The 56286-nt window shown below is 66.7% G+C and carries 57 protein-coding genes (2 of these 57 only partly in view); 13 read left to right on the top strand and 44 right to left on the bottom strand.

Annotated elements, in window-relative coordinates:
* The 4 genes from hypE to hypF form a co-directional block, all read right to left on the bottom strand.
* Positions 1–183: the beginning of a hydrogenase expression/formation protein HypE gene (gene hypE, locus G6N32_RS08810; RefSeq protein ID WP_115319269.1), read on the bottom strand. The gene continues 885 nt to the left of window position 1, outside the view; only the first 183 of its 1068 coding nucleotides appear in the window; it begins with the start codon at positions 181–183; its stop codon lies beyond the left edge, outside the window.
* A 139-nt stretch (positions 184–322) separates the two neighbouring features.
* A complete protein-coding gene (hypD, locus tag G6N32_RS08805) occupies positions 323–1426 on the bottom strand; it encodes a hydrogenase formation protein HypD (RefSeq protein WP_115319268.1) in 1104 nt (367 codons plus the stop codon).
* Positions 1423–1698: a HypC/HybG/HupF family hydrogenase formation chaperone gene (locus tag G6N32_RS08800; RefSeq protein ID WP_115319267.1), complete on the bottom strand. Its 276-nt coding sequence runs from the start codon at positions 1696–1698 to the stop codon at positions 1423–1425. The genes hypD and G6N32_RS08800 overlap by 4 nt, the downstream gene beginning before the upstream one ends.
* The gene (gene hypF, locus G6N32_RS08795) at positions 1671–4001 is read right to left on the bottom strand and encodes a carbamoyltransferase HypF (RefSeq protein ID WP_115319266.1); all 2331 of its coding nucleotides are present in this window, start codon (positions 3999–4001) and stop codon (positions 1671–1673) included. Before hypF ends, G6N32_RS08800 begins: the two co-directional genes overlap by 28 nt.
* A gap of 257 nt (positions 4002–4258) precedes the next feature.
* Between hypF and G6N32_RS08790 the strand changes: the two genes are divergently transcribed.
* Both G6N32_RS08790 and hypB read left to right on the top strand, forming a co-directional pair.
* Complete coding sequence (locus G6N32_RS08790; RefSeq protein WP_115319265.1) at positions 4259–4594, top strand: hydrogenase maturation nickel metallochaperone HypA; 336 nt, start codon at positions 4259–4261, stop codon at positions 4592–4594.
* Positions 4595–4618: 24 nt separating this feature from the next.
* Positions 4619–5404 carry a hydrogenase nickel incorporation protein HypB gene (gene hypB, locus G6N32_RS08785; protein WP_115319264.1) on the top strand — a complete coding sequence of 262 codons (786 nt, stop codon included), beginning with the start codon at positions 4619–4621 and terminating at the stop codon, positions 5402–5404.
* Between the two features lie 20 nt (positions 5405–5424).
* Here the strand turns inward: hypB and G6N32_RS08780 are convergent, their stop codons facing one another.
* From G6N32_RS08780 to G6N32_RS08735, 10 genes are all read right to left on the bottom strand, one after another.
* Positions 5425–6627: a cytochrome P450 gene (locus G6N32_RS08780; protein ID WP_232077577.1), complete on the bottom strand. Its 1203-nt coding sequence runs from the start codon at positions 6625–6627 to the stop codon at positions 5425–5427.
* Between the two features lie 11 nt (positions 6628–6638).
* Positions 6639–7475: a hypothetical protein gene (locus G6N32_RS08775; RefSeq protein WP_115319263.1), complete on the bottom strand. Its 837-nt coding sequence runs from the start codon at positions 7473–7475 to the stop codon at positions 6639–6641.
* Positions 7472–8650 (bottom strand): NHL repeat-containing protein, encoded by a 1179-nt coding sequence (locus G6N32_RS08770; protein WP_115319262.1) that lies wholly within the window; start codon positions 8648–8650, stop codon positions 7472–7474. The genes G6N32_RS08775 and G6N32_RS08770 overlap by 4 nt, the downstream gene beginning before the upstream one ends.
* Complete coding sequence (locus tag G6N32_RS08765; RefSeq protein ID WP_115319261.1) at positions 8647–9537, bottom strand: NifU family protein; 891 nt, start codon at positions 9535–9537, stop codon at positions 8647–8649. Before G6N32_RS08765 ends, G6N32_RS08770 begins: the two co-directional genes overlap by 4 nt.
* Complete coding sequence (locus G6N32_RS08760; protein WP_276047963.1) at positions 9521–10693, bottom strand: tetratricopeptide repeat protein; 1173 nt, start codon at positions 10691–10693, stop codon at positions 9521–9523. The genes G6N32_RS08765 and G6N32_RS08760 overlap by 17 nt, the downstream gene beginning before the upstream one ends.
* A 106-nt stretch (positions 10694–10799) precedes the next feature.
* A complete protein-coding gene (locus G6N32_RS08755) occupies positions 10800–11045 on the bottom strand; it encodes a hypothetical protein (protein ID WP_115321023.1) in 246 nt (81 codons plus the stop codon).
* A gap of 5 nt (positions 11046–11050) precedes the next feature.
* The gene (locus G6N32_RS08750; protein ID WP_115321022.1) at positions 11051–11812 is read right to left on the bottom strand and encodes a hydrogenase maturation protease; all 762 of its coding nucleotides are present in this window, start codon (positions 11810–11812) and stop codon (positions 11051–11053) included.
* A 104-nt stretch (positions 11813–11916) separates the two neighbouring features.
* Positions 11917–13524 carry a nickel-dependent hydrogenase large subunit gene (locus G6N32_RS08745; protein ID WP_115321021.1) on the bottom strand — a complete coding sequence of 536 codons (1608 nt, stop codon included), beginning with the start codon at positions 13522–13524 and terminating at the stop codon, positions 11917–11919.
* Between the two features lie 54 nt (positions 13525–13578).
* Positions 13579–14550 (bottom strand): NADH-quinone oxidoreductase subunit B family protein, encoded by a 972-nt coding sequence (locus G6N32_RS08740; protein WP_036339240.1) that lies wholly within the window; start codon positions 14548–14550, stop codon positions 13579–13581.
* Between the two features lie 84 nt (positions 14551–14634).
* Positions 14635–15171 (bottom strand): helical membrane plugin domain-containing protein, encoded by a 537-nt coding sequence (locus G6N32_RS08735; protein WP_115319259.1) that lies wholly within the window; start codon positions 15169–15171, stop codon positions 14635–14637.
* 201 nt (positions 15172–15372) lie between these two features.
* Here G6N32_RS08735 and G6N32_RS08730 point away from each other — a divergent pair, with 201 nt between their 5' ends.
* A complete protein-coding gene (locus G6N32_RS08730) occupies positions 15373–16434 on the top strand; it encodes an AraC family transcriptional regulator (protein WP_115319258.1) in 1062 nt (353 codons plus the stop codon).
* A 2-nt stretch (positions 16435–16436) separates the two neighbouring features.
* Here the strand turns inward: G6N32_RS08730 and G6N32_RS08725 are convergent, their stop codons facing one another.
* Both G6N32_RS08725 and G6N32_RS08720 read right to left on the bottom strand, forming a co-directional pair.
* Positions 16437–17645, bottom strand: a complete 1209-nt coding sequence (locus G6N32_RS08725) for a GAF domain-containing sensor histidine kinase (RefSeq protein WP_115319257.1) — start codon at positions 17643–17645, stop codon at positions 16437–16439.
* Positions 17642–18292, bottom strand: a complete 651-nt coding sequence (locus tag G6N32_RS08720; RefSeq protein WP_115321020.1) for a response regulator — start codon at positions 18290–18292, stop codon at positions 17642–17644. Before G6N32_RS08720 ends, G6N32_RS08725 begins: the two co-directional genes overlap by 4 nt.
* 221 nt (positions 18293–18513) lie before the next feature.
* Here G6N32_RS08720 and G6N32_RS08715 point away from each other — a divergent pair, with 221 nt between their 5' ends.
* Positions 18514–19083: an HAD family hydrolase gene (locus G6N32_RS08715; RefSeq protein WP_232077748.1), complete on the top strand. Its 570-nt coding sequence runs from the start codon at positions 18514–18516 to the stop codon at positions 19081–19083.
* A gap of 4 nt (positions 19084–19087) precedes the next feature.
* Here the strand turns inward: G6N32_RS08715 and gatB are convergent, their stop codons facing one another.
* Genes gatB through gatC form a run of 4 tightly spaced genes read right to left on the bottom strand, consistent with a single transcriptional unit; the run spans position 19088 to position 23478 of the window.
* Positions 19088–20599, bottom strand: a complete 1512-nt coding sequence (gatB, locus tag G6N32_RS08710) for an Asp-tRNA(Asn)/Glu-tRNA(Gln) amidotransferase subunit GatB (protein ID WP_115319255.1) — start codon at positions 20597–20599, stop codon at positions 19088–19090.
* 48 nt (positions 20600–20647) lie between these two features.
* Positions 20648–21679, bottom strand: a complete 1032-nt coding sequence (locus tag G6N32_RS08705) for an ATP-dependent 6-phosphofructokinase (protein ID WP_036339260.1) — start codon at positions 21677–21679, stop codon at positions 20648–20650.
* Between the two features lie 18 nt (positions 21680–21697).
* Positions 21698–23182 (bottom strand): Asp-tRNA(Asn)/Glu-tRNA(Gln) amidotransferase subunit GatA, encoded by a 1485-nt coding sequence (gatA, locus tag G6N32_RS08700; protein ID WP_115319254.1) that lies wholly within the window; start codon positions 23180–23182, stop codon positions 21698–21700.
* On the bottom strand, positions 23179–23478 hold the full coding sequence (gene gatC / locus G6N32_RS08695; protein ID WP_115321019.1) for an Asp-tRNA(Asn)/Glu-tRNA(Gln) amidotransferase subunit GatC: 300 nt from the start codon (positions 23476–23478) through the stop codon (positions 23179–23181). Before gatC ends, gatA begins: the two co-directional genes overlap by 4 nt.
* 152 nt (positions 23479–23630) lie before the next feature.
* On the opposite strand from gatC, the gene G6N32_RS08690 reads away from it, so the two are divergent.
* Positions 23631–24290: an ACT domain-containing protein gene (locus G6N32_RS08690; protein ID WP_115319253.1), complete on the top strand. Its 660-nt coding sequence runs from the start codon at positions 23631–23633 to the stop codon at positions 24288–24290.
* A gap of 7 nt (positions 24291–24297) precedes the next feature.
* On the opposite strand, the gene G6N32_RS08685 is transcribed toward G6N32_RS08690, so the two are convergent.
* The 9 genes from G6N32_RS08685 to ligA form a co-directional block, all read right to left on the bottom strand.
* On the bottom strand, positions 24298–25197 hold the full coding sequence (locus G6N32_RS08685; RefSeq protein ID WP_163789203.1) for a hypothetical protein: 900 nt from the start codon (positions 25195–25197) through the stop codon (positions 24298–24300).
* A gap of 98 nt (positions 25198–25295) precedes the next feature.
* Positions 25296–26348: a vWA domain-containing protein gene (locus tag G6N32_RS08680; RefSeq protein WP_115319250.1), complete on the bottom strand. Its 1053-nt coding sequence runs from the start codon at positions 26346–26348 to the stop codon at positions 25296–25298.
* Complete coding sequence (locus G6N32_RS08675; protein ID WP_115319249.1) at positions 26345–27436, bottom strand: hypothetical protein; 1092 nt, start codon at positions 27434–27436, stop codon at positions 26345–26347. Before G6N32_RS08675 ends, G6N32_RS08680 begins: the two co-directional genes overlap by 4 nt.
* On the bottom strand, positions 27427–27903 hold the full coding sequence (locus G6N32_RS08670; RefSeq protein WP_115319248.1) for a hypothetical protein: 477 nt from the start codon (positions 27901–27903) through the stop codon (positions 27427–27429). Before G6N32_RS08670 ends, G6N32_RS08675 begins: the two co-directional genes overlap by 10 nt.
* 4 nt (positions 27904–27907) lie before the next feature.
* Positions 27908–28765 carry a DUF58 domain-containing protein gene (locus G6N32_RS08665; protein WP_115319247.1) on the bottom strand — a complete coding sequence of 286 codons (858 nt, stop codon included), beginning with the start codon at positions 28763–28765 and terminating at the stop codon, positions 27908–27910.
* Between the two features lie 9 nt (positions 28766–28774).
* Positions 28775–29779 (bottom strand): AAA family ATPase, encoded by a 1005-nt coding sequence (locus G6N32_RS08660; protein WP_115319246.1) that lies wholly within the window; start codon positions 29777–29779, stop codon positions 28775–28777.
* Between the two features lie 32 nt (positions 29780–29811).
* Complete coding sequence (locus G6N32_RS08655) at positions 29812–30966, bottom strand: DUF4878 domain-containing protein (RefSeq protein ID WP_115319245.1); 1155 nt, start codon at positions 30964–30966, stop codon at positions 29812–29814.
* Between the two features lie 32 nt (positions 30967–30998).
* Complete coding sequence (locus tag G6N32_RS08650; RefSeq protein WP_115319244.1) at positions 30999–32231, bottom strand: DUF4878 domain-containing protein; 1233 nt, start codon at positions 32229–32231, stop codon at positions 30999–31001.
* 271 nt (positions 32232–32502) lie between these two features.
* The gene (gene ligA, locus G6N32_RS08645) at positions 32503–34590 is read right to left on the bottom strand and encodes an NAD-dependent DNA ligase LigA (protein ID WP_115321018.1); all 2088 of its coding nucleotides are present in this window, start codon (positions 34588–34590) and stop codon (positions 32503–32505) included.
* A 90-nt stretch (positions 34591–34680) separates the two neighbouring features.
* On the opposite strand from ligA, the gene G6N32_RS08640 reads away from it, so the two are divergent.
* Positions 34681–35076 (top strand): MmcQ/YjbR family DNA-binding protein, encoded by a 396-nt coding sequence (locus G6N32_RS08640; RefSeq protein ID WP_115319243.1) that lies wholly within the window; start codon positions 34681–34683, stop codon positions 35074–35076.
* Here G6N32_RS08640 and G6N32_RS08635 read toward each other — a convergent pair.
* The 5 genes from G6N32_RS08635 to G6N32_RS08615 all read right to left on the bottom strand — a co-directional run bounded on the left by G6N32_RS08635 (position 35073) and on the right by G6N32_RS08615 (position 39472).
* A complete protein-coding gene (locus G6N32_RS08635; protein ID WP_115319242.1) occupies positions 35073–36443 on the bottom strand; it encodes an FAD-dependent oxidoreductase in 1371 nt (456 codons plus the stop codon). The two genes, G6N32_RS08640 and G6N32_RS08635, sit on opposite strands and share 4 nt — an antisense overlap.
* 307 nt (positions 36444–36750) lie before the next feature.
* Positions 36751–37542: a hypothetical protein gene (locus tag G6N32_RS29240; protein ID WP_178059263.1), complete on the bottom strand. Its 792-nt coding sequence runs from the start codon at positions 37540–37542 to the stop codon at positions 36751–36753.
* Positions 37543–38270: 728 nt separating this feature from the next.
* The gene (locus tag G6N32_RS08625) at positions 38271–38612 is read right to left on the bottom strand and encodes a hypothetical protein (RefSeq protein ID WP_115319241.1); all 342 of its coding nucleotides are present in this window, start codon (positions 38610–38612) and stop codon (positions 38271–38273) included.
* Positions 38609–38983 (bottom strand): Gp19/Gp15/Gp42 family protein, encoded by a 375-nt coding sequence (locus tag G6N32_RS08620; RefSeq protein ID WP_115319240.1) that lies wholly within the window; start codon positions 38981–38983, stop codon positions 38609–38611. The genes G6N32_RS08625 and G6N32_RS08620 overlap by 4 nt, the downstream gene beginning before the upstream one ends.
* Positions 38984–39187: 204 nt before the next feature.
* Positions 39188–39472, bottom strand: a complete 285-nt coding sequence (locus G6N32_RS08615) for a hypothetical protein (protein WP_115319239.1) — start codon at positions 39470–39472, stop codon at positions 39188–39190.
* Between the two features lie 209 nt (positions 39473–39681).
* Here G6N32_RS08615 and G6N32_RS08610 point away from each other — a divergent pair, with 209 nt between their 5' ends.
* Positions 39682–40206, top strand: coding sequence for a hypothetical protein (locus G6N32_RS08610; protein WP_147292005.1), 525 nt, complete (start codon positions 39682–39684; stop codon positions 40204–40206).
* A gap of 939 nt (positions 40207–41145) precedes the next feature.
* Positions 41146–41763 (top strand): hypothetical protein, encoded by a 618-nt coding sequence (locus G6N32_RS08605; protein WP_147292004.1) that lies wholly within the window; start codon positions 41146–41148, stop codon positions 41761–41763.
* Positions 41764–41893: 130 nt separating this feature from the next.
* Here the strand turns inward: G6N32_RS08605 and G6N32_RS08600 are convergent, their stop codons facing one another.
* Positions 41894–42901 (bottom strand): methionine synthase, encoded by a 1008-nt coding sequence (locus G6N32_RS08600; RefSeq protein WP_115319236.1) that lies wholly within the window; start codon positions 42899–42901, stop codon positions 41894–41896.
* 60 nt (positions 42902–42961) lie between these two features.
* Here G6N32_RS08600 and G6N32_RS08595 point away from each other — a divergent pair, with 60 nt between their 5' ends.
* Positions 42962–43600: a sensor domain-containing protein gene (locus G6N32_RS08595; RefSeq protein ID WP_115319235.1), complete on the top strand. Its 639-nt coding sequence runs from the start codon at positions 42962–42964 to the stop codon at positions 43598–43600.
* Here G6N32_RS08595 and mnmA read toward each other — a convergent pair.
* The 6 genes from mnmA to G6N32_RS08565 all read right to left on the bottom strand — a co-directional run bounded on the left by mnmA (position 43578) and on the right by G6N32_RS08565 (position 49582).
* The gene (gene mnmA / locus G6N32_RS08590; RefSeq protein ID WP_115319234.1) at positions 43578–44660 is read right to left on the bottom strand and encodes a tRNA 2-thiouridine(34) synthase MnmA; all 1083 of its coding nucleotides are present in this window, start codon (positions 44658–44660) and stop codon (positions 43578–43580) included. The two genes, G6N32_RS08595 and mnmA, sit on opposite strands and share 23 nt — an antisense overlap.
* Positions 44657–45862 carry a cysteine desulfurase family protein gene (locus G6N32_RS08585; protein WP_115319233.1) on the bottom strand — a complete coding sequence of 402 codons (1206 nt, stop codon included), beginning with the start codon at positions 45860–45862 and terminating at the stop codon, positions 44657–44659. The genes mnmA and G6N32_RS08585 overlap by 4 nt, the downstream gene beginning before the upstream one ends.
* A gap of 109 nt (positions 45863–45971) precedes the next feature.
* Complete coding sequence (locus G6N32_RS08580) at positions 45972–46808, bottom strand: lysophospholipid acyltransferase family protein (protein WP_115319232.1); 837 nt, start codon at positions 46806–46808, stop codon at positions 45972–45974.
* A complete protein-coding gene (locus tag G6N32_RS08575; protein WP_115319231.1) occupies positions 46805–47656 on the bottom strand; it encodes a GNAT family N-acetyltransferase in 852 nt (283 codons plus the stop codon). The genes G6N32_RS08580 and G6N32_RS08575 overlap by 4 nt, the downstream gene beginning before the upstream one ends.
* 132 nt (positions 47657–47788) lie before the next feature.
* Positions 47789–48745 (bottom strand): electron transfer flavoprotein subunit alpha/FixB family protein, encoded by a 957-nt coding sequence (locus tag G6N32_RS08570; protein ID WP_115319230.1) that lies wholly within the window; start codon positions 48743–48745, stop codon positions 47789–47791.
* Between the two features lie 42 nt (positions 48746–48787).
* Positions 48788–49582 (bottom strand): electron transfer flavoprotein subunit beta/FixA family protein, encoded by a 795-nt coding sequence (locus tag G6N32_RS08565; RefSeq protein WP_036339299.1) that lies wholly within the window; start codon positions 49580–49582, stop codon positions 48788–48790.
* Between the two features lie 135 nt (positions 49583–49717).
* Here G6N32_RS08565 and G6N32_RS08560 point away from each other — a divergent pair, with 135 nt between their 5' ends.
* From G6N32_RS08560 to G6N32_RS08550, 3 genes are read left to right on the top strand one after another with little or no spacing between them, the layout of a single operon-like run.
* Positions 49718–50566: a class I SAM-dependent methyltransferase gene (locus tag G6N32_RS08560; protein ID WP_410432644.1), complete on the top strand. Its 849-nt coding sequence runs from the start codon at positions 49718–49720 to the stop codon at positions 50564–50566.
* Positions 50563–52152, top strand: a complete 1590-nt coding sequence (locus G6N32_RS08555) for a 1,4-alpha-glucan branching protein domain-containing protein (RefSeq protein ID WP_115319228.1) — start codon at positions 50563–50565, stop codon at positions 52150–52152. Before G6N32_RS08560 ends, G6N32_RS08555 begins: the two co-directional genes overlap by 4 nt.
* Positions 52149–53381, top strand: a complete 1233-nt coding sequence (locus G6N32_RS08550) for a glycosyltransferase family 4 protein (protein ID WP_115319227.1) — start codon at positions 52149–52151, stop codon at positions 53379–53381. The genes G6N32_RS08555 and G6N32_RS08550 overlap by 4 nt, the downstream gene beginning before the upstream one ends.
* 4 nt (positions 53382–53385) lie before the next feature.
* On the opposite strand, the gene G6N32_RS08545 is transcribed toward G6N32_RS08550, so the two are convergent.
* Positions 53386–53868, bottom strand: a complete 483-nt coding sequence (locus G6N32_RS08545) for an MPT63 family protein (protein ID WP_115319226.1) — start codon at positions 53866–53868, stop codon at positions 53386–53388.
* Between the two features lie 95 nt (positions 53869–53963).
* Complete coding sequence (locus G6N32_RS08540) at positions 53964–54710, bottom strand: acyltransferase (protein ID WP_083116693.1); 747 nt, start codon at positions 54708–54710, stop codon at positions 53964–53966.
* 109 nt (positions 54711–54819) lie between these two features.
* Between G6N32_RS08540 and G6N32_RS08535 the strand changes: the two genes are divergently transcribed.
* Positions 54820–56082, top strand: coding sequence for a BamB-related PQQ repeat family beta-propellar protein (locus tag G6N32_RS08535; protein ID WP_172507307.1), 1263 nt, complete (start codon positions 54820–54822; stop codon positions 56080–56082).
* Here the strand turns inward: G6N32_RS08535 and G6N32_RS08530 are convergent.
* Positions 56079–56286: the 3' end of an esterase gene (locus tag G6N32_RS08530; protein ID WP_115319225.1), read on the bottom strand. 488 nt of this gene lie beyond the right edge of the window; the window shows 208 of its 696 coding nt (coding positions 489–696); the start codon falls outside the window, past its right edge; it ends in the stop codon at positions 56079–56081. The two genes, G6N32_RS08535 and G6N32_RS08530, sit on opposite strands and share 4 nt — an antisense overlap.

Genomic DNA, 56286 nt, shown 5'->3' with positions numbered 1-56286 from the left:
AACGGCCAGCACCGCGGAGTCGCGGGACGGGCCACCCGCCGAGCCGAAGGCCGGCAGGAACAGATTCTCGATCAGCTCCTCGGACAGAATGCCGCCGCCGCCATGGCCGAGCACTATCCGCTTGGTCTCCCGTAATGGCAACGGACACAACCAATCCGACGGATCGATCGCCACCGGAACCACCCCCCGGGTCGCTTCGCTCCTGCCCGCCGGAACCACCCCCCGGGTCGCTTCGCTCCTGCCCACCGGAACCACGCCCCGGGTCGCTTCGCTCCTGCCCGCCGGAACCACCCCCCGGGTCGCTTCGCTCCTGCCCGCCGAGTCAGACATTCGCGGCGCTCTCCAGCCGCCGGAACTGGTAGTACGCAGCACAGGCTCCCTCGCTGGACACCATGGTGGCGCCCAGCGGGGTACGGGGCGTGCACGTCGTGCCGAATGCCGGGCACTGATTGGGCTTGAGCAGGCCCTGCAACACCTCGCCGCTGTGGCATTCGGCCGACTCCTGCACCTGCAGGTGACCGACGCCGAACTTCAATTCGGCATCGAACTCGGCGTAGCGCGGCGAGAGCGCCCACCCCGACTTCGGAATCATTCCGATCCCGCGCCACTGACGATCGACCACCGTGAACACATCGGCAAGCGTCTGTTGCGCCACCGTGTTGCCCGCGTCGCTGACCGCCCGCGGATAGGCGTTGCGCAATTCGGCCGTGCCCGATTCGAGCTGATCGACCACCTGCCGCACACCTTCGAGCAGGTCCAGCGGCTCGAATCCCGTTACCACGATGGGCACTCCGAACTCCTCGACGAGCGGCCCGTACTCCGCGGTGCCCATCACGCTGCACACGTGGCCGGCGGCCAAGAAGCCCTGCACCCGCCTGGTGGGTGAGCGCAGGATGGCCGTCATCGCGGGGGGTACCAGAACATGAGAGATGAGCACCGAGAAATTGGTCAGCCCAAGCCGGTGGGCATGAAGCACCGCCATGGCATTGGCGGGGGCGGTGGTCTCGAACCCGACGCCGAAGAACACCACCTGCTTGTCAGGGTTGTCGGCGGCGATCCGGGTTGCGTCCAGGGGTGAGTAGACGATGCGGACATCACCACCGCGGGCGCGCACGCTGAACAGGTCGTGGCGGCTACCGGGCACCCTGAGCATGTCGCCGAACGAACAGAAGATGACGTCGTCACGGGCAGCGACCTCCAATGCCCGATCGATCATCTCCAGCGGGGTGACGCACACCGGGCAGCCCGGACCATGGATGAACTCGACCGCGCCGTCGAGTAGTTGATCGATGCCGTTGCGGATGATCGAATGTGTCTGCCCGCCACACACTTCCATGATCGTCCAGGAACGGCTGGCCCGGCGCCGGATCGCATCGACCAGGGTCCTCGCGGCCGCCGGATCGCGGAACTCATCGAGATACTTCATGCCGGCTCCCTCCTGCCCTGCCCCTCGGTGCCGCCGAGTTCCTCGTCGAGCACCCCGAGTTCCCGGAACATCCGCAGCGTTTCGTTGGCCGAGGCCTCGTCGAGCCGGGTGATCGCGAATCCCGCATGGACGATGGTGTATTCGCCGATCTCCATGTCGGGCAGATATGCCAGGCACACGGTCTTGGTGGTGCCGCCGAAGTCGACAGTAGACATCTTGGTGCCGGCCTCCTCCCAGATTTCGATCACCTTGCCGGGGATTCCGAGGCACATATGCCGTTCCTTTCCGATACAGCCGAGGCGCGCCCGTCGGCGAGCGTGGCGGCGGCGATGGTGGCCTGGCCCAGCGCCAGCCCACCGTCGTTACAGGGCACCACCCGGTGACTGAGCACCTCGAAGCCGTCCCCGGCGAGCACCTGCCGCAGGCCCTGCAGCACGAGGCGATTGGCAAACACGCCGCCCGTCAGTCCGATCACCGAGATCCCGGCCGCCCGAGCGCATTCGGTGGCTGCCGTAGCTGTCGCGCGGATCACCGCGTCGTGGAAGCCGGCAGCCAGATCGGCCGCCGGTGTACCGCGGCGCAGCCCCTCGACGATCCCCGCGATCACCGGTGCGGGGTCCAGCACGCCGTCGGCGACACGGAAGTCCAACGGGCTCGGGTCTCCTCGTCGAGCCAGATGCTCCAGCTCCACGGCCGCCTGGCCTTCGTAGCTGACCTCCTGGCAGACGCCGAGCAGGCTGGCCACCGCGTCGAAGAGCCGCCCCATGCTGGTCGTGGGGACACAGCCGAGGCCGCGCGGGACCTGCTGGCGCAGGATGTGCAGTGAGGTCTCGTCGAGCGCGGCCACCGGCGGCAGGTCGACGGCCCACTCGATGCCGGCCCGGTGCAGCAGGTCCAAGGCGATCCGGGCGGGATTGCGCACGGCGCCGTCACCGCCGGGCAACGCGAATTCGCGTACATGCCCTACCCGGGTGAAGCGCGCGGCATCGGTGATCGCCAGCAGTTCGCCGCCCCAGATGGTGCCGTCGGTGCCGTACCCCGTGCCGTCGTAAGCGACCGCGATGACCGGCGTACCCAGCCGTCGGTGTTCGGCGAGCAGCGAGACGGCGTGGGCGTGATGGTGCTGCACGGCGACGACGGGCCGGCCCTCGGCGTAGCGCCGCGCCCACGCGGTGGTGGCGTACCCGGGGTGTAGATCGCAGGCGATCACGTCCGGCGTGCGATCGGTCATGAACGCCAGGTGTTCCAGTGCCGCTTCGAAGCAGACCTGGGTCCGCGGGTCGGCCATGTCGCCGAGATGGGACGACATGTGGGCATGGCCGTCCGCGCCCACCAGACAGAAGGTGGTTTTCAGGTCACCGCCGGTGGCCAGGATGACCCGGTCCGGCAGCGGTCCGGGCACCGACACCGGCAGCGGGGCGTATCCCCGCGAACGTCGCAACGGCACCTGCGCGCCGCGGTCGTCGATCATCACCACCGAGTCCTCGCACGGCACATGGATGGGCCGGTCATGGGTGAGCACGGCATCGGCGAGCCCGTCGATCCAGCCGAGATCGTCATCGCGGAACACGATGGGCGACCCGCCCTGGTTCGCCGACGTCATCACCAGCGGGACCCGACCGATCCGATCGAACAACTGGTGGTGCACCGGAGAGTAGGCGAGCATCACGCCCACGTCGGCCAGGCCCGGTGCGACGTCGTCGGCCACCGTCCCCGGCCGGCCGGCAACCAACACGATGGGCGCCGACGGCGCAGCCAAGGCGGTGGCCGTCGCGTCGTCGAGCAGTGCGATCGCGCCGGCGCCGGCCAGATCGGCGACCATCACCGCGAACGGTTTGGCCGGCCGGTTCTTACGGCGCCGCAGTTCGGCGACAACGGCGGCATCGTCGGCGCGGCAGGCCAGATGGAAGCCGCCGATTCCCTTGACCGCGACGATCAGCCCGGCTTGCAGCGCGGCCACCGCCGCGCCGATCGGGTCGTCGGATGTCGACGAGCCGCCGGCGGGCTGCCACCTCAGCCGCGGCCCGCACTTCGGGCAGGCGATGGTCTGGGCGTGATAGCGGCGGTCCACCGGGTCGTGGTACTCGGCGTCGCACGCCGGGCACATCGGGAAACCGGCCATCGTGGTCGCGGGCCGGTCATACGGCAGATCGGTGATCACCGTGTAGCGCGGACCGCAGTTGGTACAGGTGATGAACGGGTGCCGGTAGCGACGGTCGGCCGTGTCACGCATCTCGCGCAGACAGTCCGCGCACACCGCGACGTCGGGTGGAACGAGGGTGCGAGACGCGTCGCCGCTTCGGCTGCCGATGATCTCAAAACCGTTGTCGCCGTGCGGTTCCAGGTGCCGACGGGACAGTTCGTCGATGCGCGCCATCGGCGGGCTTCGGTGCCGGATCGCCTGGACCGCCGCCTCGACGTCGACTGCCGGGCCTTCCAGCTCGCAGTGCACCGACCCCGCATCGTTGTATACGAAGCCGCCCAGCCGGTATTCGGCCGCGATCCGTGCCACCGCCGGGCGGAAGCCGACGCCCTGCACCACCCCGGCGATGTCCAGACGCACCCGCACGGTCATCGGATCGCCGTCATCCCGGGCCCCGGACGACGCCGGCGGAAGTCGATGCTCATGAACCTCCTGAGCAGATGAAGGCCACTCGCGTCGATGGGCTGTGCGCGCGGGTAGATCACCACCACGCTAATCCCGCGATGCTGGGTCCACAATCACAATCTCGCAGCGAAAGTCTGCGTTTTTCCGTCCAAAAGGCCCTCGGCTGCGGCAGCAGGGCGCTGTAGGGTGCAGGCCTGCCCGACTCGGAAAACGGAAAGATCGACGTGCACGAATTGTCGCTGTGCCATGCGATTGCCGGGGTGGTGCGGCCGTACGCGGCCGGCCGCCGTGTCGATGTGGTGCGGGTGCAGATCGGCGCGCTGCGGCAGGTGGTCCCCGACTCATTGGCGTTCTGCTGGACGCTGGTCCGCGATCACGAAAGCATGCCCGAGGCGGAGTTGGAGCTCGAGTTCGTCGCCGCGGAGGTGGCCTGCCGCAGCTGTGGGCAGCATTCGGAGATCGACTCCCGCTGGACGGTGTCCTGCCCGCAGTGTGAGAGCACAGACACCGAGATCGTTCGGGGCAACGAGTTCCTGGTCACCTCACTGGATGTGACGTGATCTGCGGAGCGAAAGGTGGTCAGCATGGGTAGGTTTCATCGTCACGACGACGGCACCGTGCACAGCCACGAGCACGGCGACCACGAGCCTCATTCCCACGACCACGGTGACCACAGCGGTTACGTCACCGGCTCACAGCGGATCGAGGTGCTCGAAGACATCTTCGCCGAGAACGACACCCGGGCCGCCATCAACCGGACCACCTTCGAGATCAACGGAATCCGGGCACTCAACTTGATGAGCTCGCCGGGTTCGGGGAAGACGACGGTGCTGGCGGCCACTCTCGACGAGCTTGCGGATGATCTCGCTGTCGGCGTGATCGAGGGCGATATCGCGACCGACCTCGACGCCGCCAAGCTCGGCGGCCGCGGCGCGCAGATCTCCCTGCTCAACACCAACAACGGTTTCGGCGGCGAGTGCCACCTAGATGCCCCGATGGTCAACCGCGCGCTACAGGGCCTGGAGCTGCCGCTGCTGGATCTGGTCATCATCGAGAACGTCGGCAATCTGGTGTGCCCCGCGGAGTTCGACGTCGGCGAGCACGCCAAGGCGATGGTGTACTCGGTGACCGAGGGCGAGGACAAACCGCTGAAATACCCGGTGATGTTCCGCTCCGTCGACATCGTGCTGCTGAACAAGATAGACCTGGTGCCCCACCTGGATGCCGATGTCGACACCTACGTCTCGCGGGTCCGCGAGGTCAACCCGACGGCGACGATCCTGCCGGTGAGTGCACGCACCGGCGAGGGCATGGCGGCCTGGTTCGAGTGGATTCGGCGCTTCGCGTCCGGGGCGGCCACCGCGCTCTGAACCGGCAGGCGCCTGTGCCCTCAGCGCACGGCGAGTTCCAGAGACGAATGCCGACGTGCCAGCACACTGGGCAACCACGGGCCGACGTCGACGGTCTCGATCCACGTCGTGCGCTCGAGCATCAGGCGCAGGACGGTGGTGGCTTCCAGCCGCGCCAGCGGTGCCCCGAGACAGAAGTGGACGCCTCGGCCAAACGACAGATGCCCCTTGCTGTTCGGTCGGTCGAGCCGGAATTCGTCAGGTGCCTCGAAATGCTGCGGATCGCGGTTGGCCGCACCCCACAGCAACAAGACCCGGGAGTCGGCAGGCAGTCGAACGCCGCAGAGATCGGTGTCCCGCAACACGTGGCGGTAGTGGGCGCGAAACGGCGGCTCCAGCCGCAATGTCTCTTCGATGAAGGCACCCAACAGTTCGGGGCTGTTGCGGAGCTGCTCTTGGAGCTGCGGACTGCCGGCCATCGTCGACACCGCTGTCCCGAGCAACGACGCGGTGGATTCGCCACCGGCACTGAACAATGACACCAGGATGAGCTGGGCGGTGAACTCACTCAGTTGGCCGCCGCGACAGGCCCTGGCCAACTCACCGATCAGGTCGTCGTGCGGATCCTCGATGGCCCGCGCGAGGTGCTCGACGATATAGCCGGACAGTTCGGTGATCGCGGTCATCGACGCGGCGAGCTCCTCCGCCGACATCAGCCCGTCGAGCAGCTGAGTCGTCGCGCATCCCCAGTGCGCCAGGCGATCGGTATCGACATCGGGCACCCCGATGAGGCGAGCCACGATCATCATGGGCAATCGGTTGGCCACCGTGTCCATCCACTCGATGCGACCGTCGACAACGCCTGCCGCCCACTGTTGTTCAAAGACGTCATGGATCAACGGTCCCAGGGCGGCAACACCTTTGGCGGTGAACTGGGACAGCACCAGCTTGCGGTGGGCGGCATGTACCGGGTCGTCCGCGGTGACCAGGATGTGCGTGGCTCCCCCGACACCGTCCATGGGAAACGGCACCACCCCGCCGTCGGCGGTGTAGGTCATCGTCGCGGTGAGGTTCGACGAGAAATCCTGCGGGCGCGCAGCCACCTCGGTGATCGCGGGCCAGGAGCAGGCAAGATAAAAGCCCGAGTCACCGACCTGATGGACCGGTCCCGCGGAGCGCAACCTCTCGTACAGCGGATAGGGATCCTGGATGGCTTCCGCGCTGAAGAACTCTGCGGGGTCCACCGGACACGCGATCACGCGATCGGCCCCAACAGGCCGGGATCGAAGGTCGCCCGGGCGGAAACCGACACCGCCGCAGCCGAAACCACCAAAGCGGCGTCGTCCTCGTATCCCTTGGGGAAGACGATCTCAGCGCTGTCCGGGCCGTCGCGGTGCGCCATCAGCCAATCGTAGAGCAGCCAGTCCACCGCACAGCTCACCGTCAAGGGATCCGCATCCGGTGAACGTGCCGCCGTGACCACCGCCAGTAACGCGTCGCGGTGCTCCTTGCGCGCAGCCTCCTTGTTGACCCCGGAGCTGTCGAAGAACAGCATCGCCAGCGTGAGCGGAAACCGTTGGCCCGCTTCGGTACGCACCACCCAGCGGCCGCCCTTCCACGGCGTATCCGGATCGACCTGGTGAAATTCGCCGAAGCCACCGATAACCCCGACGGACGGATCGTCGAGTTCACCGTCGAAAGGTGCGGGCCCGAGCAGGTCCAGCGGAAGGCGTGCCCGGATCGAGAACAAAGCGGCCGTGCCGACGATCTTTCCGGCCCGCAGGTCCACGCCGAAGCCGGTCAGCTCCTGCGCCCTCGCGAACTCAAGGCACAACCGGTCGAGAGTTCGGTACAACTCGACGAGGCCGTCACGTTCGTCGGTATCGGCGGGTGGCCGCCCACCGCCCAATATCTCGCCGAATCGGGCCGCGGCGATGATCAGCGCATCGTCGAGCGCTTCGAGATGGGTGGCCATCAATCGGTCGGGTTCGTCGTCGGCAGTGACCAGGGCCTGCAGCGAGGTCGGACTGCCGGTCGGTGTCGACCAGTAGAACCCGATCTGGTCGTCTCCCTGAATGATTCGCGGTCTCAAGGCCGCCGCCAGATCATCACCCGGTTGTTCCCGGAGTCGGCGACTGCCAGCATGTCCCCGTTCAGCGACAAGCCGTACGGCCAGCAGAGCGTGTCGCGTTGCACCGAGGTCCACCGATTCTCGCCGTTGGAGCCGAAGTCCGGTTGAGCCAGCACGTGATCGGCTCCGCGTCCGTGGTCAGGCATGCCGTCCCACAACAGAATCCGGTTGTTGGCGGTATCAGCCACGGCCAGCCGCTCGTCGTCTAGGCACGCCGCATAGGGGAAGCGCAACCGATCCGAGGTGTGCGGTCCATAGGGCCATTCAAGCGCGCTGGCGAAATCCGGCTGGCCGAGTACGGAATCGGCGTCCCGGTCGGCCTCCGGCGGGGGCGACCATCCCAGCAGTCGGTGATCACCGGCGTCGGCGACCACCAGCAGGTCCTCGCGACCGGTGATGTCGTGGGGCCAGCGGAACGTGGCCGGGCCGACCGCACCGCCACGGTTCTCCTCCCGGGTGGCCGCGTCAGGCTGACCTAGCACGACATCGGCGGGCTGATCAGGTTCGGGTATCCCGTTGCGCCAGCCGAGGACCCGGCGATTGCCGGTGTCGGCGACCCAGAACGCGGAGCCGACCATGCCGATGCCGAATGGCCAGTACAGGGTCGACGCCGAGCATTCACCGCCGCGGTTCTCCGCCACCGAGGAGGCGTCGGGCTGGCCCAGCACGAGGTCGGGCGCCACGTCAGGTGTCTGCGGCACGGTGTTCCATACCAGGATCCGGTGATGCCAGGCATCGGCGACGACGAGCCGGCCGTCGTGCACCAGAACCCCGGTCGGCAAGTTCATTCCACGTTCCGGACCGCGGCCGCCGGCCGCGCGGCCCTCCGACTCACCGTCCGGTTGTCCGAGCACGACATCGGCGGGCTGCTCGTCGCCTTCGGGTATTCCGTGCCAGATCAGCACGCGATGGTTTCCCGAGTCGGCAACCACCAGGTGCCGGTCGCCGAGGAACACGCCGCGTGGCGAATACATCCAGGACAGGGACGGTTTCGCCGGCGGAAGTGCCAGCCCGCCCGGTGCCGGTGCGCCCAGCCACAGCATGGGTGACCAGCCATCCGTGCGATCGACGTCGGGTATCACGTCGACGCGGGTGCCCAGTCCGCTCACGTTGTGCCGGACGGTGTAGCGGCTCATCCGCCGACGCGAACCCAGACGACACCGTCGTCGACACGCAACGGGAGCTGTTCCAGCTGCGCGCCGGGAGCGCTGAGACACTCCCCCGACGTCGCGTCATAGCAGAAGCCGTGCCATGGACAGGTCAGTGTGTTGGTGCCCAGGTCGAGTATCGCGTTGTCCAGCGGAAGTGCTTCGTGCGCACATTCGTTGCGATAGGCCGACAGTCGCCGGCCCGCATTGACCACGATCACGTCGGCGCGCTCACCGTCGGGCGTGGTCACGCTCAGCGGTGACAGATCGTCGACGGCCAGATCTGCGGCCGGGCCCACCTCGACCCAGCCGTCACCGGCCGGGTCACGCCCGATCCGGAGCGCCTCGACCGGAATCAGTGTCGGTGTCGGCTCGTTCGGCATGACCTCCACCGCCGAGATCGCCGGAACACCCTGCACCAGAGCCTCTTCCACCAGGTTGCGCAACGTCACCGCTGACATGGAACAGCCGTTGCACGCTCCCTCCAGGCGGACGTACGCCGTGCCGTCGTCCACCCGCACCAAAGCCACATCCCCGCCATGGCTGTGCAGTTGCGGACGCACCGAGGCCAGTACCTGGTTGGCGTGGGTGACCGGATCGGGGCGCACGATCCCGTGCAACGACAGCAACAGATGCACGGTCGGATCGTCCACCAACTCGAACAACACATCCCGCGCGAGGTCGTCGGACCGCATCCGGCGCACCATGGTCACCAGCCCGGCACGGTGGATCTGCTCGATCGCCGCCTTGAGCTCCTCGGCAACCGCGCGTGCCGAGGGATCCAGAGCGCCCAGCGCGGCGACCGCGTCATCGACCCGCTTGGCGAGCTGTTCGAACGTCGGCTCGGCGACCGGCCGTTCAGTGGTCGTCGACATCGCTACCGGCCGTCCTGCCCAGTGTGACCTGCCGGGCGATCTCGTCGAGTACGCCGCGCACCGCTCGCACCGAGTCGCCGTCGCCGAGTTCCTCGAACAGGAACCGGGCTTCGTACAGTTTGGCTTTGGCCTGGTCGAAGGAACCGAGATGCGCCAACACGTTGCCCTGATTGGCCAGGACCCTGGCCCGGCCCATCGGATCGCTGTCGCGGCTGCGCGCGTCGAGGACCGCCTCGTACAGTTCGACGGCCTCGACCAGGTTGTCGGCCTGGTGCTTGGACGGGGTGTACACCAACGAATTCGCCAGGTTCAGCTGCACGCTGGCCCACTGTTCGGGGTAGTCCTCGCGGGTGTACACCTTGAGCGCCGAGCGCAGCGACTGCGCCGCGATCCCCAATCGCAGCTGGCCGGAGGCCTCGGTCATCGGCATGGTGAGGTAGGCGGTCGCCAGGTTGGCGTGCGCCGACGCCCACAGCAGCGGTGCCTCCTCACGCAGCACCAGCTGCAGTGCCGAATGGTAATGCGGCACAACAGCTGCCAGCAGCTCCGGCCGCTCCGGCGCCTGCTCGTGTAACAGCCCCGCCAGGTTCAGGTGCAGTTCGGCCCGAGCGATGCGCAGACCGTCAGCGCCCTCCAGACCTTCGAGCGCAGTCTCGAAACGCCGGACGGCATCAGGATGGCCGCCGTGAGCGGCGATCGACGCTGCCGCACCGAGCAGCACCCCGTACAACGGCTTGGACACCGGGGCCGCCTCGTCGGCCGCCTGGTCGAGCAATGCGGTGGCCCGGGCCGCGTCGCCGTCGTTGAACGCACTGCTGGCCTGGGTCGACAACACCAGGGCCGCGAGCTCGGCGCCGGCCGAACCCAGCTCTGGCGCGACGTCCGAGCGGCCGACGGCGAACAGCACGACATCGACGAGAACTCCGAAATCGCCCAGCAGCGAGCGTAATTCCGCGGGATCCTCGCCATCCGGGTCCATCACGAACCGGTTGTAACGGCTGACCGGATCATGGCCGGTCAGCAGCTTGAGGGCGCCGTCACGGTCACCGGCCAATGCCAGCTCGTGTGCTCGCAGCGCCTCAGGCCACTGCGGCACGTTGCCTGCGAGCAGCGCGGCGCGGGCGTCCTCGGTGTCGGCGGATGCCGGAATCAGCATGTATCCCAGCGGGAGTGGGAAAGCGCCGAGCGGTTGCGGTCGCACCGCAAGGATATCGGTGTCAACCGGTTCGGTGTTGGCAAGGGCGGTCACTGCTCGTCTCCCGTCATCCGTGGATGGGACCGCGGATATCGCGCTCGGCGGCGCGTTTGATCAGTCGGGCCGACAGTTCGGCGCGGGCCTTGGTGTGGTGGGTGTCGATGCGCTTGCGCACCACCCCGTCGGCGAAGACCACGACGATGTCGACCGCCCACCGGCCCCGTTCCTCCACGACGACGGTCTGCACATCCACGGCCTCGTCCGACGAGCTGTCCTTGCGGACGGTGGTCTTGGGCCGGGGCTCGTCACACATCACGATCACCGCGCCGACTCCAGCGGAATCCGCAACGCCTGTTGGGCATCGTCCCAGAATGCCCGATGAACGCCGGTGACGAGGCGATCCGCCAGCACTTCCCGGATCAGCAGCGACCGGTCGCCCGCGGGGTTGCGCTGTTTGAGCAGCAGCCCCCCGCTGCGAGGGCCGCGCAGCGGGAACAACCACAAATCGTCACCGCGCACCATCGCCGCGACGGCATCCGAGGGGAATCGGCTGGCCGCCAACGACGCATCGAGGCGCAGATATCCGTCGTCGGTGAACTGTACCGAGATGTCGTCGCCCCCCGGAGGTCGCAACGGCCCCAGAAAATCTCGCTCGAGAACGTCGATCACCTGCTCCATCGCGGCCAGCACGGGCTCGGAGAGGTCAGCGCCCAGCTCAACGCCGCCCGCCTCGATCAAGAACACCGTGATATCGCTGGGGCAGGCATCGGCCAACGCCCAGTGCGCGAAGGCGATGGCGTGGTCCCACCGGAACGAGTGGGTGTGCAAGCCTTGCAGGGGTGGCAGGTCGGCCAGCTCCTCGCCGGGGACGCGGTAGATGGTCCCCGGGGTCGCGCCGGTCGCCGAGGCGTCGATGATGACGACCCGCTCGGCGCCCCGCATCTGGAACGCGACATCCATGCCCGCGGTGCCGCCATCGACCAGACGAGCGCCCGCGGGCACACCACGCTCCCACAGGTGCCGGACCAGAACCGGTCCGACACCGTCGTCGCCGCGCAGCAGATTGCCGCAGCCCACCACCAAAACCGCACACCCAGGCGGCCCGATATCGAGCGAGGGGTTGCTGATATCGGAACCGCCTGGGTTGCTGTGGGAGTCGTGTGCCCCAGGCTCGACCGCCGGGATCACACCATTCCGTTTATGACGAACTTCGAGAGCTCCTTGCCTGTCTTGCCGTCGTAGGCGTGCACGGTGCACACCAGGCAGGAGTCGAAGCTGCGTGCCACATGTCCGAGCTCGACCGGGTCGTCGGGATCGACGATCGGTGAGCCCACCAGCGCCTTCTCGATCGGACCCAGGACCTCGTTGCCGTCCCGTGGCCCGATGTTCCACGCTGTCGGGGTGACGACCTGGTAGTTCTTGATCTTGTTGTCTTCCAGCACGATCCAGTCGCTGAGCGAGCCGCGGGCCGCCTCGGTGGAGCCGAACCCCTTGCCCTCGGCATATTCGACAGGCTTGGTGTAGAAGCTTTCCTTCAGGTCCAGCTGGTCGAGCCAGGACTTCACCCACTTGTAGTACTTGGGCGCCTCATGCATTCGGGCGAGCTGGCGCACCAACACGCTGGGGCCGATCTTGCTGTAGATGTCACCGAAGAGCGGATCGTTGTCCTGATGCGCTCCGGCGTTCGGGCCGGCTGCGGCCATCCGCCGGGCCAGCGGACCCGCCTCCAGCGGAATCGTGCCCAGGTCTCCGACGGCATAGCGCGGTGATTTGGCCCAGCTGTACTTGCCCTGCTTCCTGCCCTCTTCGGGGTCGACCGGGATGGTCTCCCCGTCGAACGGGTGCAGCGGGGTGCTGCCTTCGTAGAACGAGTGGGCGACGTCCTCGCGAACGTTGGCCTGATCGAACTCGTACCACTGGCCTTTGGCGTAGATCCCGCCCCGGCCGATCAGCGCCGCGTTGCGGCCGTCGATGGTGGGGTTCTCGTACAGCGTCGGGTCGAAGTAGGTACCGGTGGCGATGTAGTTGCCGACACCCTGGCCGTACTTGTCCAGGCCGATGTCGAGGGCGTAGCGGATGAAAAAGCCGCAGTCACTGTTGTACTGGGACTCGTTCTCGTCGACCCAGGCCAGAACGTCGTCCCAGGTCTTGTTCTCCAGCCAGCGGTCGATGCTGCAGCCCAGCCACTGGCCTTCGAGCCAGTTGTCCTTCCAGTGCTCCAGGATCGCGATCGAGCGCGTCACGTCCGACAGGGTGGGCGCACACATGACGCCACCGGGCACCATGAAGCTCGAATGCGGCCACTGCCCGCCGAAGATCGCATAGACCTCGACCGGCTTGTTCGAAAGCACCACTCCCGGTTGGTAACTGGTACCGACGTACGGTGCGAACCGGCGAACCGCCTCGTCGTAGAGCTTCGACTTCGCGTAGTTCTTGTTGGTCAGGTCGATGGCGAACAGCGCATAGAAGTAGCGGGGAATCGACTGCAGCGTTTCGCATGCCTGGGCGATGTTGCGGATCAGCGTCGCATTCGCCGGCATGTGGGTGCGCCACGCGGTGTCCAGAGCGTAGGCGGACTTGTACAGATGGCTGCCGCCGCAGATCCCGCAGATGCGGGGACACACGACGAGACCGGACTGCGGGTCCTTGCCCCGCAGGATGATCTCGAAGCCGCGGAACATCGCGGCCTCCGTCCACGCCGACGTCACGACGCCGTCGTCAATGGTGACCCGGACGTCGAGGTCACCCTCGACACGTCCCAGTGGGCTGACGTAAAGGTCGAGCGCGGTCATGAGATTGTCCTCCAAGAGGTGAGAGCTGAACCAGGGCTGGCGATTTGGCTGGTCCTAGACGACGAACATGTCTTCTTTGGACCACTGCGGCGCGGCGATACGGGCGGCCGCCGCGTGCGCCATGTATGTCAGGTGATCGGATCCCTCCGGCACTTCCTTGGGGATCACCCCGCCGACCTTCTGGGTCTTGAACAGCGTTCCGGGCGCCAGATCGAAATGCGGAAACTCCGGCTCCGTGCAGCCCAGGCACGGCATTCCGGCACGGGTCTTGGACGACTGCCGGTTCCAGAGGATGCGATTGCACGGCGAGTGCGTCATCGGTCCGCGGCAGCCGAACTCGTAGAACAGGCAGCCTGTCCGGGTGCCTTCACCGAAGGACATCGTCGACTGTTTGTATTCGAAGAATTGCACGCGGGTGCAGCCGGTTTGAGTGAACGTCTTGAAGAACGTCTCGGGCCGGTGCAGTTCGTCGAGTGCGATGTCACCGGCACGCCCGGTGGCAAGCGCCACGATGATCTGGGTGATCCAGTCTGGGTGCGCGGGGCAACCCGGAATGTTGATGACGGGAAGTCCCATCTTGGAGCGGAAGTCGGGCCCGAGGAAACCGCCCTTGTCCCGCTTGTGGAACTGCAGACCGGTCGAGGCCGACGGATTGGGCTCCATCGCGGGGATGCCGCCCCAACAGGCGCAGTCTCCGATCGCCACGACGATCTGAGCGGCGCCGGCCAGGTCGGTGACCCAGTCCTTCATCGGCCGATCAGCGAACATGTCCATCCGCCCGGTGCCGTTGGGCGCTTCGATGACCGTGCCCTCGAAGACGAAGATGTCCAGGGGGCGTTCACCTTTGGCGCAGTCCCAGAACACCTTCTGGGCGTTCTTGCCGAGTTCCAGACCGAGCGACGGATGCCAGATCAGATCCAGGCCGAAGTCGACGATCAGGTCGACGACGTTGGGTTCCTCCGCATTGAGGAAAGACATCGTGTTGCCACTACACGCACCTCCCTGGAACCACAGAACAGAAGCCATTCGAACTCCTCTCAGAGAGCGACCCGGGGCCAGGCCGGTAGTGATGACCGACGGTCAAGCGCACGAGCGAGATACGGGCGGGCACTACCGGTTCACCCGGCGGCCAAAAGATGTGGCGACGGCGATGAGGAAGCCGAGACCGCGGGCGAAGTCGGGGTCTTTGGTGGCCTTCCACAGCCCGTAGACGCCCTTGGGCGGATTCGCCGCACCTGCCTTGCCGTCGCCGAGGGCGTCGCCGATGGAGGCGAGCACCGCCGCGGTCTCCGGATCGGTGAGCCCCGAGGACAGCACGGTGTTCAGTGCGGGTGCGGCGGTCACGACCGAGCCGGACAACGACGCCAGGCTGGTGGCGAGGCTCTGCAGGTCGACACTCTTGAGCGCATCGGCACCGGGTACCACCGCCGCCGACGAGACGCCTCGCAACTCGGCGACCGCGGCCGACACCGAGTCGGTGATGGTGTCGCCACGACTGAGGAAGCCGTCGAGACCGCTGAGCAGGACGGCCAGCACATCGGCATGGTCGAGCAGGGTGTTGAGCGCGGCCGCGACATGGGGGTCGTCGAGTCGATCGCGGAGGGTGTCCGCTGGGGTGACTGACACCGCCTGCCCGTTAGCTGTCATGCGCACCTCCCGGCAGTTTGGCCTGAACCGAAGGTAGCCGTCCGGAGCTTGGCTGCCTATCGCTTTCGCGCAATGACTGTCAGAATTACGAACAGTTACCCGCGTTCAAGCGCGACCGATGTTTGAGAGGCTGGCGGATCGATTGCGACGGACACTAGCGGCGGCTCATCTGCCGCAGCGCGTTCACCCCGGTAGGCCCTGATGTCGCGGCTCACCCGACTGGGCTACATCGATGTCCGGCGCACCAGCAATCCGGTCCGGCGCAAGGTCCGCTCCCGCGGAGTTCCCCCGGCGCTGGCCGGCAACGAGATCTTCTACACCGAAGACGTCAAGACCGCCTCGAGGCTGATCGCCAAAACCCTGGGCCCGCTTCGCCTCACCGTCGCAGGCGACGACGCGACCGGATTCGCGGCGACCATGCACGGCGTCCGGCTGCGCAACGTCAGCCTGCTCTACCTCGACCTGCACGTCGCTGCGGCTGTGGAGATCCCGATGGTGGGCCCGCACTACGCGGTGCACATGCCGATGAACGGCCGGGCGATGGTCGAGCACCGCGCCCACTCCTTCGAAGCCAACACCATCCGCTCCGTGGTGAGCAGCCCCGGTGCGTCGCTGCGGATGGCGTTCGACCACGACTCGCCTCAGTTGATCATCCGGATCGAGGAGCGGGCCCTGGACGCGCATCTGACCCGGTTGCTCGGTCGCGCGCTGGATCGCCCGCTGGTGTTCGACCCGGAGTTCGACATGTCCACCGAAGCCGCCATGCGATGGCACGCCGCTGTCCAGCTGATTCACACCGAGGTGTTCCACGAGGGTTCACTGATCCAGCGCGGGCAGGGCATCGGCGCGGTGGAGGATTTCGTGATCAGCAGCCTGTTGCATCTGCAACCGTCGAACTATCACGCGGAGTTCTTGGCGCCGGCCCAACCCGACCAGCGCCGTGCGGTCGTGCAGAACGCCATGAGCTACATCGAGGACCACCTCGCCGAGCGGATCACCATGGAGTCGGTGGCCAGGGCCGTGCACATGAGCGTCCGGTCGATCCAGCAGGGGTTCCGTGAGGAGCTGGGCATGACACCGATGACCTACGTGCGGGAGCGCCGCCTGGAACGGGTGCACGAGGAACTGACCGATGCCATCCCCGCCGACGGCGTGACGGTGACGCAGGTGGCGGAGCGATGGGGCTTCAACCACCTCGGGAGCTTCGCCGTCGAATACCGAAAGCGTTGGGGCGAAGCCCCTTCGGGCACGCTGCGCCGCTGAGTTCAGCCCTCGACGGGGATGCTCACCGTGACGGTGGTCCCCGCCCCGGGGCGCGACCTGACGGTCAGGGTGCCGCCGACCAGCTCGGCACGCTCGGCCATCGAGAGCATGCCGTAACCACTCGACGACGAGACCGGTCCGGTCTCGAATCCCACTCCGTTGTCGACCACCTCGAGCCTGGCCACCCCGTCCCCGACCGTGAACGTCACGGTGGCGACCAACGCACGAGAATGCTTCACGACGTTCTGAAAGCACTCCTGCGCAATGCGATACAGCGCAACCTCGATGTGCTCGGGCAGCCGCTCGTCGGCCAGGTGCAGTTCCAGGTCGACCTCGGGGATCGACGTGGCGAGGCTGGCCAGGCCGCCCAACAGACCGAGGTCGTCGAGGACCGGCGGCCGCAGCCCGCCGATCGCCGACCGGGCCTCGGCCAACGTGAGATCGACCAGATCCCTGGCCTTTTCCAGCTGCTCGGCGGCCGCCGGTTGATCCAGGTCGTCAACGGCGCGGGCCGCCGCATCCAGTCGGTAGGTCAGTCCGACCAGGCGCTGCGAGATGCCGTCGTGAATATCACCGGCCAGCCGGCGGCGTTCGCTTTCCTGAGCGGCGATCACCTGCTCCGCGAAATTCTCGTGCGCGCGTTCACGTGCCGACAGCTGTCGGTGCAGCCGGGCCTGGTGCAGGGCACCCGCGATCAGCCGCCCGATGACGAGGAGCAACTCGATGTCGCGCGGGGTGAAATCACGCCGCTCGATGGTGTGCACGTTGAGCACCCCCACCAGACCGCCGGGCTCGGTTTCCATCGGCACCGACGCCATCGAGGCAAAGTCCTTGCCGCGCAACGCCGCAATCGGGACGTAACGCGGATCGGCCTCCTTATCGCTGACGATCACCACGGGTTCGCGATGACTGGCAACCCACCCGGAGACTCCCGAACCCAGCGGCATCCGGATGCGGCCGACCTGCTCGTCGAACGGCGGGGTGGCACCGGCCAGGGTCAGCGACTGGTCGGTGTCGTCGAGGACGTGCACGAAGCAGACATCGGATGCCGTTGTCGCGGTGATCATTCGAGCCACCGCCGCGGCCATCGGTTCCACCTCGGGCCCGCTCGACGTCGCGGCGATGATGTCCAGCAGCAGAGCGACTTCCCGGTCGGCGTCGACCAGTCCGTGCACGGCGTGCGGACTCACACCGCCCGAACGACTGCTCATCGAAAGATGCCTTCCCGCAGCGCTGTTGCGGCGGCGCTGGTGCGGTCACTGACCCCCAGCTTGCGATAGATGGAACTGAGGTGGGTTTTGACCGTCTCCTCGCCGATCACCAGCTTGCCGGCGATTCCCCGATTCGACAGCCCGGTCACCACCAGCGACAGGATCTCGCTCTCGCGCTGGGTGAGGCCGTGCCGGGCGCCGGGCCAGAACTGGTCACTCTGCAGCCGCGCCGCGGTCTCCGCAGCCCGCGCGGCCAGCCCGGCATCGATCGCCGTCGAGCCCGCGTGCACTCCTTCCAACTGGCGCACCAGCTCATCGCTGCTGATGCCCTTGAGCAGATAGCCCGATGCGCCGACCCGCATGGCTTGGAAAAGGTACTGCTCGTCGTCGTAGACCGAGAGCAGGATGACTTTGCGCTGGGGATCGCGCTTGCGGATCTCCCGGCACAGGTCCAGACCGCTGGCACCCTGCATCCGCACGTCGCACAACACGATGTCGGGTTGGAGGTCGAAGATCACGGCCATGGCCTTCTCGGCCCCGACCGCCTCCCCCACCACCTCGACACGGTCACCGAACGGCGCGAGCATCGCCTTGAGGCCCTCGATGACCATTTCGTGGTCGTCGACCAGCACCACCCGCACCGTCATGGACAACACCGTAGTGCCGCGACCGCGCCCACCGGACCGCATTGCCACTCGACACCTGTCAACTCACTAAGAAGTCCACTGCCGCAGGTGATTTGGCCAGAAATTCACCGAGCCGTTCAGTGGTGTCACCAGGGCGCGGGGGATGACGGGTTCACCCGCCTCTCCCCTGAACGGGGGATGCTGCGCACCACGCGGCGCGCGATACTTCCCCCGTGGCCACGATGCTTTTGGACACGATCAGCCGGAATCGATCCTTCTGGTGGGATCGGGCGCGATGCGCGCATGACGACGCGCCGGCACTCGAAGCGGTCATCTTCGACTTCGACGCGCCGCTGGCGGCCACCGAACGCGATGCGCACATGTTCCGCGAGCTGATCTGGAGCCTGCACTGCGCCGACATCCGAGTCGGCGTCACTGCGGCTGGCCCCCGCGAGTGGGTCGAACCATTGGTCCGCGAGCTCATCGGCGATGGCGTGGTCGAGGTGCTGATCACCGGCGACGACGTCAGCAGGCCCAAGCCCGACCCGGAGGTGTATCACCGAGCGCTGTGCGAACTCGGGGTCGGCCCTGAGTCCGCGATGGCCGTCGAGCACTCCCCGGCCGGGTTCCACACCGCGCGTTCGGCGGGACTGGCGACCATCGTCGTCACCACCCTGGGCATCCGCAACCGGGACTTCGCCGGGGCGGCCGCCGTCCTGGACCGCTACGACGGCGACGAGCCGCTGTCAGCCGGCCGATGTCGGCGGTTGCACGAACAGTGGTGGATCAACCGCAGCCGGCTGACCGCCTAACTAGCTAGCTCTGGCCGCAAGCGGCCATGACGAGCTCCCGCACGCGCGCCGCGTCGGCCTGCCCCTTGGTCGCCTTCATCACCGCGCCGACGATCGCACCCGCTGCCTGCACCTTGCCGCCGCGGATCTTCTCGGCGATATCGGGGTTGGCGGCCAGCGCTTCGTCGACAGCGGTCTGAATCAGCGAGTCGTCGCGGACCAGCGCCAGGCCACGGTCGGCCATCACCTGCTCGGGCTCGCCCTCGCCGGCGAGCACACCTTCGACAACCTGGCGCGCCAGCTTGTTCGACAGCTTGCCCTCGTCGACCAGGGCGACAACCTTGGCCACCTGAGCCGGAGTGATCGGCAGTGCCGCAAGCTCGACGCCGGATTCGTTGGCCTTCTGCACCAGAAAGTTTCCCCACCAGGCCCGGGCCTGCTCACTGCTGGCGCCCGCCTCGACTGTCGCGGCGACCAGCTCGATCGCGCCCGCGTTCACCAGATCGCGCATCACCTCGTCGGAAATACCCCAGTCGTCCTGAATTCGCTTGCGCGACAACCACGGAAGCTCCGGGATCGTGGCACGCAACCGGGCCACCAGCTCCTCGCTCGGGGCCACCGGCTCCAAATCAGGCTCCGGGAAGTACCGGTAATCCTCGGCGGTCTCCTTGTCACGGCCGGGCGAGGTGAAACCAGCCTCGTCGAAGTGCCGGGTCTCCTGATGGATCTTGCCGCCCTCGACGAGAATCGCTGCCTGGCGGCGCATTTCGTAGCGCACCGCCACCTCGACGCTCTTGAGTGAGTTGACGTTCTTGGTCTCGGTTCGGGTACCGAACTCCTGCTGGCCGATCGGGCGCAGCGACACGTTGGCGTCGCACCGCAGCGAACCCTGGTCCATCCGCACGTCGGAGACACCCAGGGCGCGCAGCAGATCCCGCAGCGCCGTGACATAGGCGCGCGCGACCTCGGGTGCCCGCTCACCGGTGCCCTCGATCGGCTTGGTGACGATCTCGATCAGCGGAACCCCGGCGCGGTTGACATCCAGCAGCGAGGTGGTCGCACCGTGAATGCGGCCGGTGTCGCCGCCGACATGCGTGAGCTTGCCGGTGTCCTCCTCCATGTGCGCACGCTCGATGGCGACGCGGAAAGTGCTGCCATCGTCGAGCGGTACATCGAGGTAACCGTCGAAAGCGATCGGCTCGTCGTACTGCGAGATCTGGTAGTTCTTCGGCTGGTCGGGATAGAAGTAGTTCTTCCGGGCGAAGCGCGACCACGGCGCAATGTCGCAGTTCAGCGCGAGACCGATCCGGATGGCCGACTCGACGGCCGCCTCGTTGAGTACCGGTAACGCACCGGGCATGCCGAGGCAGACCGGGCACACCTGGGTATTGGGCTCAGCACCGAACGTCGTCGCGCAGGGGCAGAACATCTTGGTGGCCGTGGACAGCTCGACGTGCACCTCGAGCCCGAGCACCGGGTCGAAGCGGGCGATGACGTCGTCGTAGTCGAGCAGGTCAGCCTGCGCAGCAGCAGTCATGCGGTCAATCCTAGTGGGGCCGGTTTTCCCATCCGGACCGGTGGAATCTCAGCCGAAGAAGGCGGCGGCGTCGTCGTAGCGGCTCTGCGGCACCAGCTTGAGCTGGCGCACCGCATCCGCCAGCGGCACCCGGCCGATGTCCTGCCCGCGCAGCGACACCATCATCCCGTACTCGCCGGCGTGCGCGGCGTCGGCGGCGTTGACGCCGAACCGGGTGGCCAGCACCCGGTCATACGCCGTCGGCGTGCCGCCGCGCTGGACGTGCCCGAGCACAGTGACCCGGACTTCCTTCTTGATCCGCTTCTCCACCTCCATGGCCAGCTGCTGGGCCACCCCGGTGAAACGTTCGTGCCCGAATTCGTCGGTGCCGCCCTGGCGCAGTTGCATTGACCCCTCGGCCGGCTTGGCACCTTCGGCGACCACGATGATGAAGCTGGACTCGCCGCGCTGGAAGCGCTTCTTGACCAGCCGGCACACCTCTTCGACATCGAAGGGCTGCTCGGGGATCAGGGTCATGTGCGCACCCGAGGACAGCCCGGCGTTCAGCGCGATCCAGCCCGCATGCCGGCCCATCACCTCGACCAGCATCACCCGCTGATGCGACTCCGCGGTGCTGTGCAACCGGTCGATCGCCTCGGTGGCGATCTGCAGCGCGGTGTCGTGGCCGAATGTGACGTCGGTGCAGTCGATGTCGTTGTCGATGGTCTTGGGCACGCCGACGACGGGTACACCCTCCTCGGACAGCCAGTGCGCGGCGGTCAGCGTGCCTTCGCCGCCGATCGGGATCAGCACGTCGATCCCGTTGTCCTCCAACGTCTGCTTGATGTCGTCCAGACCGGCGCGCAGCTTGTCGGGATTGGTGCGGGCCGTACCCAGCATGGTGCCGCCTTTGGCGAGCAACCGGTTGTTGCGGTCGTCGTTGTGCAGCTGGATCCGGCGGTCCTCCAGCAGGCCCCGCCAGCCGTCCAGGAACCCGACCACCGAAGACCCATAGCGGGCGTCACAGGTCCGCACCACAGCCCGGATCACCGCATTCAGACCCGGACAGTCACCCCCACCGGTCAGCACTCCGATACGCATGGGACCTATCCTGCCCCGTCAGATCGCTGTTGGCAGCGAACCGCGGGCAGACTCATAGGCCGCACCTACCCGGTAGAGCCGGTCGTCGGCCAGCGCAGGCGCCATGATCTGCAGGCCGACCGGCAGATTGTCGTCGGCAGAGAGCCCCGACGGCACCGACATTCCGCAATGCCCGGCCAGGTTCAACGGCAGCGTGCACAGGTCGAACAGGTACATCGCCAGTGGATCGTCGACCTTCTCCCCCAGGCGGAATGCGGTGGTCGGGGTAGCCGGTGAGACCAGCACATCCACCTTTTCGTAGGCGGCGTCGAGGTCACCGGCGATCAGGGTCCGCACCTTCTGCGCCTGGTTGTAGTACGCGTCGTAATAACCCGCCGACAGCGCATACGTGCCAATCATGATGCGGCGCTTGACTTCTGGGCCGAATCCGGCCGCCCGCGTCAGCGCCATCACCTCTTCGGCGCTGTGGCTGCCATCGTCGCCGACACGTAGCCCGTAGCGCATGGCGTCGAAGCGGGCCAGGTTGCTCGACACCTCCGATGGCAGGATCAGGTAGTAGGCGGACAGCGAGTAGTCCAGGTGCGGGCAGTCCACCTCGCTGACCTCGGCACCCAGCGCCTCGAGCTGCTCGACGGCGGCGTTGAACGAATCCAGCACGCCGGGCTGATACCCCTCACCGCTGCGCAGCTGCTTGACCACACCGATCCGCACGCCCGACAAGTCACCGCTGGCGCCGGCCTTCGCGGCCGCGACCACATCGGGCACCTGCGCGTCAACGGAGGTGGAGTCGCGCGGGTCGTGTCCGGCGATCACCGAATGCAGCAGCGCGGTGTCGAGCACGGTACGCGCGCACGGCCCGCCCTGATCGAGCGACGACGCGCACGCCACCAGCCCGTAGCGCGACACCGTGCCGTAGGTGGGTTTGACCCCGACGGTCGCGGTCAGCGCCGCCGGCTGGCGGATCGATCCGCCGGTGTCGGAGCCGATCGCCAGCGGGGCCTGGAAGGCGGCCAATGCGGCTGCGCTGCCACCGCCCGAGCCGCCCGGTGTCCGGTCGACGTCCCACGGATTGCGGGTCGGGCCGTAGGCCGAGTTCTCGGTGGAGCTGCCCATCGCGAACTCGTCCATGTTCGTCTTGCCGAGGATCGGGGTGCCCGCCGCGCGCAGCCGGGCAGTCAAAGTCGCGTCGTACGGCGACGTCCAGCCCTCGAGGATCTTCGAGCCGCACGTCGTCGGCATGTCGACGGTGGTGAAAACGTCCTTGAGCGCCAGCGGCACGCCGGCCAGCGGCGATGGCAGCGTCTCCCCGGCGGCGACGGCGGCGTCGACGCGGGCGGCACTGGCGAGCGCTTCGTCGGCGGCGACGTGCAAGAAGGCGTGGTAGCGCTCGTCGGTGGCGGCGATCTGGTCCAGGCAGGCCTGGGTCACCTCGACCGAGGAGACCTCCTTGGCCGCGATCTTCTCGCCAAGAGTGGCGGCGTCGAGCCGGATCAAGTCGCTCACTGGGGCTCCCCCAAAATCTGCGGGACCGCGAAGCGGCCCTCCTCTGCGGCCGGCGCCTCGGCGAGCGCTTCAGCCTGGGTCAGGCACTGCTGAACCACGTCGGGCCTGGTGACGTTGGTGTCTTTCAGGGGATTGTCGGTCGGCTTCACGTCTGCGGTGTCGACGGCCTGAATCTGGCTGACGTGCTCCAGGATGGCGTCGAGCTGGCCGGCGAAGCTCTCGAGTTCGTTGTCGGTCAGGGCCAGCCGGGCCAGCTTGGCGAGCCGGGCGACATCGTCGCGGGAGATCTGGGACACGGTGGTCAAGCCTAGGTGAAACCCCCGCCTCGCCGAGACTGCAGGTGCTGCGCACGAACCTCGAGAGCAGTCGCCGACAACTGCACTCTGGGGGTGAGCGTGGCCGACCCTGCCGGAATGCTGAGTCCAGGCGGCTGTGAAACAGTGTCCGCGTGCCTTCGTATCTGCTGCGGGTCCAGCTGGCCGACCGGCCCGGTAGCCTCGGCTCGCTCGCCGTGGCGCTGGGCACCGTCGGCGCAGACATCCTGTCGCTCGACGTGGTCGAGCGGGGCCCCGGCTGGGCGATCGACGATCTGGTCGTCGAGCTCCCGCTGGGCGCCATGCCCGACATGCTGATCACAGCCGCCGAACACATCAAGGGCGTGCGGGTCGACACCATCCGGCCGCACACCGGGCTGTTGGAAGCCCATCGCGAGCTGGAGCTCATCGACCACATTGCCGCGGCCGGCAACCGCGCCGACAAGCTGCAGGTGCTTGCCGACGAGGCGCCACGGGTGCTGCGGGTGGGCTTCTGCACGGTGGCGCGGATGTCGGAGTCAGGCCTGGAACGCGTGGTCGGCAGTTCCGGCGCGCCGGAGACTGCGGCGACCTCCGCGCCGTGGCTGCCGCTCGCACACGCGGAGGCCCTCGACGGCACCGCTGACTGGGTGCCGCAGGCCTGGCGTGACATGGACACCACACTGGCCGCCGCGCCACTGGGTGACCCCAACACCGCGGTGCTACTGGGCCGCCCGGGCGGGCCGCTGTTCCGTCCCTCCGAGGTGGCCCGGCTGGGCTACCTGGCCGGGATCGTCGCGACGATTCTGCGCTGAGCCGGCGCTACTCCCGGTTGTCGCCGGTGGCGTTGGAGTTGTCCAGCAGATCCCGAAGCTTGTCCAGCGGGTCGCCGGGGCCGAGCCGATGAGCCGGTGCCGCGGCCCCGTCGCCCGCTGTAGGCAGCCGATCTGGAGAGACCGGGTCTAGCGCGCCTGGGCCGTCCCCGCCGTCGTCGGGCCCGACGACGGGCACCTGGCCGCCGCCGTTCTGCGGAAGCTGCGGCATATTGGGCCCTGGCCCAGGCGCCGGGCTCGGACCGGGTCCAGGACCCGGCGACGGGCCGGGGCCCTGCTCGGGAGGCGGGCCCAGCCCCGGCAGCGGCGGCACCGACGTCGGGGTCAACGAGGTCGGCGGCGACTGCGGACCGATCTGGGCGGGCGGCGGCAACGGCGTGGCGGGTGGTGCCTGCAAATTGGCCAGTTTGCGTTCGAGCCGCGGAATCGAGTCGGCGCGGGTGGCACGGCGGTCCTGGTTCGGATCGTCATTGCCGGCGAAGCAGCCGCCAGGCGCTTGCTGGACGACCGTCAGTGCGTCGGTGTAGCTCTGCTGCGCACGCTCTCGGTTGCCCGCGCGCGTCGCCAGATCCCCCATCGTCTCGCGCACCAATTCCACGTTGATGCGCACCGGGCATGACTCGCCGTCCGAAATCCGGTTCAGCGCATCGGCGAACTGCCGTTCGGCCCGATCCAGTTCGCCTTCCAGCACCGCCAAGTCCCCGGCCGCAAAGGTGGACTTGCCCGGCTCGATCACGTCGAACACCTGGAGTCGCGCGACGTCCTCGTGCAGCGCGTCGATGTCGTGCGCGGCGAAGTCGGCGATCGTGCTGTTGCCCACCATGACGACGCCAATCAGCTTGGCCGCCAACAAGAGTAGTAGCACGATGACCGGCGCGGAGAACGCCAAGAGTCGACGGCGGAGTCGGATTCTGCGCGACGCTGCACGAGACGGCCGGAGTCGCTGGAACACCTCCCTGAACCGCGTGGTCCGCCTCCTGTCCAACATCACCAGGCGTCCCTGCGCGACATCCGATTGCGGCGATATTCCCGGATGGTCGCCACGATCTCGGCCAGCACCAGTAGCACTGCCAACAGGGCGAAAATCCAGTAGAGCTCCCACCGGTCGATCAGTTTCAATGTCGTCGCGACGTCGTTGTGCTGGTCCTTCGCCTCGATCACCGGCACGACGCCGCTGACGGGCTGGGCACTTTCCCGATGGAAGTACGGCACACCAAGCTGGGATGCGACCTCTTTGAGCCGACCTTCATCGATCGACGAGTTGAGCGCGGCACCGCCACCTGGATCACCCGCGTACACCTTGTTGCCGTTCGACCAACCCAGCGGGATCGGACCGCCGGCGACGCTGCCGTAGCCGAGGACCGCGCCGCCGGCGACCGCGCCGGCGGGCAGGTCGAACGAGGTGTTGGGAACCCGGGATCCGGGGGCACCCTCGCCAAGGTAGAACACCACGTTGGTGGAGCCGGGGAACAGTCTGGTCGCTTCTTCTACCTTGCTGCGCAGGACATCTCGAGCGGCAAACGCATCGGCTTGGTACATCGCGTCGGGCGTGACGAGGGTGTAGGGCGACAGCCCCTTGACCATCGAATGAAGGCTCCATGCGTCGTCGGATAGCGGCCAGTCCGTTCCCGCCTTACTCGCGAACGAAATCAGACCGAACCGCGCGTGCGAGTACTCGTCGATGAGGGCGCCGATGTCGGCGCGTATTCCCGACATCCGCGATTTGCCGTCGCCATAGTCTTCGACGCGGGAATTGACCGATCGGTCCACGACGAAGAAGACGTTGACATTCTGGTCACTCTTGGCGCCGTTCAATTGGATCGACTGGCTGGCTTGGTCGTTGTCGAACCCGGGTCGCAAGGCCGCCATGACGATGAACAGGATCGCAAGCGTCAGGCCGCTCCATCTGGCCACCACCCGCCGGTATCGCCCCGGTCCGGTGCGGACCAGAATCCGATAGAGGGCGACCATCCGGATGACAAGCAGCACTACCGCCCCGATGATCAAGGGCAGCAACGGAATTACTGGAACGAATGTCATCGCCGCAGCACCGCCAGCGAAACACTGAGGATGCCGGCCGCGACGAGCGCCACGACGAGTACCGGTCCCGGTGAATCCATCGATCGACTGGTGATCACCTGTCCCCCGGGCAGTTCCGCCGACGGCGGGTTGCTGCCGATCTGGTCCAGCTGCCGACTCAGCGCCGGATCGGTGCCTGCATCCGACAGCGCCGCACCGGCGGGGTTGTAGAGGCTGAACCGACCCCCGGTCGATTCGACGAGCGAGCGCACCGCGTCGTTGCCCTGAGTGGATTCAGCGACGACGTCCGAGCGGGCCAGGACGTTGAGCTGAATGCCGCCCGCCGACGCCATCTGCTGCAGCGCCTGTGCCGAAAACAGCGACCGGCGTTGCTCGTCAGCGCCGCGCAGGTCGGTGTAGCCGAGGTAGACCAGCTGCCGCCGATGCGTGCCCTTGCTCTCGAACGACGGAAAACCCGTCATGCACAGCGCCAGGATGTCCTCGATGCTTTGGGCGTAGTCGACGTAGCCCACCGGATGTGAGAACGCCTCCACCCCAGTGGCGAGCTTGTCGCGGTCCACCGCGGAGACCTGCGCCCCGGTGTCCAGGTCCTGTTGCAGACGGGCGAGCTGGGTCAGGCCGGTCAAACGCTGCGCAATGTACTCGGCGTCACGGGTGAGCGGAATGATGCGCAGCGTCGGAGATGTCAGACCGAGTCGCTGGGTGCCGAACGATTTGGACTGCCGCGCATAGTAGTCCAGAAATCCCGCGGTGGTCGGGTCGGTGACCGGCTGCCCGACGCACAGCATGATGTCCTCGGGGTGGGCAGCGTCGAACGTCTCCGTCGACGAGGACAACCCGACCGGGCGGGCGGCGGCGACCAGGGTCGCACCGAACGTGACAACCAGCAGCACCGCGGTCACCACTACCGACAGCAGGTAGACCCGGTAAATCCGCAGGTACTCGGGCAACCGGGTGAGGCGGTCGACGTGCGCCAAGGGTCGTAATGACCGTTGCACCCGGGCCATCGGCGAAAACCAGGCGACCACGATCGCGACGAGCAGCAACATCGCCCCGGCCACCGCCAGTGGCCACCACCTCAGGTCCACGTCGAGATCAACTCCTCGGCTGACCGACCCAGCGCGGCAATATCATTCGATGGGTTGGTACTGAATTGGACATCGTTGAGGCGCGTCAACAGCGGCGCCGCCGCGGCGAGCGGACCGTCGGCCATGTCGCTGATGTGAAGGTACTGCGCCCGCACACCGGTGGACACGAACAGAAAACTGCGCACGCTCCGGCTGATTGCCGCACCCGCCTGCGGACCACTGATGACGCCGGCGCGGTATTGATCGAAGGCGCCTCGCACCGCGCGGATGAATCGGCGCCGCGTCAGCCCGGCATGGATCCGGTTGATCACCGGCAGTGCCCGCAGCCGTCCCGGCGACAGTGTCCACACGAAAACACCGGCACACCATGCGATCACGGTTGCGACCAGCAGAATACCGAGCAGCAACCACCAGCCGGAGTACGGCAGTGGGCCGCCGATGAACCGCAGTAGGTCGTCAGATGGCATCGCCCTAGCTCTCACTCACCGCAACAAGACCCCTGCGGATGTCGGCGCTGCCGTCGATCCGGCTGAAACGCACGCCGTTGACGGAGAGGAACTCGTCGAGCTGGGCAACCCGGTGCTGCTCGGCGGCGCGATAAGCGTTCAGGACTCGCGGCCCCAGCGCGTATCCGTTGGGCACGAACCCTCCGGTGGCCACGTCATAGCCGTCCTGTTCGCCGTCGACTCCGCCGACGGCAGGCATATCGGTGATCATCAGCCAGATCAGATCGTGACGCCCTTGCAATTGCTTGAGCACTTCCTCCAGGTCGCTGCTGACGTCCGGTTCGTCGGACACGATGATCAGAAGCAGCCGCCGGCGATGCGCGCGCACGACGTAATTGAGCTGGCCGACGATCTCACTGGTTCCGACGTCCTCAGCGCTGCGGGAATGGAAGCGTTCCAGCATGCTCTCGATGTGGGTCTCACTGCGCCGGTTCCTGATCGTCGCCGATCCGGTGCTGTCGCCGTACACCATGCCGACCTCGTCGCTGCGGCCCAGCGCGATGAGGCCGACCGCGCCCATCACGTTGGCGGCCACCACGCGCTTCACCTCGCCGCTGGGTGCCAGCGCCGTCATGTTCCTGCCGGTGTCGGCGACCAGCAGAATCTTGTGGTGCTTCTCGGAGACGAATCGTTTGGTCAGCACGGATCCCGAACGCGCGGAAGCCCTCCAGTCGATATCCCGGACATCGTCACCGGCCACATACGGCCGCAAATCGTCGAGCTCCAGGCTTCGCGAATGCAGCAACGCATACCGACCGCCTTCGAGAATTCCACGCGTGTCGGTGCCGAAATAGGACTTGGCGAGATTGAGATGCCTACCCATGAGGATCGGTCACGGCACCCGGACCGACTGCAGCACAGCGTCGATCACCATTTCGGGAGTGACATTGATGTTGACTGCCTCGAATCCCAGGATCAGGCGATGCCGTAGCACCCGTTGGGCGAGGTTGCGAATATCGTCGGGGATCACATGGTTGCGGCCCGCCAGGATCGCCGCCGCCCGTGCCGCTTTGCAGAAGGCGATCGACGCCCGGGGGCTCGCGCCATATTCGACAAGGCGAGCAAGCTGCGGCGACAGGAATTGCGCGGGGTTGCGAGTCACGTGCACCAGCTGCGTTGTGTAGTGCACCAGAACAGGATCCATGTGCACACCGGCGACGATGCGCTGTAGTTGCCGGATCTCGTCGAGACTGGCCACCGGTTGCGGGGTTGCCGACCGGTCGTAGACGCCGGCATCGATCCGGAAGACGACTTCGGCCTCCTCCTGCGGAGAGGGATAGCGCAGAACTTCTTTGAGCATGAACCGGTCGGTCTGCGCCTCCGAGAGCGGGTAAGTGCCTTCCTGGTCGACCGGGTTCTGGGTGGCGATCACCAGGAATGGCTCCGGGATCGGATACATCTTTCCGGCCAACGTCGTCTGGCGTTCTTCCATCGCTTCCAGCATGGCGCTCTGCGTCTTGGCGCTGGAGCGGTTGATCTCGTCCAGCAGAACGACATTGGCGTGGACGGGGCCCAGCTGAGTGTGGAACGAGTTGGTCGTCGAATCGAAGATCTGGGTGCCGACGATATCGCTGGGCAGCAGGTCGGGTGTGCATTGAATCCGGTTGAAGCCGCCGGAGATCGCATCGGCCACCACCCGCGCCGCGGTCGTCTTGGCTAGGCCCGGAACACCTTCGAGCAGGATGTGCCCACCGGTCAGTAAACCGAGAAGCAATGTCTCCCTGAGGTAGTCCTGGCCGACGACCTTGGCGGAGAACACCGACGATATCGCCGCCACGACTCGATATGCGTGGTCCATATCCTGCTGGTTGGGTTGGGCACGGGCGGTAGCGGTCATGCTCACTCTCCAGGGGTAGTAGTCGCACTCCGCTAACGAAGCGGCCCGACGGCGGGCGGATCCTTGGCCAGGCTCACCGAGGTTGAGACCAGCAGTTCGGACGTGAAGCTCGCCTGCTCGCCGCTGGTTGTCTGCGCGGTGAAGTGGTAGCGGGCCGGCCCGGTCGTCATCACGCTCATGGACATCGGAACCAGGGTCTGGGTGACTCCGCTGAGGTCGATCGGCCCGTCCACCTTGGCGGTTGCCCGGTTGATCGGTGTGTCGAAATTGTGCTTCGGGCACTTGTATTGGGTTTCCGGTGCCGAGAGGCACCCGCTGATCCAGGTTTCGAGTGCGGTGTTGACGGCCTTGTGCCCGGCGTCGTTGACGGTGTAGTCGAACGTAAGCGTGCTGGCGATGTCACCGGCGAGCATGCTCTCCAGCAGCAGCGGCTTGGCGCTGACATCGATATAGGGCACAGTCGATTTCATGTCCAGGTAGCCAGGGAAGACGTAAAGGTGCGTGTCCTGCCCGAGCGGCTTGCCCAGGATGCTGAGGGATGTCGCGGGCCCTGAGCCCAGAATGCCGCTCATCGTGTCGACGTTGATGGTCGCGCTCTCGAGCTTCCATCCGTCGTTGGTCTTCTTCACCGGAAGCTGGCCCTCGGAATGGTGGTCGCCGAAGTTCGCGGACACCTTCACCAACGCCATGTTGCCCGGCTCGGTCTTCGACGTATCCTCGGTGATCTCGATGTTTGTGATGGGCCACTTCGAAATCTGAAGCTTCAGAGCATCGTTGGTGAGGAACTTCTTGGACGCCGGTTGGGCGACTCCGAGAGCGAGAGCGCCGTCGGCGTCCCCCTTGGCGAGTGCCTCCAGATAGGCCTTGACCGCTTCGCCGGCGCTACCGGCCCCCGCCGTCTTGGCACCTCCCCCGGTGTTCAGTGCTATCACCAGGACAATACCCACGATCACCAGCAGCGCAGCCGAGGCGAGCAGCGTGATCACCAGCGGTTTGCGGCGTCGCCCATTGTTGTTCGGCGGGTACGGCGGTGGCGGCCACTGACCGCCGGGGCCGTAGCCCGGCTGGGCCGGTGGATAGCCATACCAGCCTTGTTGCGGCTGAGGTGGTGGCGCTTGACCGCCTGGGGCGCCGCCCCAGGCGGGCGGCTGATTCGGATAGGGATTCCCCGGATAGTCCTGTGTCACAGCCCTATTGCTTTCTCATTGACGTCGACGCCTCAGCCTCTGACCGACACAGTCGGCGGATTTGTCGTCAAGTCAACTGTCGCGGTGATGTAGGAGTAGACGGTTCCGGATTTCGTTCCACCAGAAGTGGATTGGGCGGTGAGCTGGAAATCGAGCGGGCCGTGGACCCGTTCGGTCATCTTCTCGGGGTCGAAGTAACTGGCCTTGAGCTCGCTCAGATCGGCAGGTGCGGTCCACACCGCGGTGCCATCGACCAGCGACGAATCACGCACTCCCTGTGGGCAATTCGGTGGCTGCAATTGCTTGGAACTCGCGCAGTTCGCGATGGCAGACTTCACGAGGTCCATCGACACCGCTATTCCCTTGTCGCTGATGTCGAACTGCGGCATCAGCGAGGTCGTAAGTCCGCCATAGCCCAACTCACCCAGCAGTAATGGCCGTTTCAGCGGCTCCTGGGTGATGTATTCGTTGCTGTTGCCGAGGTCGATCCAGCCCGGGAAGACGTAGGTCTCCTTCTTCGGGTCGATCGACTTGCCGAACAGGGTGACCGTGCTCAACGCCTTCTGGTCCTGGGAGCTGATGAACTTGAGCTTGAGGGCTGCGTGGTCGAGTTTCCATTCACCCCCGGACTTCTTGACGTGAATGTTCTCGTCCGATGTCTGGTCACCGAAGTTGGCGGCGACGTGCACGCTGCCCATCTCGATGGAGGAATCGGCATCGTCGTTGAGGATGCGGATATTGGTGATCGGCCACTTCGCGATCTGCTGCTTGAGGATGTCATCGGTGAGGAAGTCCTTGGACGCCGGCTCGTCGTTCGTATACGACAGCGCCTCGTTGGCGTCGCCGCGGGCCAGCGCCTCCAGGTAGGCCTTCACCACGTCGCCGGCGGTCTTGGGGTTACCGGGACCACCCGACCCGAACACGATCACCGCAACGATCGCCGCGACGACCAGCACCGCGACGCCCGAAAGGAGACCGATGATCATCCGCTTGCTGGGTCTGCGGCGAGGCGGCGGCCCGTACCCCGGCGGTGGCCCGTAGCCCGGCGCTCCTGGCGGACCGTAGGCGGGCGGCGCCGGCGGCCATTGCCCCGGCGGAGGTTGCGACGGAGGGGGTTGCTGCGGCTGTCCGTACGAGGGCGCGGGGTGCTGCGGTGCCGGTCCGGGAGGCGCCGGCCAGGATCCCTGGGATCCGCCGATCGGATTCGGACCACCGATCGGATTCGGGCCGCCGAAGCCACCGCCGCCAGGCGGAGTAGACGTCACAGCAACCGTCCGCACTGGACGCGAATCAGCATCAGCAAACCCCCATCTGCCCTGAACAACCCGTGAAAGCCGGTCTCGCCACCCCGCCAATGCGCGCAACGGTTTTCATTCAACCATATAGGTGACGTGCCCTCACTTCACTCGATCAGGGCCAGCCCACCTCCTCTGACAGAGGCTCCATAAGTTGAGCTATGTCGCCGAACAATCCTCAGCAACCTTGCGCGCAGGCCTGGTCGAGCCTTCCTTTTTCCGGATCTCAGCAGCGATCCCGTCACGCAGGACTGTCGTCAGGGTCCTCGGGCTCAGCCGCTGGCGGTCCCTCGTCCAGCAGGGCGCGGAACCCGTCCTCGTCGAGGATCGGGATACCCAGTTCGACGGCCTTGTCGTACTTCGATCCGGGCGAATCGCCCGCGACCACATACGAGGTCTTCTTCGACACCGAGCCGACCGCCTTGCCGCCACGGCTGATGATGGCCTCCTTGGCCTCGTCGCGGGAGAAGTTCGGCAACGACCCGGTGACCACGATCGAAAGTCCTTGCAGCGTAGGGCTGATCGACTCATCGCGGACGTCTTCCATCCGCACGCCGGCCGCCCGCCACTTGTCGATGATCGCGCGGTGCCAGTCGACGGCGAACCATTCGACCAGCGCTGCGGCGATCGTCGGTCCGACCCCTTCGACGTCGGCGAGCTGCTCCTCGCTGGCGGCCATGATCGCGTCGAGGCTGCCGAACGCCACGGCCAGCGCCCGCGCCGCGGTCGGCCCGACGTGGCGGATAGACAACGCGACCAGGATCCGCCACAACGGCCGGTCCTTGGCCTGCTGCAGGTTGATCAAGAACCGGGCGCCGTTGGCGGACAGCGTGCCGTCCTTGGTGGTGAAGAAGTCCGACGTCAGCAGGTCGGCGCTGGTGAGGCTGAACAGGTCGCCCTCATCGGTGATGACCTTGGCGGCCAGCAGCGCGGTCGCCGCCTCGTAGCCCAGCCCCTCGATGTCCAGCCCACCGCGACCGGCCAGGTGAAAGACCCGCTCACGCAGTTGAGCGGGGCAGGATCGGGAGTTCGGGCACCGGATGTCGACGTCGCCCTCCTTGGCCGGCGCCAGCGGGGTGCCGCACTCCGGGCAATGGGTGGGCATCACGAATTCGCGCTCGGTGCCGTCGCGGAGGTCGACGACGGGCCCCAGGACCTCGGGGATGACGTCGCCGGCTTTGCGGATCATCACGGTGTCACCGATCAGCACGCCCTTGCGCTTGACCTCCGAGCCGTTGTGCAGGGTGGCCATGCCGACCGTCGACCCGGCGATCTTCACCGGCGTCATCATCGCGAACGGGGTGACCCGGCCGGTGCGACCGACATTGACCTGGATGTCGAGCAGCTTGGTCTGGGCTTCTTCCGGCGGGTACTTGTAGGCGCATGCCCAGCGCGGCGCGCGGGAGGTGGCGCCGAGCCGGCGCTGCTGAGCGAAGTCGTCGACTTTGACCACCACGCCGTCGATTTCGTGCTCGATCTCGTGGCGGCGTTCGCCCCAGTAGACGATCTTCTCCTCGACGGCGGCCAGCCCCGCCACCCGAGTGGTGTGATCGGAGACGGGCAGGCCCCAGGCCTTCAGCGCGAAGTAGGTGTCGTGCAGGGAGGAAGGGGCATAGCCTGCGGAAAACTCCGCGCGGCCCAGGCCGTGGCAGATCATCCGCAGCCGACGGCGGGCGGTTACCGCCGGATTCTTCTGCCGCAGCGAGCCGGCCGCGCTGTTACGCGGGTTGGCGAACGGCGCCTTGCCCTCCTCGACCAGGCTGGCGTTCAGGTTCTCGAAATCCGCCAGCATGAAGAACACCTCGCCGCGCACCTCGAGTAGCGCCGGAACCGGGTAATCCTCTGACGCAGTGAGAGTTTCGGGAATGTCGTCGATGGTGCGGGCATTGTTGGTCACGTCCTCGCCGACCCGGCCGTCACCGCGGGTGGCGGCCCGCTCCAATCGGCCGTCGCGGTACACCAAAGCGATCGCGACGCCGTCGATCTTCAGCTCGCACAGGTATTGCGGATCCCGGCCGATCTCGGCTTCGACCCGGCTGGACCAGGCTGCCAGTTCCTCGGTGTTGAACACGTCGTCGAGGCTCAGCATGCGGTCCAGGTGGGCGGCCTCGGCGAAGTCGGTGGCGAAGCCCGCGCCGCCGACCAGCTGGGTCGGCGAGTCGGCCACCCGAAGCTCGGGAAAACGATCCTCGAGCGCGAGGAGCTCGTTGAAGAGCCTGTCGAACTCCGCGTCGGAGACGATCGGCGCGTCCTTGATGTAGTAGCGGAACTGATGCTCGCGCACCTCTTCGGCAAGTTCCTGCCAACGCCGCCGCACATCCGGATCGATGGGATCAACCTCGGGATCGGACGTCTCTGCTGCCACCCACGCAGGCTATCGGAGGGATCCGACAGGCTTCGATCGTGGCAAGGTGGGGCCATGCCGCACCCGACCATGTTCGACGACTCCGACCCGATCCTGGCTCGGGTGCGCACGATCGCGCTGGCGTTGCCGGAGGCGACCGAGAAGATCTCGCACGGCAGACCGACGTTCTCGGCGCCGAAGATGTTCGCCGTCTACGGCGGCAGCCAGAAGAACCCGGCCGGCCCGATGATTCGGTACGCCCACGCGCTGCTGATCAAGGTCGACGACAGCGAGCGCGAGGCGCTGCAGCAGGATGCCCGGTTCTTCGTCCCCGCCTACCTCGGTCCGTACGGCTGGCTGGGCCTGGACTTCGACGCCGCCGAGATCGATTGGACGGAAGTCGCCGAACTTATCGACGCGTCGTTCCGGCTGCAGGCCCCGGCGAGGCTGATCAAGCAGCTGGACAGCTAGCCGGCCAACGCGGGCTCGGATACCGGAGTCGGCTGCAGCCGTAGGAGATTGGCTCGCACCACCCGTGCCAGGATCGACGGCCGCATCAACCGGGTGGGCGAATCGAGCATGCCGATCACCCGGAAAAACTGACTGTTGACCACCGGATCGGTCTCGACGGCGGTGAGAACCATGTCGGAGAACTTGTTGTTGACGCGCATTGCCAACGTTCGTTCGCCTGCGACTTCGGGCAACGACAGATCGGCGCTGACCGCGTTGCGCCACGCCACCCGGACGACCTTGGCGGCGGCTCGGGAGAACCGCTGCGGCAAATCCGTGTCACCCTTTCGAAGAGAACGTTGCAACGCCAGCGCTTCCAAGGCCGCCACCGACATGCCCTGCCCGTAGATCGGGTTGAAGCTGCACACGGCGTCGCCGATGGCGATGAACCCATCGGGTCGCCGGGGCATCTCGTCGTAGCGACGCCACCGACTCGACGGCGTGCGGTAATGAGCTACCTGGCCGACCGGTTCGGCGGTCTCGAGTACCTCGAGAATGTGCCCGGGAGCTCGCCGCCGCGCCATCGCCACCATGTCCGTGTAGTCGCGGGCCTGCTCCGCGCCGGCCATCACGCCGACGGTCATCAGCCAGGTGTCGTTCTCGTGGTTGAGCAGGGCCACCGTGGTGGCCTCACCGGGTTTGGGGAACAGCGCCACCATGTGCTGGCGGATCGCGCCCGGCGGGATCCGCAGCCACTGGCTGGTGTAGGCCAGGTTGATCATCAGCTCGTCCTCGCGGGGCCGGCCGTAGCCGAGGTCCTCCAGGAAGACCGGTGCGCGCGATCCCCTACCGCTGGCGTCGATGACCAGATCGGCGCCCAGCACCGCAGCCTCGTCGCGACGCGCAACCAACACTCCGGTCACCCGGGTGCGATCCTCGGACGATGTCACGTCTACCACGTCGTGGCCGCCGAGTACCGTGACGTTCGGAATCGCCGAAAGTCGTTTCATCACATGCCAATCCAGAAACGGCCGGCTCGGCATGTAGGAGGTCACCGGATTGGGCAGGTGCCCCGACGGCAGAAATCGATGCCCGCCGTACTCGAGAATCACCCGGGAGAGGTCGCCGTCGCCCCAGGTCGGTGTCCCCTCGGCGACCATCTCGTCGAGGATGCCGGGAAACAGCTCGTCGACCACGGCCACCCCGCCGGCTTGTAAGACGTGACCGTGACTCGCCTGCGGGACGCCGCGGCGGCGGGACGGGTGTCCGGGAGGCATGTCTCGATCGACCACTATGACGGTCCGATAATGCTCGGCGGCCACCCGCGCCGCCAGCATTCCCGCCATGCTCGCCCCCAGGACCACAGCCCGTTCACCAAGTAGCGCCATTTCGAACCCCCAGTCTCGACCCGCCGCGGCGTTTCCGCTGGTTGGAACGCTAGGGGCAGCAGCGGCCAGTGCTATGAGTAGTCCGATACGCAAATTTTGGATCGGCTGCTATGTGGCTCGATCGCTTCGGGGTCCTCGGCGATGGCATCGCCCGCGACGCGAGGATGTCAACTGTCGAGTGCTCGGCAGTTGAAGATTACACCGCGCTTTCCCTAGGGTCGACGGTCGATTCGACAACTGCTGCTCTGATTCAACGACTATCTAACCCGACTCGGCGCGTAACTTGCCGAGGCAACTCGACCGAGAATCACCTTCGCGGAGTGCGCTTCGCAGCCGCTGGAGGCTTCTTTGCAGGCGACTTTTTCGCCGGCGCGTACTTCTTGGCTTCAGCCTTCTTAACTGCAGCCTTCTTGGCTGGAGCCTTTTTGGCTGGAGCCTTCTTGAATGCATAGGTGCGCTCGATGTCCGCCGACTCTCTAGGCGCCGAACCACCGCGGGAGTCGGTTTGTATCTCCATTACGGGAGCCATCTTCTCGATCGCCATGAGTACGCCGCCGAAAGCTGCTTCACCCCGCTTCGTCAGGTCGTCGAAAGTTTCGAGCGCTGATAAGCGATAGGACTCCGAAAGCTTCCGAAGCTGGCCGATACCTACCAAGTTCCCGGCGTCAGTCGTCCGTAGCGTGGCGATGATTTCGTTCACTCGCTCAAGAGCGAGGTCCGCTGCGCCGACTGCGGCGAGCAACGGTGAGAGAGCTGAAAGATCGACTGACTTGATGCTTAAGCCACGTTCGAAGAGAGTCGCGAAGTCTTCGCCAGAGAAGTTCTTAAGGTTTCCGCCTGCGAGTTGCGTTTTGCGACTGTCGCTCTCACCTTCGACTTGGTACTCAAGGGCGAAGTCTGTTGAGTGATCAGGGTTGGCGAGCAGGTAGAGGCTCACGAACTGATCCTTCTCACCTTCTCGCCGGTGGACGGTGTACTCAAGGGCGTCGTGCGCGTCGACGCCCCAGGAAATGACATCCCAGCCTTTCGACTCGGCTTCCTTCTGAACTGTCTCGAGCGCGCCTGGGTCGAGGCGCTCGATCAAATCGGATGCGTACATATCGTTACCTCACCTCCACGGGCCAGCCTGGAGGAAGAATCGCGTCGGCTGGAAACCCATTAAGTAAGAGATACTCGACCGCGCCGCCTCCCCCTCGCACTCGCCGTGGGCCGTGCGCTTCCAACTTCTCTGGGTCGAGGATTAGCGCGTACCGAGGTGTAGCCAGGTTGGTCGGAAGGTTCAGCGCGCTCACGACCGTCTCTGTGCAAAGAACAGTGGGCGTCAAGTAGTGCTTACCGGGATAATGAGAGATCCCGGTAAGCGAGGAATATCGCTTGTGATCGCCAGAACGGAGGTACTTGATCAGGAAGCGTCCCTTGATTTGCTCGGCCAGATCCGTGCACGCGGGAAGGGCAGCGTCCGGCGTCGCTGGGTGGCTCACGGTCACACCGTTCCGGGTCAACATCTCCTCATCCAAAGTCACCGATAGACGAACCGCGTGGGGCATTTCGCGAGCGTATCCTCCAGATCCCGGGGACAGCAGGATTCTCCGATTACCCCGATGAGACCAGCGTAATCACAGCCAGCATCCGCTGCAGCGAACTCAACAGCCTGGAACCGAGTTGTAACGAGTTCTGGCTAACGGTTATCGACCATAGCGAGAGGGCTCCTCAGCTCCGCCAGGTAGCTCGCAGCACACTTCCTGCGGGCGCGAGGTAGTCGATTCCATCGCATGATGCCGGACGCCCCCATGCTGACCTAAGCAGCTAGTGACGCTGGTCTCAACATCATCGACGGGAGATGAGGTAGTCGACGTGAGCTGTCTGACGGCTCCCGGTGTAGATCATCGCGTCACCTTCAATCGAGTAGCGCTTGCCTCGCCATTCGACTTGCGCCTGAGCCCCGAGGATGCCTCCTCCGGTCGGCCATCCGCCCGCCAGCCGCAACCGATAGCGGGTGTCCGCATGGAATCCACCGTCGGCGTTCTCAGTCGAGCTGATCGGTTGCAGGGACGCCTTGACGACGACCCCAACCGAACCGGCTCGGGTGAACTTGTTTCCGTCCGAGTCGGTGACTGTCTCTTCCGGGTAGACCGTGACTATCTCTGTCCCACGGCGCAGGAGGCTCACGCCGAGCCTCCCAGACGCGGAGCAATCGAGAACATCTTGCTCGGTCGGATGCCGAGCGTCTGCCACTCCTCGGCCGTGACGCGGAGGCTGTTGTCGGCAGCCTCACGCGACAGTTGATAGCCGTAGGAACCATCCTGCTCGCTGTAAAGCCCCTTGGGATTCCTCATCACCCGATAGGCGGCCTCGGCCTCTGCGTCGATCACGTCGGCCTCGTCCAGGTGCTCGGCGGCGATCTGGTCGGCTAGATCTGGTATGCGGCGCGAGATCATTCGCTCGACTTGTTCGAGCCGGCGGTTCACAAGAGCCGTCTCTTCGGTGGTCAGTTCCCGCGCCAGGAGCGCGGCTACGTCAGCAGCGGTTGCGTAGCTCATCGTTCGGGCTTTCCGTTCTGTTGTCGTGCGATCGCCTCGGCGAGGCGGGCTCACAGTGTGGTTGCGTCGTCGGCCGATGCCTGCCTGCGACCGGCAGCCGAGGCTGTAAGTCGGTCCTGCATTAACCGCACGGACAGAGCGCCAGCATCCACAGCGGGCGTCTTGGGTCCGCGCTTGATGCGCCGTGTCGGTGGCATTGCCACGTCAGTCCTCCTCGGGCGGTGCGAAGTTGAGTCGCGTCAGCAGCTGAGCGAGTAGGGTTCTGGCCGATTGGGCCTGAGCGATCAGGGGATGAATCACCAGTTGGCCCATCGAGCCCCTAGCGGTCAGCTCTTGTCCGTTCATCGCTTCGTCTAGCCGATCGATGAGATCGGCGGTCTTGCAGGCGTCGAACAAGATTCGACGATTGTGCGGTTCCTCGATCACGTTGAACGTGTTGACAACTTCTCTCCACAGCTTCTTGCCCTCGGTGCCGAGACCGGTGGGCATCTTCGGGCGTCTTTCAGCCACGTTGAGCCTCGTTTCTGGCCTCTGAGGGCCGGTTTGGGGTCGCTTGCGACCTGCGGATTGCCGAACACCGCTGGTCAGGGCGTTGAAAGATCAGGTTTCGAGCCTCACCCGATGGCTCGGCCGCATAACCGACCGGTCGAGGACCGGGGTAGAGGGGTCCCCCCCTGGGGGATGCAACCATTGGGGGCATGAACTCGGCTTGGGCTATCGCCACCGGATTGGGTGGTGTGTTCGTGGGTTGGTTGGCGACTTATTTCAATGAGCGCGTGAAGTGGCGACGTGAGCGGGTCGCTCGATGGGACGAGCGTCGTCAGGAGCAGTTCATTGCCTTTGCGAAAGCTGTGAAGCTACAAGCGCACCTATGCAACCGCATGGCGGCGTCGATCAACCTCGGCCGTATGGATGAGCCTGCACTCGACCTGGCTGAGGGGATGCCGCTCCTGAATCAAGCCGAAAAACAACGAGCACAAGCTTTCGAGGGGGTGCAGCTACTGGCCGATAGGCGGACGATCGTTGCCGCTCGTGATTGGCAGGACGCCGTGCTGGAACTACGCAAGGTTGTCTCCGGAATGGAGACAACCGATCCGGCTACGTACGAGTCGCTCTTCAAGAAAGCAGGACGAGCGCGCGATGAGTTCCACCTAGCGGCGCGAGACAGTTTGTCGGTGGGCGGCGAATTTGTTCGGAGCGTTCAGTTTGAGCGCCGCGTTTAGAAGCCCGTCCTAGCTACTGCCTGATCGAGAACCGGAGGCGGACAGGGTCCCTCCGGGGACCATCAGCTTGCTGAGCCAACCCCTTTGGATCGCGGCGTGATCGCTGCTACCAGTGCGGCGACGAGGAGATGCACGGGTAATGACCGATGCGCCAAGCCGGAGTTGCATGCCGTGCACATGGCTGCCAGGTTGGCGTCATCCCTGAGTTGGTCGTCACTGAGCCCACGCGCCTTGCCGTCACGGACGGACACGAGATGCCCGATGTCCAAGTCCACGTCGTGGCGGTGGCACAAGATGCAAGTGGCGTTATCCCGAATCAGGATCCGAGCACGCTGCGACGGGCTGATAGTCGGTCGAGTGCGTAGCGAGCGAGTCTCACGGCCCGTCTCGCTGCGAGGAGCGTTGTAGCAATACCGGTCGCAAGCTGAGCACCGAACAGTGTCTTGGCCGCCTCGTGTTCGGATGTATCCGTCTCGGCATCCGCAGCCCGGACAGGGCGCGCGCATTGTGCACCTCTCCTGCCCGTTCCCGGATACCTGACTCATAAGGACGGACGTTAGAACTTCCAACCGACCTCGGAAACTGAGGCTGTTAGCCGATCTGTGGATGGTCTGTGGATAGCCCGGGCCATTTGTGTATAACTGCGCGGGACAACCTGTGGATAACCGGCCAACTTGATTTTCTCAGCAATAGCTATCTGCAGCTCAGGGCACGTGTGAGCTGGGTGCCTTCCCGGATGTGGGTAGTGGAGCAAAAGTCTTGCGGCGTGTCGCGGCGTTTTGGGCTCTCGGGCGTGTCATCCACATTTCGGGCCTGCTCGGACTTAACCCGTGGTTAGGGGCGACATGGAGCATTCGTGTTTATGTCCGTCACGAATTGGTCGGATCTCGTGGTTACCGTGAAGTCGGTCATCGGAACAGTGATCGGAAAGAGGTCTCCTTGCCTGATTGGGTGGCTATTGCCGGTATCAGTGGCACTGCGTTCGTTGCGATTACGTCGCAAGCGGTCAACGCTCTAATGAAGCGCGGAGACCGAAAACACGAGTCGCAGTTGGACTTCGAGAAACGTGTCTGGGAGGCCAAGAGTGCCGCGCTAGTTGAAATCGTGACCAAATGCCAGCGTCTCAAGGATGCGGCCGACGTGGATCCGCCTGGTGGCCCATCGCCATCCGACACTCGTCGTGATGGTCGACGGCGGGTCCAAGTCCTGATGGAGTTCGGCGCGATCGGTAGAGACCTCTACGGAGGAGCGGGCGCGAGCCTGCTGGCCTACGCAGACCAATCCGTAACCAAGCCGGTTGCAGCGCTGAGCAAGCTGCTAAGCCACGAGCACACCAAAGTCATTAGCCAGGCGGGGTACCTCGAATACCTCCAGGAGGAGCTGGAATCCATGATCGACAGTGGCGGTGGGTCGGCAAAGCGTTTTGATGAGTTGCAAGAGGAGATTGATGACGCGGAGGTTCGCATCGGTAGTGAATCGACCCTAAATGTCGACGAAGTCGAAAAGCTCTGCAGTGAAATCCTCGGCGCAGCGAGAAGAAACCTCCGTGGGGAGTAGGCCGAGCGTTAGTGTTGCGCTCTCTCAGACGGTGTAAACCGAGCCTTTCGAGTACGCGATCGGCACCATCGCGGCCGCGGCGTTCGGCGCCGTCCTGGACAGCGCGGTCACCCGCGAGGCGACTACCCGGCTAAATCGCGTCGGGATCGTCGGTGACGACGTCCGCCGCCCGCTGGCACAGCCCGATCGCGACCCGGGCCCACGCGGCGTCGGCCCCGGCAAGGCCGCACGCCGGGCTGATGCCGACGCGGTCGCGAACCGAACTGCGGGAGAACCCGATTCGGTCGGTGATCGCCACTGCCGCGGCAGCAACTTCCTCGGCCGACGGTCGCTTCGCGGGTGCGCTCGTCGGCACCAGACCGAACACCACGCACCGCCCCGAGTCGAGGAACTCGCCCAACCCGTCGAAGTCGGCATCACCAAGGGTGCTCACGTCCACCGAGACCGCATGGATGGCGCTGCGCTGCAAGACATTCCATGGCATATCCGCGCAGCTGTGCAACATCACCTCGGTGTCTGCGGCGGCCACGCACTCGTCGAGCAGACCGATTGCCACCACCTCGTCGACCGGATGCACCGGGCTCATGGCGGTCACCCCGGTCAACCGGCCGGCCAGCGCGGCGAACAGCAGCGGCTCGTCGTACTGCACGACGACCGTCGTCGAGAGCCGGCGAGCCACCTCGGCACGATGCCTGGCCACTCCCTCGGCCAGCGACGACGCCAGGTCGCGCACCGCACCCGCATCGGTGAGCGCCCGGTGTCCGTTGGGAAGCTCGAGCTGGGCGGCCAGTGTCACCGGACCGGGTGCCTGTACCTTGACGGGCCGTCCGGAGCCGGGGCCGCCGGCTTTCTCCCAGGCCTCCTCGATCGCGTCGATGTCCTCGTCGAGCAGACTCTTCGCCCGCCGGGTGACAGCACCCGGCCGGGCGGCGATGCGGTAGCCGCGCGGCACGGTGTCGATGGCGATGTCGACCAGAAGCGCACCGGCTCGGCCGATCATGTCGGCGCCCACCCCGCGGGCCGGCAGTTCGACCAGGTGCGGCAGTCGGTGCAACTCCCCGACCATGATCTCGGCGGCCTCCCGCGGGGCGGAACCCGGCCACGAGCCGATGCCGGTGGCTGCCGCGAAATCACTCACCGGGCAACCGTATTGGACGCACCCCGAACACCGCACGCCCGGGGGGCCTACCGTGATGACATGAGGGTGCGCGCTCCGGTCGTCTGTTGCGCTGCCGCGATGCTGCTGACGGGCTGCACCCAGTGGGTCGACGGGGCGCCGCTGCGCGCCCTCGGCGAGCCGTCGTCCTCCCCGCCGGGGGTCGTCGACGTCGACCGAATCATGCTCAGCCAGCAGCAAATTCAGGCCATCACCGGCGGCGGCCAGGACGTGACGATCATCCCCAGCATGGACGGCAAGGCCATGGTGGACGTCGATCCGCTGGCCGACTTGGTCCCCCGCGACTGCCGCTTTCTGTTCCTCGAAACCGATACCTTCGGCACCGACGTCGAGGACTTCCACAAGACCAGCTTCCAGTACCCGCCGCGGCGCGCACTGATCTCTGAAGCCGCGGCGTCCTACCGCGACGAGTCCACCGCCCGGCAGACGTTCAACACCCTCTCGACCGCCGTGCACCGCTGCGCCGACGGACCGATGGGTGCGGGCCTGGTCGGCGATGTCGACGGTGACGCAGACTCGCTGAGCACCCGACTTCCCCGGTGCGGCCGCGATTACCGGCTCAAGGCGTCGGTGCTGGTGGAAGTGACGTTCTGCACGTTCCCCGAGTCGGTGCCCGAGATCGTGATGACGAATATTCTCAACAAGATTCCGGGCGGCTGATCGTCGCGCTGCCGACAACCTCGTCACCGGCCGGGTCGGGCCGATAGAGCACCAGCGTCTGCCCCGGCGCGACACCGCGCAACGGTACCCGCAGCGAAACGCGCAGCTCGTCGCCGACGGCTTCGGCGACGGCGGGGACCACGCCACCGTGGGCGCGGACCTGCACCTCGCATTCCACCGGGCCGGCCGGCGCGACGCCGGAGGTGAACACCGGGCGGATGCCGGTCAGCGACTGAACTTCGAGGTCTTCTTTCGCCCCCACCCGCACCGTCTGCGACTCGGCGTCGATGGCGGTGACGTACCGCGGCAGGCCGTCCGGTCCGGGGCCGGCGATGCCGAGGCCCTTGCGCTGGCCGATGGTGAAACCGTGCACGCCATCATGCTCGGCGAGCACCGCACCGGTGGCGTCGTCGACGACGGCTCCGCGCCGCACACCGATCCGGGCGCCGAGGAAAGCCTGGGTGTCTCCGGAGGGGATAAAGCAGATGTCGTGGCTGTCGGGCTTGTCGGCGACGGACAGCCCACGCTGCGCGGCCTCGTCGCGGATCGCCGGCTTGGGGGTGTCGCCGATCGGGAACGCCGCATGGCGCAGCTGTTGGGCGGTCAGCACGCCGAGCACGTAGGACTGGTCCTTGTCGACGTCGACCGCGCGGCGCAGCCGGCCCTCGGACAGCCGGGCGTAGTGCCCGGTGGCCACCGCATCGAAGCCCAACGCCAGGGCCTTGGCCGCCAATGCGGAGAACTTGATCTTCTCGTTGCAGCGCACGCACGGGTTGGGGGTCTCGCCGCGCTCATAGGAGGAGACGAAGTCGTCGATCACGTCTTCGGCGAACTTGTCGGCGAAATCCCAGACATAGAACGGGATTCCGAGGACGTCGGCAACCCGGCGGGCGTCGCCGGCATCTTCTTTGGAGCAGCAGCCGCGCGAACCTGTCCGCAGGGTGCCCGGTTGTCGCGACAACGCCAGGTGCACGCCGACGACCTCGTGGCCGGCGTCGACCATCCGTGCGGCGGCCACTGACGAATCGACGCCGCCGCTCATCGCGGCCAGCACCCTCATCGCAGCGCTCCCATCGACGAACTGGCCAGCGCGGCCTGGCGGGCGCGCTCGACCGCGGCGGGCAGCACCCGCAACGCCGCATCGACGTCGGCTTCAGTGCTGGTGTGACCCAAGGACAATCGCAACGATCCACGGGCGGCGTCGGCGTCGGCACCCATGGCCAACAGGACATGCGAGGGTTGCGCCACTCCGGCGGTGCACGCGGATCCCGTCGAGCACTCGATTCCGTTGGCGTCCAATAACATCAACAGCGAGTCGCCCTCACAGCCGCGGAAGGTGAAGTGGGTGTTGCCCGGGAGCCGGCGATCACCCAGGGCGCCGTTGACTCCGGTGTCGGTGATCGAATCCAGCACCCCTTTGACGAGACGCTCCCGCAGGTAGCGCAGCCGCGCGCCGGTGGCGTCCAGAGATTCGACGGCGACATCGACAGCCGCCGCCATCGCGACCACACCCGCGACATCCGGTGTGCCCGAGCGGACATCGCGTTCTTGGCCGCCGCCGTGCAGCAGCGGGACGCACGCGGTCGCCCGGCGCAGCAGCAGCGCGCCCACACCGGTCGGACCGCCGAACTTGTGCGCGGCCAGGCTGATGGCCGAGAGGTTGGAGCCGGCGAAGTCCACCGGGATGTGGCCGACCGCCTGGACGGCGTCGCTGTGGATCGGCACGTCGAACTCGGCGGCCACGGCGGCCAGTTCGGCGATCGGCATGATGGTGCCGACCTCGTTGTTGGCCCACATCACCGTGATCAGCGCCACGTCATCGTGTTGGGTCAGCGCCTCGCGCAGCGCCCCGGCCGTCACCGAGCCGTCCGGTTCGGTGGGCAGGAACGTCACCTCGGCGCCCTCATGCTCGGCAAGCCAGGTGACGGCGTCGAGCACGGCGTGGTGCTCGACCGCGGTGGTCACGATGCGGCGGCGGGCCGGGTCGGCGTCGCGCCGCGCCCAGTAGATGCCCTTGACCGCCAGATTGTCGCTTTCGGTGCCGCCTGCGGTGAAGATCACCTCCGACGGCCGGGCACCGAGGCGCGCCGCAATGGTCTCCCTGGCCTCTTCCATCCGCCGCCGGGCGTCGCGGCCTGCGGTGTGCAGCGAGGAGGCGTTGCCGACGGTGGCCAGCGCAGCCGTCATCGCCTCGATGGCAGCGGGATGCATCGGGGTGGTGGCAGCGTGGTCGAGATACACCGGACCGTCGGTCGGGCTCATAGCCCGTCCAGGATACCGGCAGGCGCGCAGGCTCCTTGCCACGGCGAACGTCACGCCTGCGTGACGCTGGGCGCCGAACGTGACTCTGGAGTGACGTTCGGCGCCGATATCAGCCCGCCAGGGCGTGACTGTGCTGGAAGCGCGGGGCGATCTGGCCACGCACCGCGACCTCGCAACGGGCCGCCAGCTCCCGCCGATCGGTACCCGGCAACTCCAGGGACGCCACCTCGACGTCGACGACGGTGACGCGGGTCCGCACCGTGCGGCTCAGCGACTGCCACAGCGAGTCGTCGCCGACGAACGCCGTCACGGTCGACGGTCGCCCGTCGCGGTGGTGGTAGGTCAGCCGCAAGGGCTGCACCGGCCGGCCGGAGTCGACGGCGGCCTGGAACATCGCCGGACGGAACTGGCCGTAGGCCAGGCCGCACCAGGTGGTCCCCTCCGGGAAGGCGACGACGGTCTGCCCGTTGCGCAGCCGCTCGGCCACCGTCGCGACCACCTGAGGCAGCCGGCGCAGGCTGGCGCGATCGATCGGGATGACCTTCATGATCCGCGCCGCAAGGCCGACGGCAGGCCAGTCGATGAGATCTGCACGTGCGACGAACGCCCCGGGCAGTACCGATCCGATGACGAAGGTGTCCACCCAGGAGACGTGGCCGCTGACCACAAGTACGCCGCGCAGGTTACGAATCGGCCCGCCCGACACGGTGATTCGCACACCGAGGCAGCGCAGGAAGGTTCGGCAATACAGCCGCTGGACACGGCCCCGCCCCGGCAGCGGCACCGCGAGCAACGGCACCACCATCAGCAGCGTCAGTGCCGCCGCGATGCGGTAGGTCGCCCGCACCGCCGCGACCAGCCGCCGCGACGGCGGGGCACCGCCGGCGCGCACACAACTGCTGTCACACAACGCGCGCGGCAGCCACGCGTGCTCGGTCACCGTCATGCCGTCCCCCCGACTCCGTCGGCCATCTCGCTGGCCGCCGACACCGACCTCAGCCTGGTCAGATAACGCGTATCGGCCTGCCTTTTGTCCAGCAGTGCCGGGAAGTCGCCGACGCCGAACTCGGGGTCGTGTGCGGGTTCCCCGCAGACCCGGGCGCCCAGGCGCAGGTAGCCGCGCATCAGCGGCGGGATCGTCGGCCGGGCCGGCGGTGCGATCTCGTCGAGACCCTTACCGTCCAGCACGACCGGCCGATACGGGTACACCGTGTGCTCAGCGGCGGCGGCATGACGGCGCAGCACGAAATCGCGCACCCCGCGAATCTGCGAGCCAGGAGGTGCACCCGCCGGGTCTTCTGAGTGCGTCGGCACCGAGACACATCCGGTGACGTAGTCGTAGCCGCAGCGGTCCAGATAAGCCAGAATGCCGGCCCACATGAGCAGCACCACGGCGCCGTTGCGGTGGTCGGTGCGCACCACCGCGCGACCCATCTCCACCAGCGACGGGCGCAGAGAGTCGAGGGCGCTGACGTCGAACTCGGTTGCGGTGTAGAGGCTTCCGGCGGCGATCGCGCCTGGCGGCGGCAGCATCCGGTAGCAGCCGACAATCTCTCCGGAGGTGTCCTCGCGCACCAGCAGGTGATCGCAGAATTCGTCGAACCGGTCGGCGTCACGGCCGTCGCCGTCGGCGGCCAATGTGTACCCGGGTTCGGTGGTGAAGACCTGATACCGCAGCCGCTGGGCCGCGTCGATCAGGCTGGGGTCGGTGGACAGCAGTAGTGAGTAGCGCGGGCCGCGCAAGGCGGCGGATTCGTTCCGGTCGGGGGCTATGAGTACGGAGGCAGTGCTCATACCTGAACGGTTGCTGAGGCGTTCAGCGGGATGTCAACGCCAGCGTGACGTGTTCGTGCACGCTCGATGACCAATAAAAGCGAAAGGCCCCCGAGCACCGGAAAATCGGTGCCGGGGGCCTTCCTGACGTGATTAACCCTTGCGGGACTTGACCGCGTCGGTCAGCTGCGGCGTGACGTTGAACAGGTCACCAACGATGCCGTAATCGGCGATCTCGAAGATCGGTGCTTCCTCGTCCTTGTTCACCGCGATGATCGTCTTGGACGTCTGCATGCCCGCGCGGTGCTGGATCGCACCGGAGATTCCCAGCGCGATGTACAGCTGCGGCGAGACGGTCTTGCCGGTCTGGCCCACCTGGAACTGGCCCGGGTAGTAGCCGGAGTCGACGGCGGCGCGCGATGCACCGACGGCGCCACCCAGCGAGTCGGCCAGCTCCTCGACCACCGAGAACTTGTCCGCACTGCCGACACCACGGCCACCGGAGACCACAACGCTGGCCTCGGTGAGCTCGGGGCGGTCGCCGGCAACGGCGGGCTCGCGCTTGGTGATCTTGGTGGCGGTCTCGGCCTGTGCGGGCACCTCGACGGTCACCTGCTCGCCGGCACCGGCTTCGGGCGCTGCGTCGACGGCACCCGGACGCAGGGTGATCACCGGGGTCTCACCGTTGGCCTGGGCCTCGACGGTGAAGGCGCCACCGAAGATCGAGTGGATGGCCTTGCCGCCTTCCTTGACCTCGACGACGTCGGACAGCACACCGGCGCCGGTCCGGGCGGCGAGCCGGCCCGCGATCTCCTTGCCATCGGCGTTGGCGGCCAGCAGCACGGCGGCCGGAGTGGCCGACTCCACCAGCGACGCCAGAACGTCGACGAACGGGGTGATCAGGTAGCCCGCGGCGTCGTCCGATTCGGCGACGTAGATCTTGGCCGCACCGGCGGCCTTGAGGTCGTCGACGAGCGGCGCGGCAGTGCCGGGGGCACCGATCACGACAGCCGACGGCTCGCCCAGGGCACGGGCGGCGGTGATGAGCTCGGCGGTGACTTTCTTCACCGCACCTTCGGCGTGCTCGACGAGCACAAGTACTTCAGCCATAGCTGTTCAGCCTCTTTGTCTTTCGAATGGTCCGGGGAGGAGTTAGATGATCTTTTGGGCGACCAGGTACTGGGCGATCTTGCTGCCGCCGTCGCCTTCGTCGGTGATCTTCTCGCCAGCGGTCTTCGGCGGCTTCGGCGTGGACGACAGCACCGAAGTGCCGGCGTTGGCCAGGCCGACCTCGTCGCCCTCGACGCCGATCTCGGCCAGCGTCAGGGTGGTCACTTCCTTCTTCTTCGCGGCCATGATGCCCTTGAAGGACGGGAAGCGCGGCTCGTTGATCTTCTCGTTGACGCTGATGACCGCGGGAAGTGAGGCCTCGAGGGTGAAGACACCGTCGTCGGTCTCGCGCTCGCCGGTGATCTTGCCGCCCTCGACGGTCACCTTGCGCAGGTGCGTCAGCTGGGGCAGGCCGAGGTACTCGGCGATGATGGCCGGGACCGCACCGCCGGTGCCGTCGGTGGCCTCGTTGCCGGCGATGACCAGCTCGGTACCTTCGATGGCGCCCAGCGCGCGGGCCAGGGCCCAGCCGGTCTGCACCATGTCGGAGCCGTGCAGGCCGTCATCCAGCAGGTGTACGGCCTTGTCGGCACCCATCGACAGCGCCTTGCGGATCGCCTCGGTGGCGCGCTCGGGGCCGGCGGTCAGCACGGTGACGGTGCCCGCGGCGTCGCCTTCGCGCTCCTTGATCAGCAGCGCCTCTTCAACGGCACGCTCGTTGATCTCGTCCAGCACGGCATCGGCAGCGTCGCGATCGAGCGTGTAGTCACCGTCGGACAACTTGCGCTCGGACCACGTGTCTGGGACCTGTTTGATCAGGACCACGATGTTCGTCATGAGTCTTCTACGTCCTCCTGGCAGGCGTCCTGCGGCCAGAAAAGGTCGCAAGACTTTTGGTCATTCCGCAACACACATCATGTTACCGATGGGTAACTTAGAGTGGTTCGCACGATCACCATAGCTGGTCGAAGTTTGTGTATTAGCAGCCCATCGGTACCGAGCAGTTCGCGAACCGCCAACTTCGGGTTAGCCTGCCTTGCAATGAGCGCATTCGTGACTGACGCAGGTGACAGCGGTTTGCCGCTGACCGGCGAGCGGACCATCCCCGGGCTGGCGGAAGAGAACTACTGGTTTCGCCGCCACGAGGTGGTCTACCGCCGTCTGCTGGATCTTTGCGCAGGTCGTGACGTGCTGGAAGCGGGCTGTGGCGAGGGGTACGGCGCCGACCTGATCGCATCGGTGGCAAACCGGGTGGTGGCCGTGGACTACGACGCGGCGACGGTGGCCCACGTGGCGGCCCGCTACCCCCGGGTCGACGTCGTCGAAGGCAATCTGGCGGCCTTGCCGCTGCCGGACGCTTCAGTTGACGTTGTGGTGAACTTCCAGGTCATCGAGCACTTGTGGGATCAGCCACAATTCGTAGCCGAATGCGCCCGAGTGCTGCGGCCCGGCGGCCTGCTGCTGATGTCGACGCCCAATCGCATCACCTTCTCTCCCGGCCTGGACACCCCGGTCAACCCGTTCCACACCCGCGAACTCAACGCGGCCGAACTTGCCGAGCTGCTGACCGACGGCGGCTTCTTCACCTTGCAGTCGATGAGCGGCGTGTTTCACGGGCCGGCCCTGACCGCGATGGATGAACGCCACGGCGGCTCGATCATCAATGCCCAGATCGAGCGGGCAGTGGCCGACGCCCCCTGGTCCGGCGAGCTGCTGGCCGATGTGGCCGCCGTGCGCTGTGCGGACTTCGATGTACTCGACGAGGCCGAGCGCAATATCGACGACAGCCTGGATCTGGTGGCAATCGCGGTGCGCGCATGAGCGACGCTCGCGGAGCGAATCAACGGACGAGCCTGGAGTCAATACCCGGCCAGTTCACCCTGGTCCTGCACACCCACCTGCCGTGGCTGGCTCACCACGGCCGCTGGCCGGTCGGCGAGGAATGGCTCTACCAATCGTGGGCGGCGGCCTACCTGCCACTGATGCGGGTGCTGCGGACGCTGGCCGCCGAAGGCCGCCGCGGCGTGCTCACCCTGGGCATGACACCGGTGGTCACCGCGCAGCTCGATGACCCCTACTGCCTGGACGGCATGCACCGGTGGCTGGCCAACTGGCAACTACGGGCTCTCGAGGCAGCCACCCTGCGTACCCCGACCGGTGCCGGCGCCGGTACCGCGACGACCCCGGAAGCGTTGCGCGAGTTCGGCATTCGTGAATACGACGAGGCCGGGCGCGCCCTCGATGACTTCAGCACGCTGTGGCGGCACGGCGCCAGCCCGCTGCTGCGCCAACTGATCGACGCCGGCACCGTCGAACTACTGGGCGGCCCGCTGGCTCACCCGTTCCAGCCGTTGCTCAATCCGCGGCTGCGCGAATTCGCGCTCCGCGAGGGCCTGGCCGACGCCGGTCAGCGCTTCGCGCACACGCCACAAGGCATCTGGGCACCCGAATGTGCTTACGCCCCAGGCATGGAACACGACTACGCCGCCGCCGGAGTCGGGCATTTCATGGTCGACGGTCCGTCGTTGCACGGTGACACCACACTGGGCCGGCCGGTCGGAACGACCGACGTGGTGGCGTTCGGCCGCGACCTCCAGGTCAGTTACCGGGTGTGGTCGCCGAAGTCGGGCTACCCCGGCCATGCCGCGTACCGGGACTTCCACACCTACGACCATCTGACCGGGCTCAAACCCGCCCGGGTCACCGGCCGCAACGTGGACTCGGGGGCCAAAGCCCCCTACGACCCGCAGCGCGCCGACAACGCCATCGACGCCCATGTTGCCGACTTCGTCGGGGTCGTCCGGCAGCGGTTGATCTCGGAGTCGCAGCGCATCGGCCGTCCCGCGCACGTGGTGGCCGCCTTCGACACCGAACTGTTCGGGCACTGGTGGTACGAGGGTCCGATCTGGCTCGAGCGGCTGCTGGGCGCCCTGCCCGAAGCCGGCGTCCGGGTCGGCACGCTCAGCGATGCACTGTCCGCGGGATTCGTCGGCACGCCCGTCGAATTGCCGCCCAGCTCATGGGGATCCGGCAAGGACTGGCAGGTCTGGGCCGGCGAGCAGGTGGCCGACATCGTCGCGCTGAACACCGAGGTCGTCGACACCGCCCTGACCACCGTCGACAAAGCACTCGCACACCGCGGGACCGCGCCCAGCCGGGATGTCGTCGCCGACCAGATCCTGCGCGAGACGCTGCTGACGGTGTCCAGCGACTGGCCGTTCATGGTCAGCAAGGACTCCGCGGCCGACTACGCGCGCTACCGCGCACATCTGCATGCCCATGCCACCCGGGAGATCTCGGACGCGCTGGCGTCGGGACGCCGCGACGCCGCCGAGCGGCTGGCCGCGGGCTGGAACCGGGCCGACGGGCTGTTCGGCGCACTCGACGCCCGGCGGCTGCCCCGATGAAGATCCTGATGGTGTCGTGGGAGTACCCGCCGGTGATCATCGGCGGGCTGGGGCGTCACGTCTACCAGCTGGCAACCGCGCTGGCCGCCGACGGTCACGACGTCGTGGTGCTCTCCCGGCGTCCGTCGGGCACCGATCCCAGCACCCACCCCACCACCGACGAGGTGCACGAGGGCGTGCGGGTGATCGCCGCAGCGCAGGACCCGCACGAGTTCGACTTCGGCCGCGACATGATGGCGTGGACGATGGCCATGGGCCATGCCATGATTCGGGCCGGGCTGACCCTGCAAGCTAAGGGCTGGCAGCCCGATATCGTGCACGCTCACGACTGGCTGGTCGCGCATCCGGCGATCGCGCTGGCCGAATTCTTTGACGTCCCCATGGTTTCCACCGTGCACGCCACCGAAGCGGGGCGGCATTCCGGCTGGGTGTCCGGCCAGATCAGCCGCCAGGTGCACGCGGTCGAATCCTGGTTCGTCCGGGAGTCGGATTCGCTGATCGCCTGCTCGGCGTCCATGGCCGACGAGATCGCCGAGCTGTTCGGCCCGGACCTGGCCGAAATCGTCGTGATCCGCAACGGAATCGATTCCAGCCGTTGGCCCTTCGCGTCCCGACAAGCCTCACCGGGCCCGCCGGAGCTGTTGTTCATCGGCCGGCTCGAATACGAGAAGGGCGTGCACGACGCGATCGCGGCGCTGCCGCGTATCCGGCGTACCCATCCGGGCACGACATTGACGATCGCCGGCGACGGCACTCAGCAGGACTGGCTGGTGGAAGTGGCCCGAAAGCACAAGGTGCTCAAGTGCGTTCACTTCGCCGGCCGCGTCGACCACGACGAGTTGCTGCGCCTGCTGCACCGCGCCGACGCCGCGGTGCTACCCAGCCACTACGAGCCGTTCGGCATCGCCGCGCTCGAAGCGGCCGCGGCGGGCATCCCGCTGGTCACCTCCACTGCCGGCGGTCTCGGCGAAGCCGTCATCGACGGCGAGACCGGGGTGTCCTTCCCGCCGCGCGACGTCACCGCGCTGGCAGCGGCCGTGCGTCGCGTCCTCGACGATCCGGTCGCCGCGCAGCAACGGGCCATCGCCGCGCGAGAGCGGTTGAACTCCGACTTCGACTGGCACACCGTTGCAGCCGAGACCGCTCAGGTGTATCTGGCCGCCAAGCGCCACGAACGCGATCCCCTACCGCGCCGGCCGATCGTCGAGCACGCCCTGCCGGGGCGCTGAGGGCTTACGGCGTCCAGATCAGCAGGTCCTCCATGCCGTTGTTCATCGTGACCGTGGTCGGAGCGGGCCCGGTGACGTCGAAATGGATCTTGCCCGTCGCCGTCGCGCCCTGCGGAATCGTGGCACCGCTGATGTTCGATGGCGCCGCCACCATCCACAGCACCCGGTACGCCGCCTGATTCGGAGCGACCGCGTTGAACTGCGAGATGGCCGGCGTGACCGGGCCGCTGATCGCGGTGACGGTCGCGGTCGCCTCCCACAGCTGGCCGGCCACCGGGTAACCGGGCATCACGTCGCTGCTGGGTTTGAGGTCACTGACCTTCCAGCTCAACGAGACCTGGCCGACGCTGTCGGTCATCGTCAGCGCGCTGCCCAACTTGCCGACGATGGGATAGTCGGCCGCTGCCGAGAACGGCGCGGCCGCCAGCGCGATGAGTGCGCTCAACGCGATGGCCAGTACAGCCTTGATGGAATTGGAGATCTTCACAGTGCCCTCCCCGATGAAGACATTGAATGGACGTCTTTGGCATAACCCCGGACGAACGCCCGAAGATAGTGCCCAAAGACCCGGGGAGAGATGACTTACGCCTCTAGACGGGACGCTTTCTTGCGTTCGATGTCGGCCAGCGCCGCCGCCAGTTCGGCGCGCTGCGCGGCTGAGGTATCCCAGGCGAGCTTACGGTTCTTCACGACCTTGGCCGGCGAGCCGACCGCGATCGAGAAGTCCGGGATGTCGCCCTTCACCACGGCGTGGGCGCCCAGGACGCAGCCCCGGCCGACGGTCGTGCCGCGCAGCACCGTCACCTTCGCCGCAATCCAGGTGTCCGGCCCGATCCGCACCGGACTCTTGACGATGCCCTGGTCTTTGATCGGCATCTCGATGTTGTCCATCTTGTGGTCGAAGTCGCAGACATAGCACCAGTCGGCCATCAGCGCCGAGTCGCCCAGCTCGATGTCCAGGTAGCAGTTGATGACGTTGTCGCGGCCCAGCACCACCTTGTCGCCGAACCGCAGCGAGCCCTCGTGGGCGCGGATGGTGTTCTTGTCACCGATGTGCACCCAGCGCCCGATCTCCAGCTGCGCCAGTTCGGGGGTGGCGTGGATCTCGACGTCCTTGCCGAGGAACACCATCCCGCGGGTGATGATGTGCGGATTGGTCAGCTTGAACTTCAGCAGCCGCCAGTAACGCACCAGGTACCAGGGCGTGTACGCCCGGTTCGCGATGACCCAGCGCAGCGAGTCCCTGGTCAGGAAGCGAGCCTGCCGCGGATCCCGCAGGCGCGAGCCCATCCACCGCTTGTGGAGCGGCGATCCCCACATCGTCGTCATGGCCTGAGAGCCTAGTAGAGGTTCGGCGCGGGTTACCCTCGCCTGTACTGACACAAGGGCGCGATGGCGTGATGGGAAGGTGACACGAGTGCTGCGGCGATTGCTCGCGTTGGCGTCGGCCGCGCTGGTCGTGATCGGCTTGGCCGGTTGCGGCAATACGGACTCGTGGGTTCAGTCCACCGCGGCGCACGGCTGGTCGGCCCAGTACGCCGACGCCGCCAACAGCAGCTACACCAGCACCGGCGGCGCCTCGGCGCTCCGGCTGAAGTGGAGCCGCTCGGTGAAGGGCGAACTCGGTGCGGGCGCCGCGCTGGGTGACGGCAGTTACCTCGCGGCGAACGGGCAGACCGCCGGTGGCTGTTCGCTGATGGTGTGGGAGAACGACAACAACGGCAGGCAACGGTGGTGCACCCGCATGGTGCTCGGTGGCGGATTCGCCAGCCCGCTGTTCGACCAGTTCGACAATCTGTTCATCGGGCAGCCCGGCATGATGCAGTCCTACCCGCCGACGCAGTGGATCCGCTGGCGCCAGAACGTGATCGGAATGCCCACGACCGCAAGGTTTCTCGGTGCCGGCCAGCTGCTTGTGGTCACCCACCTCGGGCAGGTGCTGGTGTTCGATTCCCACGGCGGTGACGTGAGCGGCGCCCCGCTGGATCTCGTCGAGGGCCTCGACCCGACCGATTCGGCCCGCGGGCTGACCGATTGCGCCCAGGGGATGCCGCAGTGCCCGGTGGCCGCACCCCCTGCCTACGCCACCGCGACCCGGATGATCGTCGTGAGCCTGTGGCTGCCCGGCGCCAAGGCGTCGACGCTCGTGGGCCTGCAGTACCACCCCGGCCAGACCCCGCTGCTCACTCGCGAGTGGACTTCCGACGCCATCGCGGCCGGTGTGCTGGCCGCACCGGTGGCGTCCGCCGACGGGACCACCGTGTACATCACCGGCCGGGACCGCAAACTGTGGGCATTGAAGACCTCCGATGGCAAGCCGAAATGGTCTGTGCCGCTGGATTTTCTGCCGCAGACTCCGCCATCGGTGTCACCCGACGGGCTGATCGTCGTCGGCGGCGGCCCCAATACCCATCTGGTGGCGCTCAAGGACGCCGGCAATCAGGCCCAGGTGGCGTGGCGCCGCGACGATGTCACACCGCTTAGCACGTCGAGCCAGGCCGGTGGCGTGGCCTACACGGTAGCCGCGAACGCGCCGACGGGACTGTCGTTGCTGGCATTCGACCCCGCTGACGGTCACACCCTCAACAGCTATCCACTGCCGCAGGCCGATGGCTTCCCGGTGGGGGTGTCGGTCGGTCTGGATCGGCGGGTCGTGGTCGCCACCAGCGCCGGCCAGTTGTACAGCTTCGACCCGGCCTAGGTGAGCTGCAGCGGCGGCAGTGCCGTCCGCGGCACCGCGGCCGAGGTGGCTCCGGCGTCCGACGGCAGCAACTCGCCCTGACCGAAGTAGAAGATCACCGCATCGTCGGTGATGGCGAAGTTCTGGTAGTGCGACGGGTCCAGTCCGTCGCCGGTGGCGATGACGCCGGTGAGCCCGGTCTGACGCTCGAGATCGGTTTGTACG

This window comes from Mycolicibacterium aichiense, assembly GCF_010726245.1.
Taxonomy (GTDB): Bacteria; Actinomycetota; Actinomycetes; order Mycobacteriales; family Mycobacteriaceae; genus Mycobacterium; species Mycobacterium aichiense.
This window is presented reverse-complemented; position numbering and strand designations above follow the sequence as displayed.

What these genes read in the sequence shown, in the direction of transcription:
- hypD (WP_115319268.1), bottom strand. Translation starts at nt 1,426, where the DNA reads ATGAAGTATCTCGATGAGTTCCGCGATCCGGCGGCCGCGAGGACCCTG.
- G6N32_RS08800 (WP_115319267.1), bottom strand. Translation starts at nt 1,698, where the DNA reads ATGTGCCTCGGAATCCCCGGCAAGGTGATCGAAATCTGGGAGGAGGCC.
- hypF (WP_115319266.1), bottom strand. Translation starts at nt 4,001, where the DNA reads ATGACCGTGCGGGTGCGTCTGGACATCGCCGGGGTGGTGCAGGGCGTC.
- hypB (WP_115319264.1), top strand. Translation starts at nt 4,619, where the DNA reads ATGGGTAGGTTTCATCGTCACGACGACGGCACCGTGCACAGCCACGAG.
- G6N32_RS08770 (WP_115319262.1), bottom strand. Translation starts at nt 8,650, where the DNA reads ATGAGCCGCTACACCGTCCGGCACAACGTGAGCGGACTGGGCACCCGC.
- G6N32_RS08765 (WP_115319261.1), bottom strand. Translation starts at nt 9,537, where the DNA reads ATGTCGACGACCACTGAACGGCCGGTCGCCGAGCCGACGTTCGAACAG.
- G6N32_RS08760 (WP_276047963.1), bottom strand. Translation starts at nt 10,693, where the DNA reads ATGCTGATTCCGGCATCCGCCGACACCGAGGACGCCCGCGCCGCGCTG.
- G6N32_RS08755 (WP_115321023.1), bottom strand. Translation starts at nt 11,045, where the DNA reads ATGTGTGACGAGCCCCGGCCCAAGACCACCGTCCGCAAGGACAGCTCG.
- G6N32_RS08745 (WP_115321021.1), bottom strand. Translation starts at nt 13,524, where the DNA reads ATGACCGCGCTCGACCTTTACGTCAGCCCACTGGGACGTGTCGAGGGT.
- G6N32_RS08740 (WP_036339240.1), bottom strand. Translation starts at nt 14,550, where the DNA reads ATGGCTTCTGTTCTGTGGTTCCAGGGAGGTGCGTGTAGTGGCAACACG.
- G6N32_RS08735 (WP_115319259.1), bottom strand. Translation starts at nt 15,171, where the DNA reads ATGACAGCTAACGGGCAGGCGGTGTCAGTCACCCCAGCGGACACCCTC.
- G6N32_RS08730 (WP_115319258.1), top strand. Translation starts at nt 15,373, where the DNA reads ATGTCGCGGCTCACCCGACTGGGCTACATCGATGTCCGGCGCACCAGC.
- G6N32_RS08725 (WP_115319257.1), bottom strand. Translation starts at nt 17,645, where the DNA reads ATGAGCAGTCGTTCGGGCGGTGTGAGTCCGCACGCCGTGCACGGACTG.
- G6N32_RS08720 (WP_115321020.1), bottom strand. Translation starts at nt 18,292, where the DNA reads ATGACGGTGCGGGTGGTGCTGGTCGACGACCACGAAATGGTCATCGAG.
- G6N32_RS08715 (WP_232077748.1), top strand. Translation starts at nt 18,514, where the DNA reads ATGCTTTTGGACACGATCAGCCGGAATCGATCCTTCTGGTGGGATCGG.
- gatB (WP_115319255.1), bottom strand. Translation starts at nt 20,599, where the DNA reads ATGACTGCTGCTGCGCAGGCTGACCTGCTCGACTACGACGACGTCATC.
- G6N32_RS08705 (WP_036339260.1), bottom strand. Translation starts at nt 21,679, where the DNA reads ATGCGTATCGGAGTGCTGACCGGTGGGGGTGACTGTCCGGGTCTGAAT.
- G6N32_RS08680 (WP_115319250.1), bottom strand. Translation starts at nt 26,348, where the DNA reads ATGACATTCGTTCCAGTAATTCCGTTGCTGCCCTTGATCATCGGGGCG.
- G6N32_RS08670 (WP_115319248.1), bottom strand. Translation starts at nt 27,903, where the DNA reads ATGCCATCTGACGACCTACTGCGGTTCATCGGCGGCCCACTGCCGTAC.
- G6N32_RS08665 (WP_115319247.1), bottom strand. Translation starts at nt 28,765, where the DNA reads ATGGGTAGGCATCTCAATCTCGCCAAGTCCTATTTCGGCACCGACACG.
- G6N32_RS08660 (WP_115319246.1), bottom strand. Translation starts at nt 29,779, where the DNA reads ATGACCGCTACCGCCCGTGCCCAACCCAACCAGCAGGATATGGACCAC.
- G6N32_RS08640 (WP_115319243.1), top strand. Translation starts at nt 34,681, where the DNA reads ATGCCGCACCCGACCATGTTCGACGACTCCGACCCGATCCTGGCTCGG.
- G6N32_RS08635 (WP_115319242.1), bottom strand. Translation starts at nt 36,443, where the DNA reads ATGGCGCTACTTGGTGAACGGGCTGTGGTCCTGGGGGCGAGCATGGCG.
- G6N32_RS29240 (WP_178059263.1), bottom strand. Translation starts at nt 37,542, where the DNA reads ATGTACGCATCCGATTTGATCGAGCGCCTCGACCCAGGCGCGCTCGAG.
- G6N32_RS08620 (WP_115319240.1), bottom strand. Translation starts at nt 38,983, where the DNA reads ATGAGCTACGCAACCGCTGCTGACGTAGCCGCGCTCCTGGCGCGGGAA.
- G6N32_RS08615 (WP_115319239.1), bottom strand. Translation starts at nt 39,472, where the DNA reads ATGCCCACCGGTCTCGGCACCGAGGGCAAGAAGCTGTGGAGAGAAGTT.
- G6N32_RS08610 (WP_147292005.1), top strand. Translation starts at nt 39,682, where the DNA reads ATGAACTCGGCTTGGGCTATCGCCACCGGATTGGGTGGTGTGTTCGTG.
- G6N32_RS08595 (WP_115319235.1), top strand. Translation starts at nt 42,962, where the DNA reads ATGAGGGTGCGCGCTCCGGTCGTCTGTTGCGCTGCCGCGATGCTGCTG.
- mnmA (WP_115319234.1), bottom strand. Translation starts at nt 44,660, where the DNA reads ATGAGGGTGCTGGCCGCGATGAGCGGCGGCGTCGATTCGTCAGTGGCC.
- G6N32_RS08585 (WP_115319233.1), bottom strand. Translation starts at nt 45,862, where the DNA reads ATGAGCCCGACCGACGGTCCGGTGTATCTCGACCACGCTGCCACCACC.
- G6N32_RS08580 (WP_115319232.1), bottom strand. Translation starts at nt 46,808, where the DNA reads ATGACGGTGACCGAGCACGCGTGGCTGCCGCGCGCGTTGTGTGACAGC.
- G6N32_RS08575 (WP_115319231.1), bottom strand. Translation starts at nt 47,656, where the DNA reads ATGAGCACTGCCTCCGTACTCATAGCCCCCGACCGGAACGAATCCGCC.
- G6N32_RS08570 (WP_115319230.1), bottom strand. Translation starts at nt 48,745, where the DNA reads ATGGCTGAAGTACTTGTGCTCGTCGAGCACGCCGAAGGTGCGGTGAAG.
- G6N32_RS08565 (WP_036339299.1), bottom strand. Translation starts at nt 49,582, where the DNA reads ATGACGAACATCGTGGTCCTGATCAAACAGGTCCCAGACACGTGGTCC.
- G6N32_RS08555 (WP_115319228.1), top strand. Translation starts at nt 50,563, where the DNA reads ATGAGCGACGCTCGCGGAGCGAATCAACGGACGAGCCTGGAGTCAATA.
- G6N32_RS08550 (WP_115319227.1), top strand. Translation starts at nt 52,149, where the DNA reads ATGAAGATCCTGATGGTGTCGTGGGAGTACCCGCCGGTGATCATCGGC.
- G6N32_RS08540 (WP_083116693.1), bottom strand. Translation starts at nt 54,710, where the DNA reads ATGACGACGATGTGGGGATCGCCGCTCCACAAGCGGTGGATGGGCTCG.